The sequence below is a fragment of the Staphylococcus sp. Y174-1 genome (assembly GCF_049897865.1).
In the GTDB taxonomy this organism is placed as follows: domain Bacteria; phylum Bacillota; class Bacilli; order Staphylococcales; family Staphylococcaceae; genus Staphylococcus; species Staphylococcus saprophyticus.
In genome coordinates, this window is sequence record NZ_JAFCXB010000002.1 from 1 (window position 1) to 57,224 (window position 57,224).

Consider the following 57,224-nt stretch of genomic DNA (forward strand, 5'->3'; position numbering starts at 1 on the left):
GCCTTGGTAAGCCGTTACCTTACCAACTAGCTAATACGGCGCGGGTCCATCTATAAGTGATAGCAAAACCATCTTTCACTTTAGAACCATGCGGTTCCAAATGTTATCCGGTATTAGCTTCGGTTTCCCGAAGTTATCCCAGTCTTATAGGTAGGTTACCCACGTGTTACTCACCCGTCCGCCGCTAACGTCAAAGGAGCAAGCTCCTTATCTGTTCGCTCGACTTGCATGTATTAGGCACGCCGCCAGCGTTCATCCTGAGCCAGGATCAAACTCTCCATAAATGAATTATGATGTTTGATTAGCTCATAAAATACTAATTTGTGTTATCTCTAACACTTGTTTTGAACCAACAATTTAATGTTGCGTTCGGAATTAACGTTGACATATTGCAATTCAGTTTTCAATGTTCATTTAAATAGTTGCTTCATTACTATATCATTTTTGTTGACAACTTGTCAACAAAAAATTAATATTTTTTAAATGAGTAATTAACATTACTTTAATAATATTAAATTATTATTAAGATTATTTCAAGTATATTTTTTACACTTTTTATAATTTCTTTAAATAATGTTGTTGCCGTTTTTGACGACTTTTAAATAATATCAATTCCTCAATGGAAAGTCAATATTTAATTTAAGATTTTGTGATTTCTTTCGTTCGCTTATTTAGTAGCAATTGTTTGCCACAAGAAACTATTCTACCACCATTTTAAAAAATTGCAATAAAAAAATGGATAGAAATTAAAATAATCTCTATCCATTACTGAAATGACTTATTTTGTCGTTTTATCAATGATTTGTTGTGCCATGGATTGATAGATTTCACCGAGTCGATCATCAGCTTGATAAATTGAAGGTGCAAAGTCTTTTGGATTCCAAGATGGTTGTTCTAACGGGAGATGTCCTAGCAAGTCAGTTTGTAGTTCTTCTGCAAGTTTTTCTCCGCCACCAGTACCGAATACATATTCTTTATTCCCTGTTTCTTTACTTTGGAAATAAGACATATTTTCGATTACACCTAGAATAGAATGTTCTGTATGTTTAGCCATTGCGCCAGCACGGGCTGCGACAAATGCTGCTGTTGGATGTGGCGTTGTCACTATAATTTCCTTACTTGAAGGTAGCATCGTATGAACATCTAATGCAATATCTCCTGTGCCTGGAGGTAGATCTAAGATAAGGTAGTCTAAATCTCCCCATCTAACTTCTACAAAGAAATTAGTTAACATTTTACCTAGCATGGGTCCTCTCCAAATCACTGGTGCATTCTCTTCTACAAAGAATGCCATTGAGATCACTTTCACACCATGACGTTCTACGGGAATGATTTCTTTGCCTTGTACACCTGGTTTCTCATCAATTCCCATCATATCTGGAACACTAAAACCGTAGATATCAGCATCTACTAAGCCTACTTTTTTACCTTCACGCGCTAATGATACTGCTAGATTAACAGCGACTGTTGATTTACCAACGCCCCCTTTACCAGAAGCAATAGCGATAAATTCTACTGGATTATCTTTTGAAAGTAATCCTTCAATGGTTTGATTTTCGTTTTCGCCAGAGCCACGATATTGCTCAACAACATCACTCGGCAATTCTTCAAATCTGATGCCAACCGTGTTTGCTCCATTTTCCTTTAATACTTCTACAATAGCCATTTGCAAATCTAATTGCGGTTGTCCACCTAATTGCGCCATTGCTACTTTAACACTAACGTGTTCTATCTCTTCTTTAATAGTAACTTCTACTATTCCATCTGTTTCTTTTAATGGTACATCTATTATTGGATCTTTTAATTCTCCAACAAGTTCTTTAACTTGCGCTATCGTTAACACAAAGCGTCCCCCTCTTATTTAAATATCAATTATATTTTAACAAACAAAACTAACATTTGCTTTAAATAGCTTAATTTAAGTATAAATATAATTTGTTCAATAAAAAAGCAGTTAGCTCAATCTATTCTTAATATTAGAATAATAAGCTAACTACTTTCACTTTAGATCAATGTATTTAAGTTGTTTGGAATTCAAAATATGCAATATCTTCCTTATGTTTAAGAATATAATGTTCACTTACATTATTTATTTTTTTGATTTAAATTTTTACTATCCGGATAAAATATTTCTTTACAGATGAATAATACGCCAATAATTAATACAATTACCCAAAAGTCGATGTCGATATAGGTATAATGTATGTGCACTATAAAATAAAACAACAATGTAGTTACTGAAAACGTAATTAATTGAAAGGTAAGTCCTTGAAAGTAAGGATTTTCAGGTAATTTTTTTCTAAAATAATCCATTAAATTTTCTACAATGAATAAATTGAAATAGCCTAATACAATATAACTACCGTAATATATCAAGTTATCGTAAAAACTTTTATTATAACCAAAATATGCAAGATGAAAGTAGATTAAAATTCTACTTAATCCGTATAAACCAAATCCTAAAAAAGTTAAAAAAATCGCACCAGAAATAATAAATACAGAAAGCACAATAAGCGTTGTTAATAAATATCTTAAATATTTCATAGCTTACTGTCCTCCCTTTCTTAATCAATCATTGACTATATAAACATATATTTTCTTATATGTGATATGAATGCATTATATATCTTACCATTATAACTTTATATGACCAAACGACAGAAATTCAACCTACTATATTATCATTTGTTATTCATTTTAAACAAAAACACTTAGCAATGTTAAAACATGTTAAGTTAATGTATCTTGTTTTCGATATGTGATGGACCATAATATTATAAGTATAAACAAGATGACAAAGCTCAAAATTACAATGTTATGAATATGCAAACCAATAATTGGAATAGATAACGCATAGACATAGCCCATAATTGTCGATCCGACTGAATTACCCAGGCTCTTAGTCAAAGTGTATAATGACATCATACGCTTCATATTTTTAGGAGAGGTTTCTTCTTGTGTGATAACACTATTTTTAGTATAAACTGTACCAAAGCTTATACCTGCTAATAACAAACTACAAGCAATAAAAATTGGAGAGTTAGTTCCTATAAATACTAAAATGCCACAAAGCATTAAACATGTAAATGCAAATATATATAATGCCTTCCTAGTCATTTTTGCTTCTATTTTATCTAAATTAAAATTCAATACTAGCCACGCAAACGAAATTGGAAAAATAACAAACCCACTTTGTAATGGAGATAAGCCAAGATCTTCTTGTAAATAAATTGGCATATAGAGGTTATAACCCATAAGTATAGTTGCATATGCAAAATCAGTAAAAAATATTAAAACAATTGTTTTATTAAATTCTTGCACTGGTATAAAAGGTGTTTTTATTGTCTTTTCATTTCTATATAACACAACACCGACAACCGTAGCTAATATGATTGAAATGATATTTAAATAAATATTGGCTGTATACATCACTGCAAATATTAAAAAGAATACAAAAGTATAAAATAACGATAAGCCTTTTACATCTAATTTAGCACTAGTTGATGTACTTTCATTCTCGAAATGAAATGTAATCACTACAAGTATGATTGCAATAATTGAAATTGGAATATTCACGAAGAATAGCCAATGCCATGTAGCAAACTCTAAAATACCGCCACCTAAAACAGGTCCTATAATACTGGATATCCCCCATACACTTCCAACGATTCCCATGATTTTATAGCGTAAAGGTATCTCAAATGCCAGTTTTGGGACAATTTGGCTTAATGCCATCATGACACCTGCACCCAATCCTTGAATAAAGCGAGAGATGATTAACATGGTAAATGTGTCACTTAGCCCTGAAAATAAACTTCCTATTGTAAATAACATAAGCCCTAATAATGTAATATATATAATTTTAGTACGATCTAACAATTCCCCAACAATCGGGTTTGCAATAACAATTGCAATAAAATACACAGCAAATATCAATGAAATAGATGACGTTACGTTTAAATCATTTTTTATAGTTGGCAATGCTAAGGAAACGATTGAAGTTTCTATTGCAGACATAAACATAATTAATATTAACGCAATAATAATGCCTAATGATTTTATATTCATATATAACTTCCTAACCCTTAAATTTTCTAACAATATCAATATCTACTTAACCATTATTTATTTATAAGTTCAACACATTTTTCAAAAACGCTCTTCAGTGCATACAACATTTAAACATGCCATAAAAAAAGCTGCTAACAATGTCAATGAACACTGTTAACAACTTTAATTATCTTACATAAAATACATGATAGCTACAAAGTGAAATACGGATGCAACTACAATGAAGAAATGCCATATCATATGAAAATACGGACGGTTTTTTTGAGCATAAAACCAAGCTCCTATTGTATAGGCAAGTCCACCAAACAATATAAATAACATAAATAGTAAAGATGAATCAAAAATAATTGTTGGCAAAAATAGTACACCAATCCATCCCATAACTAAATACATAATCAAACTTAACTTATGATTAACATTTTTTGCTAACGATTTGTAAAGAATGCCCCAGATTGTAATGCCCCACAAGACAACCATGCTAGACCAGCCAATCCAACCACCGACCAAAGTAAGACATATCGGTGTATAAGTACCTGCAATCGCGACATAAATCATACTATGATCGATTATTCTTAATATGAATTTATGTGATGATTGATTTGGCATGGCATGATATACCGTTGATGAGATAAACATTAAAAAAATACTTATTACATAAACAGAGACACTAAAGGCACCTAACACACCATATTCAAGAAAACTATGTATCGCTGCATAAGGCAATGCACATAATGCTATAAAAGCAGCCACTCCATGTGATACTGAGTTGCCAATTTCTTCCCCAAAAGTCAGGGGAATAATATCTTTAAATGTTTTAACCAGTTTATTATCTTCAGCTTCTACTGAATGAGACATGAGTGTAACCACCTTTTTATATCATATTCATGCGTTTTAAATCAGCCGTAGCCGTTTCAACACTATCTTTACCTTCTTTATTCTTAAGTGGAGAGAATTCTTCCTCTCTAGGTACCTGTAATGTTACAAAACTATGCGCATATTGGAAGATATCAAAATAAAATAGTTCAAACTTTAATGTCGGTAGTTCAATTACACCAAAGTCTTCATCTAATTGTTTTAAGTTTTTAATCGCTAAATGATATGGTAAGTCGTAATCAACAACATTATTGATAAACGCCAGTTTAAATGAGTGGATTCCAATATTAGCATTGTTAAACTCATTAGCTATTTCTGGATCTAATTCTGAATATTCTAGAACCGTGTCTTTTTGATTCGCATTGACTAACCTACCAACACTTTCCCCATCCTTGGGTTGTATGGACTTAGTAGTGATGTCCATACTTTTCTGAAATGTGTATCCTGCAAATAATGGATCTAATACTTTAACTAACACATTATCAATATTATTTAAGAAAATATATTCGACGCCATTTTCAGTCATTTCATCTAAATAACCTGATTTTGCTAATGATTTAAATACACCACCATTACCGTTTGGCGTTTCAAGAATATTACTATCCACATCCAATACCAGTTTACCCTCTTCTGACAAAGCGACAATATTATCTTGCATAAAGAAGTGTACATGATCTCTGTCGTAACCAAAATAATTTTTCGACTCGAAATATAGTTGTGTTTCTTTATCATTAATTTTACTTGTCATAATATACCAGTCGATATACTGACCTGTTTGTTCTTTTAATGCCAATAATTGTTTCGCTTGAATTTCAAACAAACTCGTATCTTCAATTTCAAATGAACCTTTTGGACCTTTGTAGCCTAACCTTGTCCCTTGACCACCAGCCATTAATAAAACTGCAAATTTGCCTTTTTTAATCGCATCAAGTCCAATTTTTTCATATTGTTCGATTTCATCAACTGTAAATTCGCTTTTCACGTCATATTTGACTTCATTAACAGAAGAAACATCATCAATTACCTTTTTATTCAAGTATAAATCATTATATAAATTTCTAATATCAGCTAAATTTAATGATTCAAGTTTTTCAGATAAGTGTTCTTTCTCATTTGAACTCATTAATTTTTCAAACTCAATGAGATGTTCTTGATTAAACTTTTCTAGCGTTTTCTTATCTAACATGCTCTCTCTCCTTAATATCCATTTAATCAGATATAATTTATACCTTTTTTATAATATGGATATATCATTTCACTATATGTACTTTATATTATTATGATTCTTAGGACAACCATAATTATAACCAATTCAAGAATAGATTATTAAAAAATGGATGAAAAATCACATAAATTGCGCCAATGGTCAATGCACTTGCCAATGAGATATCAACTAGCCCACCAGTTTTAAATACAACTAGGAATTTCACATTAATTGGTATCGGATAAAATAACTTAACACCTCTTGGCGTTAGCATATCTAGTATAACATGTGAAAGCAATCCTAGAATAATCGTAACTAAATAGTATGATGGCGTTTGTATGACATATAGTAAACAAACAATAATTGCGATGAATAACAATGAATGTGTGAATGTCCTGTGCCCAAATATCATTCTAATGAAAAAACTAATCAGTTTAAATCGTCTTCCTATCTTGCTTTGGGTATGACAAATATCAGGTACTAAACTTGATATGACTGCAAGCGTAATAACTGTAATCGAAGTAAACAAATCTGTATGAAAATATTCTATAGTTAAAGCCCCGACTAATAAGCCGCATGATGCATGTGTTTTACCTGTCATTTTCACTTCTCCTTATCATTAATATTTTAGCATAATCACACGATTAATGCGAACATACTTTCGTAAAAACATATGAGTATAACCTTTTTCGAAAAAGTATCACACAATAGCTTGAAAACGATTGCAATATATTGTATGATATATCTACAAATTATTTAAAGGATGTGTTCGAGTTATGGCAATGACAGTAAAAAAAGATAATAATGAAGTAAGAATTCAGTGGAGAGTTGCAGATATCAAAATTCCAACAAGTGAAATTAAGAACATTTCACAAGATCAAAATATCCATGAAGTACCAAAACTCGATAGAGATAAAGTTTCGAGAATCGGTTCTACATTTGGAAAAACGAACCGCGTTATCATCGATACTGATGACCATGAATACATTATTTATACGCAAAATGATCAAAAAGTTTATAATGAAGTTACCAAGTAATTCATATAATAACTTCACTTAAATAAAATTAATAAAAAGAGGTATAACGAGTAAATTTAAATTTTACTCGTTATACCTCTTTTCTTCTATAACAAATGACCTAATGAGATTTTCACTTTGCTATAAATAGCTTGAACCATTTACCGCCTTTCAATTGTAATCTGCTCGCTAATTAATAAGCGTTCTCAATTACCTTCTTAAATCAACAATGCTATAATATATTTATATTAATGAAAGAAGGTGTGCAGCATGTACGTTGTAACAAATCGAATCGATGTTAAAAAAGGCTTCGCAGAAAAAATGGCATCAAAGTTTACTCAAGGTGGTAAAATCCAAGAATTAGAAGGCTTCCAAAAAGTTGAAGTTTGGCTTATTGATGATGAAGCAGATTACGATCAAATGTATATCAATACTTGGTGGGATTCTGAAGATGACTTTAAAGGTTGGTTGAAGAGCGATGCTTTCAAAGAAGCACATGAAGGTAAATCAAAAACTAAAAGTGACGATTCACCTATCCTAGGTAATAAAGTAGTTAAAGCAAATGTGATTTCAGAGCTCTCATAACTCTGACGTTATATTAGCGATACCAGTACCGGTAGTTTTTACAGTTCATACATTATATGACAAATTAAAAATAGCCATAAAGTATCTATATTGATAGATTGCTTTATGGCTTTTTGTATGACAATACTTTAGTAATACAATGTGATATTTAATCTGTAAAGGCGCCTATTAATTGAAATATAAATGTGCCATCAATGAAATAATAGGTAACGCAATGATCGTTCTAATTAAGAAAATAACGAAAAGCTTAAAAATACTCACAGGTATCTTTGATCCTAAGATCACACCGCCTACTTCTGATAAGTATATTAATTGAGTAATACTTAATGCACCAACTACAAATAAAGTAATATCATTACCTACACCTTCAATTAAAATAGATGGTAAAAACATATCGGCAAATCCAATTAATACAGTCTCTGAGGCTTGTACAGCTTCAGGAATTTGTAGTAATTCTAAAAATGGTACAAATGGTTTACCAATAATTGAAAATAAAGGCGTATATGTCGCGATAATTGTAGCTAATGTCCCTACACTCATGACTACTGGCAAAATAACGAACCACATATCAATCACTGTTTTAAAACCTGATTTGAAAAATAATCTAAAACCAGGTGCTTTAATACCAGTTTCTGTAGCCATGTCAAATCCATGTCTTAATGGCGTTTTGTTTTCTGGTAGCTGCTCAGTTCTCATTTCCTCAGAAACTTCTTTTGCATATTCATCTTTAATAGATTTTAAAGGCCAAATCCTTGGTAAAATAAATGCACACACTAAACAAGAAATAATAACCGTTAAATAAAAATAAAAGAAATGGTTTTGCATGTGCACAGTTTCTGCAACAACAATTGCAAAGGTAAGAGATACAACACTAAATGTAGTTGCAATCACTGTTGCTTCACGTCTTGAGTAGAATCCTTCTTCATATTGTCTACTTGTAATTAAGACACCTACCGTACCATCACCAATAAAAGATGCTAAATTATCTACTGTAGAACGACCCGGCAATGTGAATAATGGTCTCATAATAGGTCTAAATACTGGTCCTAGTAATTCCAATAATCCATATTCCATAAGCAATGGTAAGAATAGTGCAGCAAAGAAAAATACCGTAACCAACGTCGGTAGTAAACTTTCAAATACAAGACCACCTGTGTCTGCAGAATATATGACTTCAGTGCCGACTTTTAAATATGTAATCCATACAAATACAACTGCTAATATTCTCAAAATGAGCCATCCGATTTTAACATTAAATGCGTTGTACATTAATCCTTCCGGTGCTAATTTATTTTTCAGTACTGTAGAACATAATACAGATAAAATACCTGATAGTGTAATAATAATCACAATAATTAAAGGCATTGCACCTCCGATAGTGTCTTTCAAAAGTCCAGCTAAAAATGCAACAGGTAAAGTTGTTTGTTTTTCACCATCTTCAGTCACGCTTATTGGCATTAAGAATAAAATTATGCCAATTAAAGACATGATAATAAACTTAAGTCGACCACGTACAATCTGGGCTTTACTATATTGATTCACTCTATTCACCCCTTAGGTGTATTAATTTGATTTTATTTTTAAAAAACAACAGCTATAATTATAACGTATAATGTATAAATATGTAAATCGGTAATTTTTGTCTATTTACTGTCATTTTAAAAAAGTAGAATCGATTCTATAAGCATAGAATTAATTCTACTTTAAATGAAAGCGATTACTTTTGCAATTTACATCCTATTTCTTTACTTAATTTAAATTAAATTTTTCTTAATAAAAATAAAAAGTATGGTACACCTACAATTGCCACAATCACCCCTACTGGAATATCAAGGGGCGGATGGACGCCTCTTGCAATGCAATCACTGATTGAAAGGAGTAAAGCCCCAATCAACCCTGACATTAGCGTAATATGAATGTGTTTATGACCTACAATTCTTCTTGCAATATGCGGCGCTATCAATCCTAGAAAACTCAATCCACCCACAATTGAAATAGATGCACCGGCTAAAATGACAGCTAATAATAGAAGAATCATTTTAATTTTTTTCACTTTTGTCCCTAATGCCGTTGCAATATCATCACCTAATGACAAAATATCGAGTTGATGACAATAATATAGAATAATCGGAAGTGCGATGATAAACCAAGGCAAAATAACCCAAACATTCATCATACTGTGACCATACAAACTACCTGTTAACCAAACTAATGCCGTATTTGCATCCATTGGATTTCGAATTAATAAATATTGCACAATTGCTGTACAAATCGCACCAATTGCTAAACCTATAAGTGCAAGTTTTGAGCCTTGAACATTAAACTTAGATATCAATACAGTTAATATGATACTAATACACAATGCTCCTGCAAACGAACCAAAAGGTAGTATAAACAACGGTGCAGAAGGAAACAACATAATAATTGTTACAGCAGATAAACTGGCACCTTTTGTAATACCAATAACATCTGGAGACGCTAGGGCATTTCTCACGACACCTTGTATCAATGAGCCAGATATTGCTAAACTACTACCAACAATTATTGCTAGAAACATTCGAGGTATTCTATATTCATTTAAAATAAAGTTATCATGATTAAATAAACTTTTAACCGCTTCAATTGGATTCATAAATACAGCACCGATAGACAATGATGCGATTGCAGAAATTATTAACAAAACTGTTACGATGCTATAACGCAAAGTTAATTTACCCATCATAATCTATCAACTCCTTTAATTGTTATTAATAAGAAGTATAGTGCGCCTACAAATGAAGTCACGATACCAACTGGTGATTCAAATGGAAAAGCAATTAATCGACTTAAAACATCAGATAACAATAGTAAATCTGCACCAATCACCATTGTCAGTGGAACCATTAATCTATAATCTGCACGTATATAGTGTTTTACAATATGAGGTACAATTAATCCTACAAATCCAATTGGTCCTGCAATTGAAACGGATGCACCTGCAAGTACAATGACCAATAAACCAGTGGCTATTCTTACTAATTTAACATTTTGTCCTAAAGACGTAGCTAAATCTTCACCAAGTTCCATGATTGTTAGTTGCTTAGCAATCGCAATGGCCCCTATAAATGCGAGCACAAACCATGGTATGACACCTATAATTTGTGGCCATTGTATTGTAGATAATGAACCCACAAGCCAAAACATTACCGTTGAAGTTGCATCTTCATTTAAAAGGATAATGCCTTGAGTCAAGCTAGAAAAAAATAGATGGATTGCCATACCAGCTAGTGCTAGTTTAACTGGCGTCATGCCCTTAGTGGATCCAGATAGAAAATATACTGTAAGTCCGCCTATAAATGCGCCTATAAATGCAAGTATTGTTGCGAATTCAGATAAAGCAGGTACAATCATAGTGATAAAGACGATAACAAATGAAGCACCGGCATTCACACCAAAAATTTGAGGTGATGCCAATGGGTTTCTCGTCATTGCCTGCATTAACAGACCTGCTACACCCAGGGCAGCACCAATGAATAAGGCTGCCAACATGCGTGGCATACGCACATTATGTATTAAAAATGTTTGTTTCGTGTCGGTATGATGCCATATGTAATCCATGAAATCGTTAAACGTAATATGCGACGACCCAACACTTAAATTGAAGTATATAATGACAAAAAGCGCACACACACTCACAATAAATGTGAGTGCTGTGCGTTTTCTTGTTTTTTTCTCTATTAATTTGGTTGGGTCAATGCTATTTGATTTAGTCATTTACCTGTCACCCTACTTTTGTTGATTATCCTTTTTTTCCTCTTTAGAAATATCTACTAGTTGCTTAGCAATTTCCTCAGAAGAAATAATGCCACGTGCACGTGCCCATGTATTTCGATCTACTACAGAAACACGATTATTTTTCACTGCATCTAAATCTTGCCAAACTGGATCGTTTTCTTGTTTTTTAAGATTTGGATCGTTTTCACCTTTGTCTGCCATAATAAACATACGTCCAGGATTAATATCTGACAGTACTTCGGCATTTAATTGTAAGTAAGGTCCTTTTAAGTATTTAGATAAGTTATCTGTTTTTGTTTTATTTAATGCATTATTAAAGCCTAATTCTTTTAATAATTGACCTACGTATGTGTTTTCAGGATGTGCAAGTAGTCCTGATTTCGCTACTACTGCAGGTAACACGGATTGTTTTTTATCCATAGTAATTTCTTTACTATATTTATCCATTAATTCATCGTGTTCTTTAAGTCTTTCTTTACCTTTATCTTCTTTACCGACTGCTTTAGCAATTGTTTTAAAGGCTTCTATATTATCTTTATAATCACTATCAAAGCTTGGTAACATAATCGTTGGTGCAATTTTTTCTAAATCTTTTTGAATACCTTTATGTCTATTCGTATCTGCAATAATGACATCCGGTTTTTGGTTGCTGATTTCTTCTAAGTTTGGTTGTTTACGTGCGCCTACAGATGTATAATCACCAATTTCTTTTCGTATTGGTTCCAAAATTCTATTCTTGTCACCATCATCAGCTACGCCTACTGGTTTCACATTTAAAGCAGCTAATGCATCAACAAATGAGAATTCAAGTGCAACAACACGTTTAGGATCTTTGGCAACTTTAGTAGTACCTCCATCATGTTTAATCGTCACACCCTCTTTATTGTCATCACCTTTATCCGATTTACTCGAATCATTATCACTGACACTACCACAGGCAGCCAGTATGACTAGTGTTAAAGTTAAAAACAGGATACCCATAATTTTATAACTATGTTTCATCGTTTTCACTCCTTAGATATGTATAATTACATATTTAATTCTATTGATAATGATTATCGGTGTCAATAAAAACTTTTAGTCTTTTTATTAAAGCTTAAAACGATTTGATTTTTCAACATTAAAATTGTTACACAAATTTTCTATGATCTCATCGTGATGATAAGCTTTTTTTAAATTAACCATATACATACTATGGGCTAATGCTTTATAACCTAAACTGAATTGTATTTTATCACCTACTTGATAGTAATCTTGATTCAATAAATCAAGCATGACATGATCACTCGTAGCACCTGCAATGCTTATATGGTGATGTAACGGTTGGATATCTTCAACAGCTGTATCTAAATTTCCTATATCCACAATCGCTTGTAAGTATTGATGTCCGGTAGCAATATTCATTCGAGGTTTAATTTCTACAATTTCCGCTTCTAAGGTTATTGCATTTTGATATAAAGAAGCTATGGATTGATTTGTTGTTGTTTCTACACCTCTAAATAAAGTTTCACCTATTCTTAACTCATTAATTCTGCCAAAATCTCTATAAAGCATTTGGGGAATCATACTCGAATTGCCACCTGAAATAATTGAAAATTTCATATTTGTCTCACGTTCCACTGAATCTACAAATTGATTGATTAAAGCCACATCTTCTTCTGTAGGTATGACTGATTGAAAACACATAAAATTAAACGCAAGACCAACGATTAACACATGGTGCATGTACAAAATTTCATTAATATAATCAATGATGTCATAGGTAAGAATGCCCTCTCGACCGTCTTTCCAATCTACCATCAACAATATTTTATGTTTTGTACCTTTTTCCCTAGCGATATCATTTAATCGTCGAATCGTTGTTATTTCAGTTTGGATACTGATATCCGTTTGCTGCACGACATCGTTTAATTCGCTTCGACTTGGCGTCCTAATCATCATAAAAGATAGATCTTCATTTTTACTTTTAGTAATGTTCTCAATACGGGCATCTGCAAAGTGTGTCAATCCGATTTCTTTGAGTGTTTCTACAATTCTATTATCACCACCAACACACTTAATTACGGGTGTAAATCGTATATGATTTTGATTAAAAATAGACGATAGCACTTGAGCATTGTATTTTATTTTTGATAAATTTATTTTTACTTGCGCCATACGTTACACCTCTTTATATATCGGATTCCTCAAATCTATTGTTACATATTGTTTCACTTTGCTTTCCATTCTCATTCTTAATAAAGCTTTAACAGTAATTGTCGGCCCAAATAGCACATTTCTTAATTTTTGGGCATGTGGTTTATGGGGATCAATTGCTTGTTCTACAATTTCACTTACAATCTCAAATAGCTGTGTTTCTTCAACCCCATCATATTGAGAAAAATGATGAATCAGTTCCGCAATTTGATTTTGAATTACAGCATGTTGAAATTTAGCAATGACTGATTCTATATTTTCTGCTATTAAACTTTTATTTGTAAGCGTGATATTGGGCAATTTTTGTTGTAATGTTGATAAATCAATTCTTGAACCACCTAAATCTCTAATAATAAATTGCATTTGATAATTAGGACCTAAATTAACAATTGTATTTTGCATATGTGCTTCTAACGCAATACCATAATCTTGTATATAGGCTACTAAAGGATCAATCAATGTTTTGGTATAAACACTGAGAAATTTCTTAATCGTACCCTCTGTAATTTCATCATTAATCCAATTCAAATAACTATCTACTGTTATTTGGTTATCAACTGGATTTCTATTGACTAAACTCGCTGTCACTATAGTTGTACCATTATCAGCCAAATAGGGTTGATGTCTGACAATACAAGCCAAATGACGTGCAATATCAGGCTCCGTCTTAGCATGAATACCAAACGGCTCCATAGAAACATGCAGTTGAGGATATATATCTAGCATATCCTGTAATTCATAACTGAGTTTAGGCCCATCTACCGTTGTCACACTAGACACTGTACGTACTGCACTTGTGGCTTGTACATCAACTGGTAACTTGATATGGTAAGGTTTCCCTATTAATTGCATCGTTCTAAATGATAGTGTTGCTTTTGCTTCAACTTCAAAAGGTGTTGGTAATAAATACTTAGATTCAATCCATTCTGCAAATTGATGCGGAATAACCTTTTCATACTGCCAAGGGTGTACAAACATTAAACTATAATCATTTAATTCCAAGTCGTGAACATCCAAGAAGGCTTTTAATTTATAACGATATTCAGGAACAATCTCATCTAAAATGAAGTCCGTATCGTTTTCCATAGATGTTATGACACAATGTTGTTTATGTATAAGCATGATTGGCAAACCAATTATTTTTTCAAATTCTGGTGCATATTGTTTAATCTCTGCTTCTGATAAAGGTAACTTCGTCTTTGATAAAGGGTGTGTTGGATGACCTTCGATGACAAGACTTTCTGAATAACTTAAGTCATTAATTTGTTCAGTATCTGCCATATGTTGAAGCCATGAAAAGAAATTAATTGTTTCAGGCATTTTTGAAAATTTAAGTGTTGCATGAATTAGCGATTGTCTATGATTAAAGTGTTCATACGTTAATGCGAACCCTTCTCTACTGGATAGCAATTCTTCAGTTAATCTTTGACTAATTGGAATATCAAAATGAGTATCCAGTACAGTTAAAAGTTGTTCTAATGAAGCAATCTCAGTCTCTACTTTACCTTTGATATAGGAGATAGCACCATAAAATTCATATCTTTCCATAGCACTCTTTCTAGATTTTTGTAATTTCAACACTTGGCCATGAATTTGCAATTCAACAAAATGCTCATACTCGTTAAAAAACATGTTTTCAGGAAAAATTTGTTCTTTAATAATTGCATTAAAAATACGATATTGTACATTTCTATCTGCTAACTGCCACGTTTGATGCATCATACAATACTGCCTCCATTTTTTCTTTGTCTACTAATCACACTAAATACGAATGCGATGATAAATGTACTTATACCCATGATGACGAAAGTTTCAATAATCCCGATAAATTCTGCCAAGAAACTCATGACCATTGCGCCTAAAGGAATCATTCCTCTGTCCATCATTACGACGCTGAGTATTTTACCTCTATGTTCTGCTTTCACTCGATGTTGGAAGTAAATTCTATTTGTAGTGCGTGCCCATTGGCTAAAAAGACCTATAAAGAATATAGATGTAAATAACAACCAAGTTTGACTGCTAATTGTACAAAGCAGTGATACTCCGAATAAAATCGAACTCACGTAATACATTTTCACCATTGATACTTTCTCTAAAATATTAGGTAAAATCATGGTTGCAATAATACCACCTATCGCACAACACGTCATAGCACTCCCAAAAATAGTCACTTGGTTGGGAAATGTTTTATCCGTTAATACTGGTAATAACGTTGTATAGGTAAATCCAGTTGCCATAATCAATAATGACGTCACAAAGATTCTAGATCCTTCTAAATTTTCTTTAAAATATGTCATCACATACTTTATGCTTACATCTGTATTTTCCTTAGCTATTATATGCTCACTAAAGTTCAATGGCAAACAAAGTATGAGTGATACAAGATAGCAAAACGCTTGAACGCCAAAACTTATTTCTGCATTGTAAGTAGCCATGATAAAACCTGCGATGGCGGGTCCAATCGATCTACAAATATTAATAATAAATGAGTGATAAGCAACAGCCTGAGTCGTCGTTAATCTTTGAGTTAAATCTGGTAGCACTGCTTGACGTACTGGTGTTTCTATAGCACTCATTATTCCCCGCCCAAGCGCATAAATTAAAAATACAACAATAGGTAGTTTTGCATGTTGAAATGTTAAAATACATAGTATAGTAGTTAATATGCAAGACGCTGATACAGTTTTTTTTAAAAGATTACCTTTTTCATATTTATCTGCCAAACTGCCCGCCCATACACTTATGAGCAAAATGGGTACGAGTCGGAAAAAATTAATTAATCCGAGATAAATTGCGTTATGATATAAAGTAAATACATACCAATTCAGCGTAATTTGTCCAATCCAGTTCCCTAAAAACAGTAAGAATGAACTTGGAAAAAAATACTTTGCCATGTAATTCCTCCTGTTTTTTTAATTGATAATAATTATCATTATCGATAATATGGATTATACAAATATCTTATACGTTTGTAAAATAATTTTTTTAGAGGTGCATTATGAATTCCAAAATAAACGACAACAATTTAATTAATAAACTTACTAATGATGAACAATACGCGCTGTCTTATATACAATCTGTAAACCCTACTTGGGCAGAGGCATTTAATTCTATATTATTAGAAAGTCGAGATAAAATTTCACAAAGATTGATAACTTCAATGCATCGGGAGAATTTAGTTAATTGCCGAGATTACAGTGAAATCATTGATACTAAACAGTTATCTTTCACAATAGCTACACCACATACGAAAGTATTAACAATTTCATTCCCACATGCACAAAGAAAGTTATATGCGCCTATTTTAGGACAACATGCCTTCGACAGAATTAATGTGACAGGGCCATTTTATTTTGAACAAAATAATGAATATCATCGTATATTACATCCAAGTGAAATATTATCGTGTATTTTATTAGAAGCACCTCACTTAGATAATGAGGCAAGTATGCAGTTCAAAGAAGATATGGATAATAGCGTAGCTAATATGGCCATAGCATTAAGTTATCAGGCGTATACACTGACTGATGATAGCGAACCATTGTGTGAACTCATTTACGCATCGGCCGATCCGTATTTAAGGTCTGAGCAAGCAGTTGTCGAAGGTCATCCATTACATCCAGGTGCCAAATTACGTAAAGGTATGACACCTGAAACTGCAATTGCTTATTCTTCTGAATTTGCAAATAACATCAAATTGCAATTTATATTAATTCATAAAAATATCGCTAAAACACATGCTTTAAATAATAATTATAATGACTTAGTCTACAATTGCTTTGATGGTTTACATGATTCAGCAGTTAAAATACTCGGTAATGACAAAGTTGATAATTACTACGCGATGGCTGTACATCCATGGCAATATGATGAAATTTTAAAACAAGATTATATTCAAGAACTTGAAAAAGGACTCATTATCCCTGTTGACTACGAATTAGATTATTTTGCAGGTTTATCATTTAGGACGCTGATGCCTGAATTACCAGAAACATTACCACATATCAAGTTATCCACTAATGTTCACATTACTGGTGAAATTCGTACTTTATCTGAACAGACAACAATTAATGGGCCACAAGTTACAAGAATATTAAATAATATTAAAACCACAGATAGTCTCTTTAAAAATATTAAGGCAGATACGATTGATGAGCTCGCAAGTATACATTTTTATAATCCGCAAGACGCCGAATCGATACAAACCATTAAAAGTGAACAATTAGGTACACTATTTCGTGAAAACATTTATAAATCTATTCAAAGCAATACCATACCGATGATTCCATCAAGTCTTGTTGCTAACTATATCAATAATAGTGAAACACCTATATGGACATTAATTAAAAAATACAAAAAAGCACATCAATTCGAGAGTTATGATGAGGCGAGTATCCAATGGATGCAATCGTATGCTCAAGCATTAATAGATTTAGCATTACCGTTATATGTAAAATATGGCATCGCTTTAGAAGCTCACTTACAAAATTCAATTGCGACATTTAAACATGATGGTTCTATAGATAAGCTCTACATTAGGGATTTTGAGGGATTACGTATTGATGAGCACTATCTAAATAGCATGGGTTATTCTACCGATACATTTCATGAAAAGTCATTAATATTAACTGATCAATCTCAAACCGTATTTAACAAAGTCTTCTATTCAAGTATCCAAAATCATCTCGGTGAACTCATCGTATCCATAGCTCAGGCTAGTGAAAGTAAAGACTTGGAGACTTCAATTTGGTCTATGATTAGCAATATGCTTCATGAAAAACTTCAAGTAATCTCACAAACTATGGATGATACGACTAGAATCAAATCAATTAAATCCATTTTATTTGCTTCGAAAATTGATTATAAATGCGTAACGACAATGAGATTAGAAGATGAAGCAGACTATTATACGTACATCAAAGTCGATAACCCACTTTACCGTCCGCTAGATTAAAGTAAAAATAGATTGAATGAATGCGTTTATATTAATTTTAAATACGAAAAAAGTACCGATAAAGCCTAGGCTTTATCGGTACTTTTATTAGATTCTCAATTAATTATTGTAAACCTTTGTCCTCATTGTTTGAACTTTGGTTTTTTTCATTTTTTTGAGACCATTCTTTTTTAGTCATTACATCTTCAACGCGCATATTAACTTCAACTACGTCAAGACCAGTAATATATTTAACTTGTTCTTTAACTAAGTCAGTTACTTTACGGAAGATTTTTGGAGCTGATTCGCCATATTCTAAAACAACTTTTAAGTCAACAGCAGCTTGTTTTTCACCAACTTCAACACTAACACCTTGTGTTACATTGTTGCTGCTACCGAATGAGCTAGAAATGTTGTCGACAAATCCGCCTTTCATTTCTAAAATACCACTAACTTCACGTGCTGCAATACCAGCAATTTTTTCAATTACTTCATCAGAAAATGATAATTTATTAGTGAACTCAGGTTGTTGATTTTGTTGCTCTTGTCTTTGTTCTTGTTCTTTCTCATTTACACCTGTTTGGTTGTCATAAGCTTGTTTAGCTTTGTTGTTATCTACTGCCATAATACATTCTCCTTTGTTAAATAAAATTTATTTTATAAATACTTAATAATCACTACTACTTTGTTAAATAAAATTTATTTTATAAATACTTAATAATCACTACTACTTTGTTACATCATTTTAATAGATTAACTCCATCGATTAAGGAAATTTAAAAAGTCTTGCTTACGGTCTTTAGTGTACCCGATTCCTATTCCAATCAAACATAATACTAAAATTAAAATTGTACTCCAAAAACCTAAAGTTAGGAATAAAATCGCAATGATTAAGAATGTCAAGAAGCCGATAATTCTCCATTTAAAAGTTTTGAAAAAATCAACCACTTCTTGTGTAGAATCTTGTCCATTTTGGTTATTATTGTTAGCCATGATAACCCTCCCTTACAACACACGTTTGCCTGAAGTTTTTTGATCTCTAACGTTAACCTCTAATTTTGAAACAGGTAATTCTGTAAAATGCTCAACATTTTGCTTGATGTCATTTCTAATTTCTTCTGTTAAAGATTTAACCTGAACATCACCAGGAACAAAGAAATCTGCTTTTAAAGCAATGTGAGATTTCTTCTTCTTGTTATAAAGTTTTGCAATGACGTTTGGTTGACGTATTTGATCATATTGTGTAAGTGTATCGTAAGCTGATTTTTCAACCGCTTTTCTAGATACATAAATATGACCATCTTCAAAATCTTTATAAAGTCCAGGTTTTCTATACGTAGGTTTAAACAAGCTGAATACTAAAATGAGACCAATAATAATAAGTAATGCGGCTAATCCAATAAGTGTTGGTTCAAACCAGTTAAACTGAGTAAAATAATCTTGATACTGAGTTATTCTGGAATCTTTTATATACATAAAGAGTAAAAAGCCAACAATTACTACGATTAAAAGACCAAGGATAAAATTCTTAAGTCGTTTCACCTCGTATGACACCTCCTATGCTTTGATAATATGTACTTGTCATACAGAATACATACCCTTAAAAAAATTCTTAAAACATTTTTATTGAATTTTATTTTTAACAATTTTGACAAAACAAATTGAGACTCACTATTAAATTTTGCTTATTTACTATTTTGTTCAAATTTATCTTCCTGATTTGCTTTACGATATTGTAAAAGCTTATCATCTGAAATCATTAATTTATTACTAGGCCTTGGTTTTTCAATAGATAATGATTTAAAAAGTGACCAAATCATAAATATAATAACAATCGAGAATGGCAAGGCTGCGATGATTAATAAGTTCTGAATAGATTGCGTGCCGCCAGTATAGATCATAATCATAGCGAATAATGCTAAAATAATGCCCCAACTTAATTTAACAAAACCTGAAGGATTGATACTGCCCTTCGAACTAAGCATACCTAAAACATACGTAGCTGAGTCAGCTGAAGTTACAAAGAAAATCATAATAACGACTAATGTCACTATACTGAGTACAAACCCTAATGGAAAATGTTCTAACGTCGCAAATGTCGCTGTTTCGGTTGCTTCTTTTGCAATATTAGCAATTCCATTTTGTTGTAAATAGATGGCAGACGCACCAAAGACTGCAAAAAATAAGAAACAAACAACTGCTGGTACAAATAGTACCCCCAGTACAAATTCTTTAATCGTTCTACCTCTAGAAACACGTGCAATAAATATACCTACAAATGGTGCCCATGAAATCCACCATGCCCAATAGAATATCGTCCATTGTTGTAGCCATTGGAATTTTTCTCCGCCTGCTTGTGGGATACGTAAACTCATATTAAAGAAATTCGCAATGTAGTCTCCCAATGAATTGGTAAACGTATTTAAAATATTCAATGTTGGTCCAACACAAAATAGAACAAGTAATACAATAAAAGCTAAAATCATATTGATATTACTTAGATTTTTGATCCCTTTATCAATACCAGACCACGCTGAGCATGTGAATAATACGGTTGCTATCACAATAATAATGACTTGTGTTGCAAAATTCGACGGAATATCGAATAAGAAATGCAAGCCTTCATTGATTTGTAAAGCACCAAATCCCAATGTTGCTGCAACACCTGTAACTGTGGCAATGATAGCTAAGACATCTATCGAACCACCTATAGGTCCTCTCATCATTTTAGTTCCTAAAATAGGTGTTAGTGTAGCACTTACTAAACCTGGATAACCTTTATGAAAATTAAAATAAGCAAATACAAGTCCAACTATGCCATATACAGCCCAAGCATGAACGCCCCAATGGAAAAATGAGAATTGCATAGCTTCATTTATGGCGGTTTGTGTACCTGCCTTATGTAACGGTGTTAAAGTGAATGCATGGCTAATAGGTTCTGCAGTTGTCCAAAATACTAAACCGATACCCATACCCGCACTAAATAACATGGCAAACCATGATTTTAAAGAGAATTCAGGATCTTCTCCTTCTTTCCCTAAAGTAATAGATGAATACCTTGAAAATAATAAATAAACACAAACAATCAAAATAAATAATACAAGTAATAAATAATACCAGCCAAAATTGACTGCAATAAAATTCGTAATATTTTGCGTAACCATTTCAAGTTGCTTAGGTAAAACTGCACCATACACCACAAATAGCGTACAGATTAGCAATGCTACCCAAAATACCACAGTTAATTTATTTAGACGCATATCAAATTTACACACTCCCTATACTTTATGTATGATACATACCCTATCTTTTTGCATATATTCGTATACAGCGAAAAGTGTTACAGATAATTAAACATTAATAATCACGCTTCAAAATTAAAAAAACATCTTTTAAATTAACCATTGCTAAGTGGCCTAATTTAAAAGATGTTTATAATACGTTTATATTGCATGTTTAAATAAAATGACTTTGTTTACACTTATAGTTTAATAACCAGTTTGCCTATCATTCCTTGGTTTTCAAGTTTAACATGCGCCTCGTATAAATGATCGACAGTTAAACCTTCAATCACTTCTGTAACAGTTGGTTTATAAATACCCGCTTCGATTTTTTCAGTTATATCTGTTAAATAATCACGATGTATTTGCATATCTTCTGTTTCATGAATTGGACGGGCTGACATGAATTCATGTGTGAATGTAATACTTTTAGGTTTGAGTAAGTTTAAATCTTGCTTATTGTTAAAGGCTACAATCGTAACTATCGTGCCTCTAGGTTTTACTAATTCAATCATCTTTTCATAGTACATATCCGTATCAAATGTACAGAAGATATAATCTACTTCACTTATTTCATATTTCTTGAATTCTTCAGCTAAATCATTTTTATGGTTAAGTACAATGTCTGCACCCATATCTTTGGACCAATTAATTGTTTCTTCACGTGATGCTGTTGTAATAACATTTAAACCGTAATGCTTTGCGATTTGCGTAGCGATACTTCCTACACCGCCTGCACCATTAATAATTAAGATAGATTTACCTTTGTTTTCTTCTGGATTAAATGAAATTTTAAAAGCATCAAATAATGTTTCATATGCTGTAAGTCCTGTTAAAGGCAAGCTTGCCGCTTCCACATTTGATATATTCTTTGGTTTTTTAGCAACTAATCGTTCATCTACTAATTGCAAAACTTGGTTAGACCCTTGATATTTTGGAGATCCAGAATAATATACCTCATCACCAACATTAAAATGGCTTACATCTGGTCCTACCGCCTCAACAATACCTACACCATCATAGCCCAATATGCGTGGTGCATGCTCTACTGGTGTTTTTCTTATTTTTGTATCTACCGGATTCACACTGATTGTTTTAACACGAACCAGTAATTCATATTGCTTTGGTTGTGGCGTTTCAGTATCAAACTCGTAAAATAAATTACCTTCATCTAAATTAAAATTTTTATCTGCACCGATCGCTTTCATAACATGCATCTCCTTAATAATTAGTTATTATCCGAAACTTGAACGACTTGTTTACCAAAGTTATCACCTGTAAATAAGTTTCTAAAGGCTTCTGGTACATTGTCGAATCCTTCCATTACTGAAGTTTTTGTTTTAATCTTATCTTCTTGTACCCATTGCGCAAGTTTTTTACTTGCATTAGCAAAATCATCGGCATAATTTGCCACGATAAAGCCTTGCATTAAGGCCTGTGATTTAATAATAATTGGCTGAATACGTGGGCCATATTCTATTTCTGTATTATTGTAACCTGAAATAGCACCGCACACAGGTATACGTGCAAATTGATTTAAGTGTTTCATTACTTCATCTCCGACAGTACCGCCAACATTTTCAAAGTAAACATCTACACCATTAGGTACTGCTTTGGACAGTGCTTCTGAAAAGTTATCTGCTTTATAGTCAACAGCCTCATCAAATCCTAAAGAGTCAGTTAAGTAGTTCGTTTTTTCTTTGCCACCAGCAATCCCCACTACGTGTGCGCCTTTTAATTTAGCTATCTGACCCACTACTGAACCTACCGCACCTGAAGCGGCTGATACTACAACCGTTTCTCCTTCTTGGGGTTGTCCAATTTTTAATAAACCATGATATGCCGTTTGTCCCGTCATACCTAGTACACTTAGATATAAATATAAAGGGATATTCGTTTGCGTAACCTTAATGGCATGCTTTGCTTTTACATTCACAACTTTTTGCCAAGGGAAAGTACCTGTAACAATGTCACCTTTATTGAACCCATCCGCATTGGATTCAGTTACTTTACCAACGATGTGACCATTCATTGCTTCATTTAATTGGAATGGTGTAATATATGATTTACTATCATCCATTCGACCTCTCATGTATGGATCTACTGAAATATAGAGCGTCTCAATTTGTATTTCTTCACTATCTGGCATACCAACTTCAACTGTTTCATACTTGAATACATCATTAGAAGGAATACCTTCTGGTCTTTTGGCTAATACGATTCTTTCTGTTTTCATTATATTGCCTCCATTCACTCTTTTCTTATATTCTATAGAGATAGTTTTGTTCTATCAATCAAATCGCTTATTTAACCTTATCCGCTCATGTTATGATTTGGCTATATTACACAAATTAAACTTAATATTGAAGATTGGGGAAATCTATTGTGAAACTAAGTATATTAGATTATGTTCCAATATTTGAAGGACGTAGTGCAACAGACGCAATCAATCACGCTGTAGCTTTAGCACAATTATCCGAACAATTAGGTTATCAACGTTATTGGATTGCAGAACATCACCAAGTATTGTCTGTGGCTTCTAGCGCACCTGAAATGCTAATGATGTCTTTATTAGAAAATACGACATCGATTAAAATTGGCAGTGGCGGTATCATGTTACCTCACTATAGTGCCTATAAAGTCGCTGAAATATTTAAAGTTATGGAAGCACGCCATCCAAACCGTGTAAACATAGGTACTGGTCATTCTCCAAGTTATAATAATGTCAATCAAGCACTAAATGAATTTAAATCAGAGCAACCTGACTACTTAACGCAAATTAAAGATTTAATACATTATTTTAATGATGACACAGATAGTAACCACCGTTATAAGGATTTACGTGCCACACCGATAATAGAAACCAAACCGGATATGTTCATCTTAGGTACAAGTAAAACAAGCGCTACACTTGCGGCTAAACAAGGGCTCTCTTTTGTCATTGCGAACATGGGGCAAAATAAAAATCAAATACAATCAGTGATTAATCATTATCGTTGGTTGTTCAAACAATATCACCCAGCAAAACAGTCATATGTAATTATGTCTTCTTTCGTCATAACAGCTACCGACGCAAGTCAGCGTGAGTCATTAGCACATGCTTTTCATCTATGGTTATTGCGAATTAACTACTTGGATCAACCTAAATTTTATCCGTCGACCTCTTATGCAGCACAACGAAAATATTCGTCCCGCGAATTAGAAAAAATAGAACAACATCAAAATAGAGTTATCGTAGGTTCTCCAGATGAAGTCATCTCAAAATTAAAATTAATGATGACAGATTTTGATATTGACGAAATCATGCTTCAACCACACGTATTTGGTGAAGAAAATCGTAAATCATTATTAAATTTATTATCTCAAGCTAATGCTTAAATAAGCCAGTGCTACCAACATGATGATTGGGTAGACACTGGCTTATTTTGTTAATGCTTTTCATTTCCCCATAAAAATGTGTTGATTTTATCTATGACAGTTTGATTATCATGTAATTCACTATGTTCTGCTTGAGGACCCGTCACTTTAAAGGTTTCATAACTTGCTATGTGATCTCCTAGTAAATATTCCAACGATTTTGAAGATACATTTGTTACACGTCCATCTGAATGTGTGCCATCGCCAATATCACCATAAATATTTAACACATGAGCATCTTTAGGATATTCATGCTTCATTGGTAATATATCTTTATAATCTTTTAACATTAAATTAGGTTTTCCTTGATTGTTCAATGTTATATTTAAATCTAAACCATTGATGTCTACTTCGCCGTTAAAATTTCCTGCTAAACTAACTTGTTTATTTAGTTTTGGTAAATGCAGATCATCGCCATAATTCAACATATAATAACTGAAAGATTGATTACCCATGGAGTGTGCTACAAAATTAAATTTATTAAAATGATACTGTGTCATGGTCGCAATGATGACATTTCGAATCCACTGTGCATTTTTGTTTAAATCTTTATTTGTATTATCTTCTAAAATAATGTCAATGATTGGATTTTTCGCATTAAAATTTAAATCCCCTTCAAATGTCACCATTCCATTTCGAGATACCCTTGCACTAACAACATCTTTTTCATTATCTAATTGGTAAGCAGCGTTCACTAATAACTTCATTGAGTTTCCTGTACCTGCATAACCATGTAAATAAAACGTGGGTATATGACTACGATCGTTATGACTAATTTTTCTATTGTCGTTAAATTTAAAAATTGAAATTGTAATGATGACAAATAAAATAATCATCATTACGATAGTTGTATATATCGCTGTTCTCTTTTTCATATTCGTACTCCAAATTAAAAAATTGTGTACTACTATTATAGATTAAATGACTCAAATAAGCATCATTTAGTAGTCATTGTGATATCTATAATAAATAAAAAAAGCTCCAGCTTATGCTGGAGCTTTAAAACGATGATTAATTTGAACACAAATTGCTGTTGCAACTCGTGTAGCAAATCTGTAAGCGAACAATAGATTCGCAACAGTTTCGGTAATATTAACGTTTTGAGAATTGTGGTGAACGACGAGCTTTTTTAAGACCTGGTTTTTTACGTTCTTTCATACGTGGGTCACGAGTAAGTAATCCAGCGCGTTTTAAAGAACCTCTGTATTCAGGATCAGCTTCTAATAATGCACGAGAAATTCCGTGACGGATTGCTTGAGCTTGTCCAGTAAATCCTCCACCTTGAACGTTAACTAATACATCATAGTTACCTTTAGTTTCTGTTACATCGAATGCTTGGTTAATGTCTAAAATTAATGATTCGAATGGTAAATAGCTACGTACATCGCGACCGTTTACAGTAATATTACCTTCGCCTGGTACTAAACGTACACGTGCTACTGAGTTTTTACGACGGCCTGTGCCTCTATATTCAACTTGTGCCAATGTAATTTCCTCCTTTTAATTAACCACGTAACTCGTAGTTTTCTGGTTGTTGTGCAGCGTGTGGATGTTCAGCGCCACCATATACAAATAATTTTTTACCTTGTTTTTCACCTAAACGAGTGCTTGGTAACATTCCTTTAATTGAATTTTCAAGTAAACGTTCTGGGTTATTCGCTTTTAACTCACCAGCTGAAATTGATTTAATTCCGCCTGGGTGGTTAGAGTGACGATAGTACATTTTATCGCGCTCTTTATTACCAGTGAAATGGATTTTTGAAGCGTTGATGACGATTACGTAATCACCTGTATCAACGTGTGGTGTATAAGTTACTTTATTTTTACCGCGTAAAATAGCTGCTACTTCTGATGATAAACGACCAAATGTTTTACCTTCAGCATCAATAACATACCATTTGCGCTCAATGTTTGATTCATTAGCCATAAATGTTTGACGCATATAATTGTCCTCCTAGAATGAATAAATGTTTCTCGTTTAATAGTTTATACTTTTTAAAACTTAGATTTCATTTATTTTATTAATTGTTTGTTTCTACGTGCTTCTATATCGTGTTACACAATAAGATTCCGGGGCTTATCGTGGGTGATATAAAACAATACCGTTAGTAATCGTATAATTTTTCTGTCGTTTTGTCAATCTAATTTAAAGATTTTGTGATGATTTTTTTTGATGTATTTTTATATTATTACCAAAGTCTTGAATTAATTCATTGGGTGTTAAATAAATCTTCTCTAAGTACAATCCTTCAGCCGGCGCGGTAAAGGGAACTTGATTACGATCTCTTGCTTCTAATAACTGTGGGACCTCTTGTGGTTCTCTCTTGCCTTTACCCACTTCTATTAAAAATGCAATTAACACACGTACCATATTATATAGGAATCCAGAGCCTGTGACAATATAGTCAAAGCCACTTTCTGTCTTTTCTATGCGACTTTCATATAATGTTCTTATCTTACTTTCAACCTCAGTCTTCTGAGAACAAAAGCCTGTGAAATCATGTGTTCCTATAAAATGTTGCGCTGCCATATTCATCTTTTCAATATCTAACTGTTCAGGCACATAAGTTTTTAATCCACAAAGAAATGGATCTTTATGGGCTGATTGATAAATCTTATAACGGTAAGATTTTCCAACGCAATCATATCTACAATGAAAATCATCATTAACAAAAGAAACATCATTGACATAAATATCATCTGGTAGCGCACGGTTCATTGCATATTGCCATTGCTGTTCTGGAATATTTAATTCTGTATCAAAATGAAAATACTGTTCAATCGCATGTACGCCTCTGTCGGTTCTACTACTTGGATGTATTCTTACCTCATGCTTATGCATGCGTTTTAATATCTTTTCAAATTGCTGTTGAATGGTTCTTCCGTGTTGCTGAATTTGGAAACCAAGAAACTGGCTCCCTTGGTATGAAATATTAACTAAGACTCGCATCTGTTATTACACTCCTAAATATTTTAAACCAAATAATATAATGGCAATGGGTATAATCAAAATTAATGTAATTGTATCCTTAAACTGCCACTCTAATCTGCGATAGCTGGTACGTATTTTTTGAGTATCGTACCCTCTTACTTCCATGGCTATAGCTAAATCTTCTGCTCTTTGGAAAGCTGAAATAAATAATGGGATAAGTAAGGGTATAAATGCTTTGATTCTGTTAATAAGTCCACCTGAACTTATTTCTGAACCACGTGATTTTTGCGCTAAAATAATTTTATCTAATTCATTCATTAATGTTGGTATAAATCTAAGTGCAATGGACATCATCATACTCAATTGATGTACTGGTATTTTAACAATTTTAAGCGGTGATAATAATCGTTCAAACGCATCAGTCAAATCTATCGGACTTGTACTTAAGGTCATAATCGTTGATATCATGATAATAAACATCAGTCTAAGTACAATATAGATACCTTCTAGAATACCCTGTATATCTATAGAAATAAATCCTATTTCAAATATGCGTGAACCACCTTTAGTTAGAAATAAATGCATAAGAAAGGTAAATATTAAAAATATCCATATTGGTGTTAATCCCTTAATTAAGAACCAAAATTTTATATGTGCTAATTTCATAATGCTAATTATCAAAATAAATAACCATAAATATGTTCCAAATGAGTGTGCAAAAAATATTAACACAATAAATAAAAATACAAATATTAATTTAACTCTAGGATCCAAATGATGGATAATTGTATTTAAAGGAAGATAGCGTCCAATTATAAACTTATCTTTCATCTTCTTGCCACTCCTTATACATATCAATAAATTCATCTTCTGTTAATGCTATTTTATTGAAATAATATTGATATTTATCCTCAATATCTCTTTGCAATTTTACAACATCTGGAACATCTAAATGCAATTGATTAACATAATTCGTATCACTAAACAACTTTCTAGGTGAGCATGCTTCGACGAGTTGACCTTGTTTCATTATTTTTATTTCATCCACATATTTTGCAACATCATTCATTTCGTGTGTCACAAGTATGATTGTTTTATTTTGTTCTACTTGCAGTTTTTTAATCATTTTCATTATTTGATCTCTACTTTTTGGATCAAGTCCAGCCGTAGGTTCATCTAATATAACGATATCTGGATCCATAGCCAATATAGATGTTATAGCAATTTTTCGCATCTGACCACCAGACATCTGAAAAGGTGATTGCTGCAATATATCTCTACTAAAACCAAAATCGATTAATAGCTTATATGCACGTGCTTTTACTTCATCTATAGGCATATTAAAGTTTTTTGGACCAAACAATATTTCTCTTTCTACTGAATCTTCAAAGAGTTGTGATTCAGGAAATTGGAACACAACACCGATACGCTTACGAATTTGTTTCAATACTTTATCCTTAGTTTTATGGGTAATGGTTATATCATCGATTTGCAATTTACCGGTAGAAGGTTTAAGTAAACCATTAAAATGCTGGATTAATGTCGATTTACCAGAACCAGTTTGACCTATGACTGCGTAATATTTCCCTTGTTGAAATGTAGTTTCAATATCCCTTAAAGCTACATGTTCAAATGGGGTGCCCTTTTGATATACATAACTTACTTGATTAAATTTGACTGTCATATTTTTTTTACCAGCCCTTCATAAGTTATAAAATCCGTGCTCCCCAACAAAGTACGTGCCATGCGAATAGAAAAAGGTAAATCTAATCCAATTTCCGTCAGACCGTCTCCATCATTAAATACATGTTGCGGCTTACCTGTTTGATATACTTCACCATCATTTAAGACAACTAAATGATCTGCTTCTGCAGCTTCAGTTAAGTCATGTGTAATAGAAATGATTGTAACCTCTTTTTCTTCTTTCAAGCGATGAATTAAACTAATAAGTTCTTTTCTTCCTGCTGGATCTAACATAGACGTTGCCTCATCCAATATAATTACATCTGTATTTAATGCAAGAACACCAGCAATTGCAACCCGTTGTTTTTGACCACCAGAGAGTGACTGTGGCTCATAATCTGCTCTATCTAACATTTCAACGTCTTCCAACGCTTTGGGCACTATACGTTGCATATCGTCATATGAGACGCTATTATTTTCAAGTCCAAAAGCGACATCGAACGCTACTGTAGAACCCACAAACTGATTTTCTGGATTTTGAAAGACAATGCCTATATGCTGTCTCAAATCACTCAAATTTTGTTGGTTAATACATTGATTACGAAAATAAATATGCCCATCAATAGGTTTTTCAATACCGACCATTAATTTTGCTATCGTAGATTTACCAGAACCATTATGACCAACAATTGAAGTCCATTTCCCTTTTGGAATGCCAAAAGATACATCATTTAACGCAAGTGGCTCATCACTATTATATTTAAATCTAACATGGTTAAATGTAATAATATTGTCATGCGTATCCATATCTCTAGCCTCCCAAATAATCATAACGTTTTTTATATACTTTATCTATTTTACATGAAAAGGTAATCTAAAGAAAGTTTAGATAGTTAATCATTGTGACAAAATCAATCCGTATTCTAATTTAAAAACGTGTTTATGTTCCAATAATTAATGTTTACTATTGCTCCGCAATTGCATAAGACCCCCTAAATTCCTTTGGAATTATGGTTCAGTCGATTACTATTGCTCCGCAATTGCATAAGACCCCCTAAATTCCTTTGGAATTATGGTTCAGTCGATTACTATTGCTCCGCAATTGCATAAGACCCCCTAAATTCCTTTGGAATTAAGGTTCAGTCGATTACTATTGCTCCGCAATTGCATAAGACCTCCTAAATTCCTTTGGAATTATGGTTCAGTCGATTACTATTGCTCCGCAATTGCATAAGACCCCCTAAATTCCTTTGGAATTAAGGGGGTCTTATAATATAAAAAAGCGCGCACCCCATCATCATTTTTGAGTTCACGCTTTAAAGTTTTATTTAGTTTTGATGGGGTACTCTGAGCTAGACAATATTTGTATGTGGCAAACATTATCGTTGCACTCATTTGCTTTATATATAGTAGTACATGTATTTAAATTAAACTAATTCAATAATTACTGATTCAGCACCATCGCCGCGACGAGGACCTACTTTAAGAATACGAGTGTAACCGCCTTGACGTTCTGTATAACGTTCAGCAACTTCACCGAATAATTTTTGTAATGCAGTTTGTACTGTTTCATCTTCGTTTAAGATTTCAACATTACGTAAAGTTTTAGCTGCTTGACGACGTGAAGCTAAATCGCCTTTTTTACCTAAAGTGATTAATTTTTCAACAACACTACGTAATTCTTTTGCACGCGCTTCTGTAGTTTCAACACGTTCACTAACGATAAGTGAAGTAGCTAAGTCACGTAACATCGCTTTACGTTGATCAGAAGTACGACCTAATTTTCTGTAACCCATGAGTTAACCTCCTTTATATTAATCTTCTTTTCTTAAACCTAAACCTAGGTCTTCAAGTTTATACTTAACTTCTTCTAAAGATTTACGACCTAAATTACGTACTTTCATCATATCTGCTTCAGATTTATCAGCTAATTCTTGAACAGAGTTGATACCTGCACGTTTTAAGCAATTGTATGAACGTACTGATAAGTCTAATTCTTCAATAGACATTTCAAGTACTTTTTCTTTTTGATCCTCTTCTTTTTCAATCATGATTTCAGCATTTTGTGCTTGATCAGTTAATCCAACGAAGATATTCAAGTGTTCAGTTAAGATTTTTGCAGCTAATGAAACTGACTCTTGTGGTGTGATTGAACCATTTGTCCAAACATCCAATGTCAATTTATCAAAATCACTACTTTGACCCACACGTGTGTTTTCTACAGTGTAGTTAACACGTTCAACTGGAGAATAAAGTGAGTCGACTGGAATTACACCAATTGGTAAATCACTAGTTTTGTTTTGTTCTGCTAATGCGTAACCTCTACCCTTGTTAGCAACTAGACGGATTTTTAAATGTCCACCTTTTGAAACTGTTGCAATTTTAATCTCAGGATTTAAAATTTCAACATCACTATCATGAGTAATGTCACTTGCAGTTACATCGCCTTCATCTTTAACATCAATTTCTAAAGTTTTATCTTCTTCAGAATAGATTTTCAATGCTAGTTTTTTGATGTTCATAATAATTGTAGATACATCTTCAACGACATTGTCTATTGCTGAGAATTCGTGTAATACGCCTTCGATCTCAATGTACTTAACGGCTGCACCTGGTAATGAAGATAGTAGGATACGACGTAAGGAGTTTCCTAGTGTAGTACCGTAGCCACGTTCTAGTGGTTCAACAACGAACTTACCGAATTTAGCATCTTCACTAATTTCAATTGTTTCAATTCTAGGTTTTTCGATTTCAATCATTTACAAATATCCTCCTTGTTTACGTCGATTGATTTTTACTGTATTTCTCAGTGACCTGCGACAATAACAATAAAATTATACGCGACGACGTTTCGGCGGACGACAACCATTATGTGGTACTGGAGTAACGTCACGGATTGCAGTTACTTCTAATCCAGCTGATTGTAACGCACGGATAGCTGATTCACGACCAGGACCTGGACCTTTTACAGTAACTTCAACAGATTTTAAACCATGTTCCATAGCTGTTTTTGAAGCAGTTTCTGATGCCATTTGAGCTGCAAATGGAGTTGATTTTTTTGAACCTTTAAATCCTAATGCACCTGCTGATGACCATGATAACGCATTACCAAATTCATCAGTAATAGTTACGATTGTATTATTAAATGTTGAACGGATGTGTGCCACACCATTTTCAATATTCTTTTTCACTCTACGTTTACGAGATACTTGTTTACGTGCCATTTAAATTTTGCCTCCTTTACCTATTATTTTTTCTTGTTAGCTACAGTTTTAACTGGGCCTTTACGAGTACGAGCATTGTTTTTTGTTTTTTGTCCGCGAACTGGTAATCCACGACGGTGACGGATACCACGGTATGATGAGATTTCCATTAAACGTTTAATGTTTAAGTTTTGCTCACGACGTAAGTCACCTTCTACTTTATAGTTGTCAACAACTTCACGGATACGACCTAATTCATCATCAGTTAAATCTTTAACGCGTGTTTCTGGTGATACGTTAGCTTCTTCAGCAATTTTGTTAGCTGTAGTAGTACCGATACCGTACACATAAGTTAATGAAATAACAATACGTTTTTCACGTGGAATATCTACTCCTGCAATACGTGCCATAATTATTTACACCTCTCTTTATTAACCTTGTCTTTGTTTATGTTTTGGGTTGCTACAAATTACCATTACTTTACCTTTACGTTTAATGACTTTACATTTTTCGCAAATTGGTTTTACTGATGGTCTTACTTTCATTTTTAAACCTCCCTATATTATGGAGTGACGATTATTTATAACGATACGTAATTCTTCCGCGTGTTAAATCATACGGAGACATTTCTACTGTTACTTTGTCGCCAGGTAGAATACGAATATAATTCATTCTAATTTTACCACTTACGTGAGCTAAAATTTCATGACCATTTTCTAATTCTACTTTAAACATTGCATTTGGTAAAGTATCTAATACAGTACCTTCTAATTCAATTACATCTTGTTTAGCCATTAATTAACTTCCCCCTTTATGAAATAGTCGGTTATCGTCAAAAATCAACTCTAACCATACGTGTCTATAAGTGTTGTTAATCAGTTTAACAAATATAATGAATTACGTAATCGCATTGTCACTCTTATTTAATTATACCTTTGACATTACATAGACCGTACAAAGTTGATCTTATTTTAAATCTTCTAAGATATCAATGACGTCGTTTGTAACGACTTTAATATCTCTAGAACCATCAATGTTTTTCAAAACATTTTTATTATCATAGAATTCTAAGATAGGTTTAGATTGTTTTACATTGACGTTTAAACGATTAGCAACTGTTTCTGGGTTGTCATCTTCACGTTGATATAATTTACCACCGTCAAGATCACAAATACCATCAACTTTTGGAGGATTGAATACAAGATGATAAGTTGTTCCGCATTTCTCACAGATTCTACGACCAGTGAGGCGGTTCATTAATTCTTCTTCAGGTACCTCTATATTGATAACAGCATCAATTTCTCTATCTAATTCTTTCATGATATTACTTAATGCTTCAGCTTGTTCAATAGTACGAGGAAAGCCGTCAAGTAAGAATCCTTTTTTCGCATCGTCTTCAGATATTCTATCTTTAACGATACCCACAGTAACTTCATCAGGGACTAATTCTCCACGATCCATGTACGATTTAGCTTCTTTACCTAAATCCGTTTCATCTTTAATCGCTTTTCTGAACATGTCACCAGTAGATATGTGTGGAATTGGGAATTTCTTAACAATTTCACTCGCTTGAGTTCCTTTACCTGCACCAGGTAAACCCATTAAAATGATATTCATAAATGCCCTCCTACAATTTATCTACCACCAAAGCCTCTATAATCTTTTTGGCTCACTTGAGCTTCTAGACTTTTCATTGTTTCAATCGCTACACCAATTACAATTAGTAAGCTCGTACCACCAACCTGAATAGACTGTGGTAAGCTCATTACTTTCGTTGCAATAATTGGCAGAATCGCTATTACAGCTAAGAATATTGATCCGACAAAAGTTAAACGATAGAGAACTCTAGTAATATATTTTTTGGTTTGTTCGCCAGGTCTAATACCTGGAACATAACTTCCTTGTTTCTTCAGGTTATCTGCCATCTTTTCAGGATTAACTTGTACAAATGCATAGAAGTAAGCAAATGCTATGATGAGTACAACGTATACAATCATACCAATGTTATTCGATGGATTTGCCACGTCTGATACCTTTTGCGCCCAACTTGCGTCAGGGAAAAACAATGTCAATGTTCTTGGTAACAAGAAGAATGCCATTGCAAAGATAACTGGGATAACACCTGCAGAGTTAACTTTCAAAGGTAAATATGTTGCTTGTGAACCTAATCGTTGTGCTGATTGTTTCTTCGCATATTGAATTGGAATTTTACGAATAGCTTGTAGTACATATATTGCACCAACCGTTAATAATATCATTCCAATAATTAAGCCAATTACTTTCAACCAAGCCATAGAAGTATCATCTTGGCCAACAAAGGCCTGTTGATAAAACTGGATTAGTGATGAAGGTAATGAAGACAAAATACCAGCGAAGATGATAATGGAAATACCATTACCAACACCGAATTGAGTGATTTGTTCACCTAACCATATTAAGAATGCTGTTCCAGCTGTTAAAACAACAGCGATTAATAAATAACTAAGAATCGATTGATCCATGATCAATTGACCTTTTAAATAATTATTAAATTGGAAAGCCATCCCAATAGATTGGATAAAAGCAAGTACAATAGCAAAATAACGCGTTACGTTATTAAGTTTCTTTCTACCTGCATCACCTTGTTTTGCCCACTCTGAAAACTTCGGAACAATATCCATTTGTAATAACTGCATTACGATTGACGCAGTAATATAAGGCATTATACCCATGGCAAAGATAGAAAAGTTCTTCAAGGCTCCGCCACCAAATGTATTTAACAAGTCAGTGACACCTTGAGAACCTTGTTGACTGTCAAAAGCAGCTGGGTTAACACCAGGTGCTGGAATATAAGTACCTATTTTAAAAATAACTAACATTGCGAGAGTAAAAAAGATCTTGTTACGAACTTCTTTTGTTTTAAAGAAGCTCACAAGCGTTTCAAACATTAGATCACCTCGTGTGCTCCGCCTTTTGCATCAATAGCTTCTGCTGCAGATGCAGAGAATTTGCTAGCTTTAACTGTTAGTTTTTTATCAAGAGAACCAGTACCTAGTATTTTAATACCAGATTTTTCACTCTTAACTACACCAGATTCTACTAATAAAGCAGGAGTTACTTCAGTACCATCTTCAAATTTATTAAGTTGGTCTAAGTTAACAATAGCATATTCTTTACGGTTGATGTTAGTAAAACCTCGTTTTGGTAAGCGACGGAATAATGGTAATTGTCCACCTTCGAAGCCTGGTCTTACACTACCACCTGAACGCGCTTTTTGTCCTTTTTGTCCACGACCACTAGTTTTACCGTTACCAGTAGCTGCACCACGTCCAACGCGGTTACGAACTTTACGAGAACCTTCTGCTGGTTTTAACTCATGTAATTTCATATCGGCACCTCCTTAAAATTATTTTTCTTCTACTGTCACTAAGTGACTTACTTTGTTGATTTGCCCACGAATAGCAGGGTTATCTTCAACAACTACTGAAGAGTTTGTTTTTTTCAAACCTAAAGCTTCAACAGTTTTACGTTGTGTTTCTGGACGACCTATAACACTACGAGTGAGGGTAATTTGTAATTTAGCCATAACTTATTTTCCCTCCTTAATTGTATAATTCTTCTACTGATTTGCCGCGTAATTTCGCAACATCTTCAGCATTTTTAAGGTTTTTTAATCCATTGATTGTAGCACGAACCATGTTAATTGGTGTATTTGAACCTAAAGATTTACTTAAGATATCAGTGATACCCGCTAATTCTAATACCGCACGAACAGGGCCACCTGCGATTACACCAGTACCTGGTGCAGCTGGTTTCATAAATACACTGCCTGAACTGAAACGTCCAGTAATTGTGTGAGGTGTTGTACCTTCAACACGTGGAACTACAACTAAATCTTTTTTAGCTGCTTCAACTGCTTTTTTGATTGCTTCAGGTACCTCTTGTGCTTTACCAGTACCGAAACCAACGCGACCGTTCTTATCTCCAACTACTACTAATGCAGTGAAACGGAAACGACGACCACCTTTTACAACTTTCGCAACACGGTTAATTGTAACAACGCGTTCTTCAAATTCTTTCGCTTCTTCTCTACGAGCCATGTAAATGTCCCTCCTTTAAATTAAAATTCTAAACCATTTTCACGAGCTGCATCTGCTAAGGCTTTAACACGGCCATGGTATAAATATCCTCCACGGTCAAATACAATTGTTTTTACGCCTTTTTCGCTAGCTCTTTTAGCTACAGTTTCGCCAACTTTAGCTGATAATTCAACTTTTGATCCAGATTCATTTGCTAAATCTTTTTCTTGAGTTGAAGCTTGTGCTAATGTTTTACCATTTACATCATCAATGACTTGTGCATAGATGTGTTTATTTGAACGATAGATGTTCAAACGTGGTTTTTCTGCTGTGCCAGCTAATTTATTACGTACACGCGCATGTCTTTTAAGACGCACTTTGTTTTTATCAATTTTGCTGATCATCTTAATACTCCTTTCTTCTGAAAGTTATTTATTATTTACCAGTTTTACCTTCTTTACGGCGAACGTATTCACCTTGGTAACGAATTCCTTTACCTTTATAAGGTTCTGGAGGTCTTACTGAACGAATGTTTGAAGCGATTGCTCCAACTTGTTCTTTAGAAATACCAGCAACAGTTACTGTTGTGTTTTTCTCAACACCGAAAGTAATACCATCATCAGCTTTAATTTCAACTGGGTGAGAGTAACCAACGTTTAAAATTAAGTCATTACCTTGCATTTGAGCACGGTAACCAACACCAACAAGTTCAAGTGTTTTTTGGTATCCTTCTTTAACACCTTGTATCATATTGTTAATTAAAGCACGAGTTGTACCATGTACTGTTCTATCATCTTTAGAATCAGTTGGTCTTACAACTTCTAAAGTGCTTTCGTCTTGTTTATATGTCATTCTTTCATTCATTGTTCTTGATAATTCACCTTTAGGACCTTTAACAGTGATTGTGTTACCTTCAACACTTACTGTTACGTCGCTAGGGATGTCAATAATTTTTTTACCAACACGACTCATGTTATCGCACCTCCTTATTATTTATTATTACCAAATGTAACCTAGGATTTCTCCACCGATGTTACGTTTTCTAGCTTCTTTATCAGTTACAACACCTTCAGAAGTTGAAACTAATGCAATACCTAAACCATTAAGTACTTTAGGTACTTCGTTAGCTTTAGCATATACACGTAAACCAGGTTTTGAAATACGTTTTAAACCAGTGATAACACGTTCATTGTTTTGACCATATTTAAGGAATAAACGGATAACCCCTTGTTTATCGTCTTCAACGTATTCTACGTTTTTAATGAAACCTTCACTTTTTAAAATTTCAGCAATTTCTTTTTTAATGTTTGAAGCAGGTAATTCTAACTTATCGTGACGCACCATGTTTGCGTTTCTTACACGAGTTAGCATATCTGCAATTGGATCGTTGATTGTCATTGATTGTTGCCTCCTTTCAGACTATTTTCTATTACCAGCTAGCTTTACGAACGCCAGGGATTTGGCCTTTATAAGCTAATTCACGGAAACAAATACGGCATAATTTAAATTTACGATATACAGAATGTGGACGACCACAGCGTTCACAACGAGTATACTCACGTACTTGGAACTTTTGTTTTTTTTGTTGCTTAGCAACCATTGAAGTTTTAGCCACTTAATTAGCCTCCTTTAGAGATTATTTGTGAAATGGCATACCGAATTGTGATAACAATTCACGAGCTTCCTCGTCAGTGTTAGCAGTCGTTACGATAACGATATCCATTCCTCGTACTTTATTTACTCGGTCATAGTCAATTTCTGGGAAAATTAATTGTTCTTTAACACCTAAAGTGTAGTTACCTCTACCATCGAATGCAGTTTTAGATACACCTTGGAAGTCACGTACACGTGGTAGTGAAACAGCAATTAATTTATCTAAAAAGTCATACATTCTTTCACCACGTAGTGTTACTTTCGCACCGATAGGCATACCTTCACGTAAACGGAATGTTGCTACTGATTTTTTAGCTTTTGTAATTAATGGTTTTTGACCAGTGATAGCTTGTAATTCTTCTACAGCATCATCTAATACTTTAGTATTTTGAACAGCGTCACCGACACCCATATTTACAACGATTTTTTCTATTTTTGGAACTTCCATTACTGAACTGTAGTCAAATTGCTTAACTAAGTTTTGAGTAACTTCAGAATTGAATTTTTCTTTTAAACGGTTCACAGTGGATCCTCCTTTCAATTAATTATTAATTATTAGATTTGATTTCTTCGCCAGATTTTTTAGCGATACGAACTTTTTTACCATCTACGAATTTATGACCTACGCGTGTTGGTTCATTCGTTTTAGGGTCTAATAACTGTACATTAGAAACATGGATTGCTGCCTCTGTTTCTAAGATTCCACCTTCAGGATTAAATTGAGTTGGTTTTTGGTGCTTTTTAATTATATTGACACCTTCCACAACGACACGGTCTTTTTTAGGTTCAGTTGAAACAACTTTACCTTCTTTACCTTTGTCTTTACCTGCGATAACTTTTACGTTGTCACCTTTTTTGATATGCATGTGTGGCACCTCCTTAAATTTATATATTTATAAATGTTTTATTAAAGTACTTCTGGAGCTAATGATACAATTTTCATGAAGTTGCCTTCACGTAATTCACGAGCAACAGGTCCAAAAATACGAGTACCACGTGGGCCTTTGTCGTCACGAATGATGACACATGCATTTTCATCAAATTTGATATATGAACCATCGTTACGGCGTACACCTGATTTAGTACGAACTACAACAGCTTTTACTACTTCACCTTTTTTGACAACGCCACCTGGTGTAGCATTTTTAACACTTACAACGATAACGTCACCAATGTTAGCTGTTTTACGACCAGATCCACCTAATACTTTAATTGTAAGAACTTCACGCGCACCAGAGTTATCTGCTACTTTTAATCGTGTTTCTTGTTGGATCATGAGTTAAACCTCCTTTATCTTCACTATTTAATTAAATAATTACTGATTCTTCAACAATTTCTACCAAACGGAAACGTTTAGTTGCTGATAAAGGACGAGTCTCTTGTATCTTAACTGTGTCCCCTAATTTAGCTGAGTTGTTTTCATCATGAGTTTTGTATTTTTTAGAGTATTTTACTCGTTTACCATATAACTTGTGTGTTTTGTATGTTTCAACAAGTACAGTTATCGTTTTATCCATTTTATCGGAAACGACTCTACCTACATAAACTTTACGATCATTTCTTTCGCTCACTTTAGTAACCTCCTCTTTCAATTGAATTATTGATTCCCTTTACCTTGTTCAATTTCTCTTTCACGAGCAACAGTTTTTAGACGTGCAATCGTTTTTCTTACTGTGCGAATACGTGCAGTTTCCTCTAATTGACCTGTAGCTAACTGAAAGCGTAGGTTAAAAAGCTCTTCTTTTGAAGATTTGATTTGTTCTTCGATTTCTGAAGTGGTTAAGTCTCTAATTTCCTTAGCTTTCATTTGTTTCACCACCCAATTCTTCACGTTTTACAAACTTAGTTTTAACTGGAAGTTTGTGACTTGCTAAACGTAATGCTTCACGCGCAACTTCTTCGTTTACGCCTGCGATTTCAAATAAAATTCTACCTGGTTTTGCTACTGCAATCCAACCTTCTACTGCACCTTTACCAGCACCCATACGTACTTCTAAAGGTTTTTGAGTGTAAGGTGTATGTGGGAAGATTTTAATCCAAACTTTCCCGCCACGTTTCATGAAACGAGTCATTGCAATACGAGCTGATTCGATTTGACGAGATGTGATCCAAGACGTTGTAGTTGCTTGTAAACCATACTCACCAAATGTTACATAGTTACCGCCTTTAGAACGACCAGTAGTTTTAGGACGATGTTGACGACGATATTTTACACGTTTTGGTAGTAACATTACTATTTTCCTCCTTCACTAGTGTTCTTAGTAGGAAGAACTTCTCCACGATAAATCCATACTTTGACACCTAATTTACCGTAAGTAGTGTCAGCTTCTGCATGTGCATAACCAATGTCAGCACGTAGTGTATGAAGTGGAACAGTTCCTTCTGAATATTGTTCAGCACGAGCGATGTCAGCTCCGCCTAAACGACCTGAAACTTGTGTTTTGATACCTTTGGCACCAATTTTCATTGCTCTTGTAATAGCTTGTTTTTGTACACGACGGAATGAAGCACGGTTTTCTAATTGGCGTGCAATATTCTCAGCAACTAATTTAGCATCTAAATCAACTTTTTTGATTTCGATAACGTTGATGTGTACTTTTTTGTTTGTTAATGAGTTTAATTTGTTACGTAATTTTTCAATTTCTGAACCGCCTTTACCGATAACCATACCTGGTTTACCAGTATGAATAGCGATGTTGATACGATTAGCAGCACGTTCAATTTCAACGTGTGAAACTGATGCTTCTTGTAATGCGTTATCAATATACTTACGGATTTTTAAATCTTCGTGTAATAATGATGCGAAGTCTTTTTCTGCATACCATTTAGCTTCCCAATCACGGATTACACCAACACGAAGTCCGATTGGATTAATTTTTTGACCCACAGTGTACCCTCCTTAAAAAATATATTAAGCTTCTTTAGCTTCTTCTTTACCGTCACTTACGACGATTGTAATGTGGCTTGTACGTTTGTTAATTGCACTTGCACGACCTTGTGCACGTGGACGGAAACGTTTTAATGTTGGTCCTTCATTAGCATAAGCTTCTTTAACTATTAATTCATCAGTGTTCATGTCATAGTTATGTTCAGCATTAGCTAAAGCGGACATTAATAATTTTTCTACTACTGGTGATGAAGCTTTGTTTTTTAATTTTAAAATTGCAATAGCTTCTCCAGCGCTCTTACCTCTAATTAGATCTAATACTAATCTAACTTTACGAGGTGCGATTCTTATTGTTTTAGCAACCGCTTTTGCTTCCATTCGAATTTCCTCCTCTACCTGTTAGAAATTATCTTCTAGTTTTTTTGTCGTCTGCAGCGTGTCCTTTGAAAGTACGAGTTGGTGCGAATTCTCCTAATTTATGACCAACCATATCTTCTGTTACGAATACAGGCACATGTTTACGTCCATCATATACAGCGAATGTATGTCCGATAAAATCAGGGAAAATAGTTGAACGACGTGACCAAGTTTTGATTACTTGTTTTTTCTCGCTTCCGCTTTGAGCTTCAACTTTTTTCTTTAGATGATCGTCAGCGAAAGGTCCTTTTTTAATACTACGAGCCATAGTGGCGCCTCCCTTCTTATTGTGTGCGTGCAGCTATTAAGCCGCACACGCAAATAAGTTATTTTTATTTTTTCTTACGTCCACGAACGATAAGTTTGTCTGAAGATTTTTTACCACGACGAGTTTTCTTACCAAGCGTAGGTTTACCCCAAGGTGACATTGGAGATGGTCTACCGATAGGTGCACGACCTTCACCACCACCGTGTGGGTGATCGTTAGGGTTCATTACAGAACCACGAACTGTTGGGCGAATGCCTTTCCATCTAGAACGTCCTGCTTTACCAACGTTTACAAGTTCATGTTGGATGTTACCAACTTGACCAATAGTAGCACGGCAAGTTGAAAGAATCATACGTACTTCGCCAGATCTTAATCTGATTAATACATATTTACCTTCTTTACCAAGTACTTGTGCACTAGCACCAGCTGAACGAGCAATTTGTCCACCTTTACCAGGTTTTAACTCGATGTTATGGATTACTGTACCTACTGGAATGAATTGTAATGGTAATGCATTACCTACTTTAATATCTGCTTCTTCACCGCTTTCAAGAACTTGACCTACTTTTAGGTTTTTTGGAGCGATGATATAGCGTTTTTCACCATCAGCATAAACTAATAACGCAATGTTTGCTGAACGGTTTGGATCATATTGTATTGAATCAACTTTAGCATTGATCCCATCTTTATTACGTTTGAAGTCAATAACACGGTATTGACGTTTGTGTCCTCCACCGTGGTGGCGAACTGTCAATTTACCTTGGTTATTTCGTCCCGCTTTTTTCGGTAGCGGTTGTAATAATGACTTTTCAGGTGTAGTTTTCGTGATTTCAGCGAAATCTAAACTAGTCATATTACGACGACCATTAGTAATTGGCTTATATTTTTTTAGAGCCATTGTCGTTTACCTCCTTATTGGTAATGTTTTTTAGTTGAAAAGATCGATTGATCCTTCTTTTAATTTAACGATTGCTACGCGTCTTTTGTTTGTATAGCCTTGGTAACGGCCCATACGTTTTTTCTTTGGTTTGTAGTTAATGATGTTTACATTATCAACTTTTACATCAAAGATTTCTTCAACAGCGATTTTAACTTGTGTTTTATTAGCACGAGTATCAACGTCGAATGTGTATTTGTCTTCAGCCATAGCAGCTGAAGATTTTTCAGTGATTACGGGGCGCTTAAGAACGTCTCTTGCTTCCATTATCCGAGCACCTCCTCAACTTTTTTAGCAGCTGATTCTGTAATTACTACACTGTCAGCGCTTGTGATATCTAGAACGTTTAAACCTTGAGCTGTAGTTACTTGAACACCAGGGATGTTACGTGCTGATAAAGCAACATTCACATCTTCAGATTCTGTTACTACTAATACTTTTTTAGGTTGTTCTAAATTAGAAAGTACAGTTTTGAACTCTTTTGTTTTTGGAGCATCTAGGTTTAATGCATCAACAACAGTTAAGCCTTTCTCTTGTACTTTGAAAGATAATGCTGAGCGTAATGCTAAACGGCGCATTTTCTTAGGCATTTTGTATGAGTAGCTTCTTGGTGTTGGTCCGAATACGATACCACCACCACGCCATTGTGGAGCACGGATTGTACCTTGACGCGCACGTCCTGTACCTTTTTGTCTCCATGGTTTACGTCCACCACCACGTACTGCTGAACGGTTCTTAACAGCGTGAGTACCTTGGCGTAATGAAGCACGTTGTAAGTTAATTGCTTCAAAAAGAACGTTGTTGTTTGGTTCGATTGCAAATACTGCATCGCTTAGTTCAACTGAACCTGATTTAGTTCCATCTACTTTTAATACATCATAATTAGCCATTATGCAATTCCTCCTTTCGTTGTATATTATTTATTACCTTTGATTGATGATGTGATTTCTACAAATCCTTTTTTAGGACCAGGTACATTACCTTTTACTAAAATAACATTGTTTTCAGCGTCAATTTGTACAACCTCTAAGTTTTGAACTGTTACAGTGTTACCGCCCATACGTCCAGGCATTTTTTGTCCTTTAAAGACTCTTGAAGCATCTGATGCCATACCTACAGAACCTGGGGCTCTGTGGAAATGAGAACCATGTGACATTGGACCACGTGCTTGATTATGACGTTTAATGGCACCTTGGAAACCTTTACCTTTAGATACGCCTGTTACATCAATTACGTCTCCAGCTTCAAATGTATTAACTGAGACTTCTTGACCTACTTCGTATTCATCAACATTAACGTTTCTGAATTCACGAATGAAGCGCTTAGGTGCTGTGCCTGCTTTTTTAGCATGTCCTTCAGCTGGTTTGTTAGCATATTTGCTTGATCTGCTATCTTTTTTATAAGCTTGTTTGTCTTCATAGCCTACTTGGATAGCGTTGTACCCATCAATCTCTTCAGATTTCTTTTGTAATACAACGTTTTGGCTTGCTTCTACTACTGTTACAGGGATTAAATCACCGTTTTCTCCGAAAACTTGTGTCATCCCGATTTTTCTTCCTAAGATTCCTTTGGTCATCGAAAGTCCACCTCCTAATTTTTTCTATTATAATTTGATTTCGATGTCTACGCCAGATGGTAAGTTTAAGCCCATAAGAGCATCAACTGTTTTTGGTGTAGGGTTAACAATATCGATTAAACGTTTATGAGTACGTTGTTCGAATTGCTCACGTGAATCTTTATACTTATGCACGGCACGAATAACAGTATAAACTGATCTTTCAGTCGGTAACGGAATTGGTCCAGAAACATCTGCACCAGAACGTTTCGCTGTTTCAACAATTTTTTCTGCTGATTGATCGATTACTCTGTGATCATAAGCTTTTAATCTGATTCTGATTTTTTGTTTTGCCATAATTTTCCCTCCTTATATCGTCTACATTTAAGTGATAGACTTCTCCACGAAAACTATCTCACACAGCGCCATGGCAAAGCGGCCGGGTGTGTCAGTAACCTTTCGCTTCATCGCGTGTTCTTAAAGTCCAACATTAGATATGATACATGATAAACAGTGATTTATCAAGCTTTTCTGCAAAAGTTTTGAAACTTTTTGTCTAACACATACTTTGTTATTGTACTTTATTAGGAAACGCACTTCAACCTCTTTTGTATTTTTTTTAGTTCTTTGTAAAATTTTTATTAATCTCTCTTCATATTATTATTCTAATAGTTTACTTTCCTTTATAATTAAAAACAGTTAGGTGGTGAATTATATGAAACGTGGTATACGTATGACATTGTTAGTATTATCTGTCTTACTCATAGTTAGTGAATTGGTTTACGGAATTCCATTCTTAGGTGGAAGCATTGTTTTAAGTTTTGGTTGGCAACCTTTACTTATTAACGCGCTACTCTACTTTATAATGATGATTATATTAATAGTAGATAAACAAAATTCTATTAAGCCAATGATGTTTATTCCTTTATTAGGTGTGATTGGTTCTTTCTTGGCTTTCATTCCACTTGTTGGTATGGTTATCCATTGGATTTTATTCTTTTTAATGCTATTTTTCATTTTCATTTTATTATCTACACCACTATATGTACCAAACAAATACGCAAAGGTAATTTATACGGAAGATCGACGTAAGGATCATTAATTATTATCGTAGGATACCTGCCCAACTCAAATGTAATTAGCGCAATCCAACGGTATGTGTCATAAATTCTTCTAAGCATTTTGATCTGGTTATCCGCTTAAACTACTATAACTTTAAAATATATATAATGAAGAAACTCGATTTTAGTTATTTATGTAAGAACAAAACTAATTCCTAAACACTTATACTTTCATTCAAATAATAAAATTAAAAGCACATTGTTCAATGTCTAAATGACAGAACAATGTGCTTTTATTTCGTTTTGTTATCCGTGAACAAAGATAAAGTACAATATAAATAAAATCATCAGTGCATACATTATTGGATGTACTTCTTTATGACGTTTTGAAATTAACATTGTAATTGGATAAAAGATAAATCCACAAGCAATACCTGTTGCAATAGAATAAGATAAAGGCATCATAATAATCGTTACAAATGCTGGAACTGCTACTTCGAATTTTTTCCAATCAATTTCAGCAAAGTTAGCTGCCATTAAGACACCTACTACTACTAACGCAGGCGTAGTCACCGCACTGGTTACTACCTCCATCAATGGACTAAAGAAAATAGCTAACAAGAAGCAGAAACCTGTAACCACACTCGCAAAGCCGGTTCTTGCACCTACTGCCACACCTGAGCTTGATTCAATGTATGAAGTCGTCGTAGTTGTACCAAAGATTGCACCAACGATTGTTGCTAGTGAGTCAGAGAACAACGCACGTCCTGCTCGTGGTAATTTATTATTTTTCATAATCCCAGCTTGAGTTGCCACAGCAACGAGTGTACCAGCTGTATCAAAGAAATCAATGAATAGGAAAGTTAATATAACGATTAAAAATTGAACCGTTAATAATTGACTAGGATCCTTAAATGCTTCAAACGCAGCGCCAAACGTCGGTTCAATACTAGGTACTTGTCCAACGATACCACTAGGTGTATGTATCAGCCCTGTGAACATACCTACGATAGATGTTAAAACCATTCCTATAAAAATCGCGCCAGGTACTCTAATAGCATAAAGTATTACTGTCACAACGATACCGAAAATAGTAAGTAATACAGGTCCGTCTGTGATATGTCCTAATGTAACTAGTGTAGAATCATTTTTAACAATTATACCTGAACTTTGTAAGCCGACAAAGGTAATAAATAATCCAATCCCAGCCGAGACAGCCATTTTCATTTGATAAGGTATGGCATTGATGATGACCTCTCGAAGCCCCGTCATCGTTAACACTGCGAAAACTAATCCTGAAAATAATACGCCTGTAAGTCCGACTTGCCATGGTATACCCATTGTTAAAACAACAGTAAATGCGAAAAATGCATTTAATCCCATACCAGGTGCTAATGCAATCGGATACCTTGCTATTAATCCCATAAATAACGAGCCTACAAACGCCGCTAATGCTGTAGCTACAAATATTGCGCCTTGATCCATTTTCATATTTTCAGAAACACCATCGACGCCGGCTAAACTAAGTACTTGAGGGTTAACAGCTAAAATATAAGCCATCGACAAGAATGTTGTAAGCCCGCCAAGTATCTCTTTCTTATAGTTTGTTTCGTGTTTATCAAACTTGAAGTACTTTTTCACGGTTAGTTCTCCTTTTTTTAAAATACTTACATATTTTAATACCAAACGAACTATTTTACAATAGCAAACACGAACCTTACTTAAAATTTTTAACTATTTGTTCGAATTATTTAGAACTTTAAACCCTTCAAAGCATCTTGAAACGGGTTATTTTCAATACCTTCATCATTATTCATATATTTTTTCAGATCTTTTTTATTTACTTTATCTGATTTTTTATTTTTGTGTCGTTTATCCATTTGAGCTTGTGTTTCAGTATGTCCACAAACACAACGATATACTGCGTCTTTGCCTCGACCAAACAGCGTCATTTTTTTATGACAGTTTGGACAACGTGCGTTTGTTTTACGTTGTACATTTTTTTTAGTTTTACACTGTGGATCCTGACACACTAACATTTGGCCGTTTTTCGTCTTGACTTTAATCATAAATTTGCCGCACGTAGGACATTCAGTCGTTGTTAGGTTGTCATGTTTATAATTTTGTTCACTTTCTTTAATCTCATTGACTACCTGATTTGTAAAAGCTTTCATTTCAGAGATGAATTGGCTCGCATTATATTTCCCTTGTTCTATGAGTAGAAGTTTTTCTTCCCATTCTGCTGTTAATAATGGAGAAGTGAGTTTTTGTGGCGCTAATTCCAATATTTGTTTCCCTTTTGACGTAACTTTTATTTTACCATCACGAGCTTCAATAGCGTTCATATTAAATAGCTTTTCTATGATATCCGCTCTCGTTGCAACCGTACCTATACCGCCAGTATCTTTTAATGTTTTATCGTGTTTTTTATCGCTTAAATCAAAGAATTTTTGTGGGCTTTCCATCGCTTTCAAAAGTGATCCTTCATTAAAATAAGGTGGTGCCGTTGTCTCATGTTCTTCTATTAGAATTTTAGTTACATTAAGCTTTGTACCCTTCTGTAACTGATCTATCTGAGTATTTATACTTTCTTTATTTTCATAAATTGCTTTAAACCCTAATTTAGTAGTTACTTTGTCCTTAAAAGTAAATGTATGCTGCCCTACTTTGAGTTCAATGGCGATCGCTTCGTATTCATGTGGTGGCATTAGGTTTTCTAAATATCTCTGAGCAATCATCATATAAATTTTAGATTCCCTTTGTCTAAGTTGATTGATATCTGGACGCACTTCTGTGGGAATAATTGCATGGTGATCAGATACTTTATTATTATTAACAAATCTTTGTTTTGATGAAAATGTTTGTGACATTTGTGCTTTAGCCATATCTTTTAATGAAGTGGCCATAATCGCTTTCAATCTATCTTTAAGCGTATCAACCATATCATCTGTTAAATAGTTAGAATCAGTACGTGGGTAAGTTACTAACTTATGACGTTCATACAACGTTTGCAAGGTATTCAAAGTTTCTTTTGGTCCAAGATGAAATCGTTTATAAGCATCTTGTTGTAAATCCGTTAAATTATATAATTGTTGTGGATATGCTTTTTTATGTGTCTTGCTAATCGATGCAATGTGCCCGGATTGCCCATCGATTGCTTTTTTTATAATTTCCAAAACAGTTTTATCAGGATGCGACTGTGGCTTAGTACAATGGAAAGTTAAACCAGCCGCATTGAGTTTTATTGTATAATAGGTCTGAGGTTTAAAGTGATTGATTTCATTTTGTCTCATTTGAACTAATTGTATGGTCGGAGTCTGTACACGACCCAATGAGAGTTGTGCATCATATTTTGTAGTCAGTGCACGTGTAGCATTAATACCAACTATCCAATCTGCTTCACTTCGTGCTAAGGCAGCATGATATAGATTATTAAACTTACGTCCATCTTGCAGTTTATTGAAACCTTCTTTGATTGCTTTATTGGTTACAGAACTAATCCATAAACGCTTGATCGGTTTTTTATTATGCGCTTTATCCAATATCAAACGAGCAACCAGTTCTCCTTCTCGTCCTGCATCTGTCGCAATAATAATATCTTTTACTTTATTATTATTAATTAATGATTGCACTGTCGAAAATTGTTTTCTCGTTTTACTTATCACAATTGTTTTCATTTTATTGGGTATAATCGGTAAATCATTCAATTTCCATTCTTTATAACTTGCATCATATTGTTCTGGTGTCGCATTTGTTACTAAATGCCCTAATGCCCATGTAACAATATATTTATTATTTTCAAAATATCCATTACGTTTTTCATTAATGTTTAGCGTATTGGCAATGTCTCTACCAACTGAAGGTTTTTCAGCTATAATCAGTGATTTCATAATTTCGCCCTTTCAAATTCAGTATTATATTTATTGTAACATGTATGTAGCACATCAAAACTTCCATTTACATCGAAAAATTCTTATAATTAACTTAATAGATCATTATACGGAGGTATTGTTATGAAAATTGTTCAATTAAATAACTATGATCAAATTGTAAAGTTTATAAATGAAGCCGATTACCACTACACATCGTACTTATACAAGCTGCCACAAGCACACGATGATGTTGAAGCAACGATTAGACAATCCTTAGAGGATCCAGGCGTATTTGCACAAGTTGATGACCAAGCACAAATTGAAATGCTCATGCTTGCATTTAAATATGAAGAAAATAAATATAAAGTGCTCGGTCCTTTTGTCAGGAAATCACTTTCACTCACTGAAGAAAATTTTAAAACTTTATTTGAAGCTTTGGTTCAAAGCAAACCGGAGACTGCGAATTTTAATTTTTCATTCGAGGAAACGGAACAAGATTACATGCCTTTTATGAAAGAAATTGAAGCTTCCTATAGTTTTACGGATTATCATCTCATATCTACACAAGATATAGGCAAAATTGATCATGCTCAAAACATTACCACCTACCAACCTGCTTATTATCGACTATTCGAGAAGTTACACCATGATACCTTTAAACACGATGTGATGACTGCAGAAGAAATCATTGAATCGTTAGATAGTCACAATAAATTATTTATATTTATGTCTGAAGGCTTATTAAAAGGTTATCTTTATTTACAAGTTTTTGAAAATACGAAAAAAGCTGAAATCAAATATTTTTCTTCACACACTGACTATAGATTTATGGGTATTGCTTTTGATTTATTATCTTACGCGCTTCAATATACATTTTCAAATTATGATGTTGATAAGATTTATTTCAAAATTCGCAGTAAAAATAATACACTCGTGGAACGATTTCATGAATTAGGCTTCAACATCAATTATGAATATAAAAAATTCAAATACGTTGCTGCACATATTGGCTGATTTTTAATTAAGAAGCAAGCAAAACAAGTTCGTTAATACACATATAAAATGTATGTTTAAAACATAATAAACAAAGAAATCGTTCTTTTTAATTTAATATTTTTTACTAACGTAATATTTTGTTTTAAACTAGAAGTTCAGGAACAACCAAAGATGGTTATTCTCGAGGGACAATATAATAGAAAGAGTGAGTATATATATGGATTTGTTAATTGCGTTATTGCCTGCATTATTCTGGGGTAGTGTTGTTTTAATTAACGTGCTTGTTGGTGGTGGCCCATATAATCAAATTAGAGGGACAACATTAGGTACATTAATTATCGGAATTATTTTACTACTTACAGGTAATACAAAATTTGATGACCTCGCCGTCATTATTGTTGGTTTAATCTCAGGTGCATTTTGGGCGCTTGGTCAGGGTTATCAACTTAAATCAATTAGTCTAATTGGTGTTTCAAAAACGATGCCAATCTCTACTGGTTTACAATTAGTTGGTACGACATTATTCAGTGCTATTTTTCTTGGAGAATGGAGTACAGGAATTCAAGTTACATTAGGTTTAGTTGCTATGGTGTTATTAGTAATTGGTATCGCATTAACTTCAATTAAAGGTAAAAATGAAGCTTCAGGCGGTAACAATAAATTCGGCAAAGCAATTCCTATATTGATTATTTCTACAGTAGGTTACGTTGTTTATGTAGTCGTAGCACAAATATTTGGTGTAGATGGAATGAATGCCCTCTTCTTCCAATCAATAGGTATGGCTATTGGCGGTTTAATACTTTCTGCTAAACATGAGACATCAGTAAAAAGTACTATGTGGAATATTATCCCAGGTGTCATTTGGGGAATTGGTAATTTATTTATGTTCTATTCACAACCTAAAGTTGGTGTAGCAACAAGTTTCTCATTTTCACAATTATTAGTAATTGTATCTACACTTGGTGGTATCTTCTTACTAGGAGAAAGAAAAGACAAACGCCAAATGATTGGTATTTGGGCTGGGATTGTATTAATAATCATTGCAGCCTTTATATTAGGTAATTTAAAAGGTTAGGCATCATTTAATATATTACACATCATTAAGTTTAGAACATCGACATAGCGTTCAACGTTAATTATACTATTCCAAATTAACAACACGTCTGTTCTAAACCTTTTTGTAGGAATAACTTTTAAGGAGGCTTCAATATATGTTTACAGATTTAGAAAATAAAGTAGTTGTGATTACAGGTGGTAGTAGCGGTATTGGTAAAGCAATGGCAGAACAATTCGGTAAAGAAAAAGCAAATGTTGTCATTAACTATCGTTCAGAAAGTAGCTTAGATGCTGTTGCCGAATCTATAAAACTAATAGAAGACGCTGGTGGTAAAGCGATTAAAGCATATGCTGATGTTTCTAAAGAGGCAGACGTCGAACAATTAGTCAAAATTGCAGTTGATACATTTGGTACTTTAGATATCATGATTAACAATGCTGGTTTTGAAAAACCAATTCCTACGCACGAAATGCCCTTAGATGAGTGGCAAAAAGTCATTGATATTAATTTAACCGGTGCATTCATAGGTGCTAAGGCCGCTGTTAATCAATTTTTAAAAGAAGATAAACCAGGTATTATCATTAATACATCAAGTGTTCACGATAAAATTCCATGGCCAAACTATGTGAATTATGCTGCAAGTAAAGGCGGTTTAAAATTAATGATGGAAACAATGTCAATGGAATATGCACAGTATGGCATTCGCATTAACAATATATCTCCTGGTGCTATCGTAACAGAACATACAAAAGAAAAATTCTCAGATCCGCAAACGCGTGCAGAAACACTTGAAATGATTCCAGCCAAAGTTATAGGCGACGCACAACAAGTGGCTAATGTTGCAAGATTCCTTGCTTCAGATTTAGCAGACTATATTCACGGTACAACAATATATGTTGATGGTGGTATGACAAACTATCCTGCATTTATGGGTGGTAAAGGCTAATCTCATTGCTATCAACAAAAGACAGAAAGCGAATGCTATCACGCGCTTTCTGTCTTTTTATTTATCTATATATTAATTGCATAAATTAATACTTATTAAGAAACAAAACATGACCAATAATCGTTTTATATTGATCATGTTTCTTTTTATTATTAAATTTTAGAGCACTTTAAACAAACAACATCTGATAAATATACAAGATAATAATACTAATCACGATTGTTAAATTAGTAACCATCCCTACTAGAGGCAATGTTTTATATTTAAACTGAATTGAATAAGGTATAATCGCTACACCTACTGGTAAGAGCCATGCTACTTGTAATGTAGTCTTTATCATTTCATCATTCACTGGCAAGAAAAAGTGAACAAGTAAGCCAGCAATGATACCAAGACCATAATGCGCTACTAAATACTTAATAGCAATTGGTAAAAAGCGTTTATCTATACTAAAATTCAACATTAACCCTAGAAGTATCATTGATAATGGCATATTTGCACCTGATAATACAGAAAAGAAATCAATGACTGGGTCTGGAAAATGAATATTCATCATATTTAAAATAAACATAATAATATATGTCATAAGTGGTACAGACTTCAATAAATTTTTTCCTAAATATTTAAAATCAAAACTGTCTCCACCACTGCTAAAATAGCTTCCTACAAAATAAGTCACACCAAACATAATGATTGCGCCACCAATATCGGCCATACCAAAATAAATCATACCAGTTTCTGGCCAAATCGCCTCAACCAGAGGGTAAGCAAATAAGCCAATATTTAAAGAAGCCATCATCATACCTGTTGCACCACGAATTTGATTATCATATTTTATAAAGAACCATACAATTATTACTTTTGTAATGACACCATATAAAATCATCATAATAGGTAAAATAGATAACGAGACATCCAATTTAGCTTCATTCAAATTCACGATAACTAAAGAAGGCAACGTGACATTTAATACTAATGTCGACAGTACTTGGCTATCATTTGCTTTAAAGTAATTGATTCTTTTAAGCGTATAACCTAATGCAATGAGTAAAATAATTATGATAAATTGTTGTGTCACAATAATCCTTCTTTCACTAAGTTATTTCGTTTTCATTCTATTTTCATACCTTAACATATAAATTGGTTATTTTAGAAGCTTTCAATTTCATGTTATAATTCAATTCAAACTGGTGTAGGCGTTTTCTACCCGCAAAGGAGTGTGCGATAATGGATTTGAATGAAAAATTAGCTGAACTAAAATATGATTATGTTCGATTACAAGGTGACTTAGAAAAAAGAGAATCTGTTAATCAACAAGTCGACCCTTTAGTAAAGCAACTTGAAGAAATAGAAAAAGAAATTGCATCTGTACGTTCAGAAATTAGTCAAAAAGAACATAAATAACATCCTAGTAAATATTTTTTTTACATGCTAAGATTAAAGGCGAACATAGAAAGGATGTAACAATATGCTACTCTATCTTATCTTTTTACCAGTACTCTATCTAATCGTGTGTTACATAAGCATATTTAGAATGGATACGATTATCACGCGTATTTTGCGTATTATAATGGCCTTGCTCTTATTATTTGTTGTTGCAATTACGACATTATCATTCCCTGCAATTAATTGGTTGGTTTTCATCATATTATTGTTATTAGTTGGTAATGTTGAAATCACTGCTTTCAAACATAGTAAGAAAGACCCAAAAGCGGTTCAAATCTTAAATATCATCAGTATTATATTATTTATAATCTATGCTATTTTAACATTAGTTTTATATTAATTGGTAATTCTGATACTCAAAAATATTTTAGCTATACGCTGTTTAATTAAAAGAGTCTGGGACATAAATTAGTTGTCTCAGACTCTTTTTCGTTTAGGCAGTAAATGACTGAATTGAAAATGTAAAGTATCACTGATTTAAAGAACTACTCATTTTCATAAATTGAAAAAGTAGTTCTTATGCAAAAATATATGAGGTATGTCACATAAAAATGCTAGTGAGACTTATGCATGAGCTTTAGCTCAGGTAAACATTTCAATCCTAGTCATCCTTGCCTTGATTGCATACGTGGGACTACGAAATCTCTATTTAAAAATTTGATTTCTGTCCCATTCCCTTATTTTTTATTTATTATGTTTTTGTCGATTCACTATTTTACGTTTAAGGGTAAACAATATTTCATATATAACCGGAACAACAATCAATGTTAGCAATGTAGATGAAATTAATCCACCTACAACCGTTGCAGCCATACCTTTTGAAATAATGATTGAACTATCTTCACCAAATAGCATTGGGGCTAGAGCACCGATTGTTGCAAGTGCCGTCATTAAAATTGGTCTGATACGCGTGCCACCCGCTTCTAATAACGCTGCTTTCATTTCAAGCCCTTGTTTTTCCTTATTAATCACTCTATCAATCAATACAATCGCGTTCGTTACTACGATCCCAATCAGCATTAACATACCTATCATACTTGTTACCGATATTGTCTCTCCCGTTATAACTAAAGCCACTACTACACCTATAATGGTATATGGTAATGAAAATAGAATTGTGAAAGGTGCCAGTGCACCTTTAAATGTCAATACAAGCACTAGATATACAATGATAATAGCGGCTAACATAGCCATCGCTAATTGTGTTATGGCATTGCTAATATCTTCATTTGCACCACCAACGTTAACTTTTACATTGCTTGGTGTATCGATATGATTTACTTTCGACATTATTTTCTGTGATGTACCACCTACGTCATCATTTGTAATTTTAGCTGAAACGGTTGCGATTTCATCTCCAGCCTTCGTTTCAATTTTGTTTGGCGTTGTCGATTCTTCTAACTCAGCAATATCACTTAATTCCACAGACTGACCTGTAGGAGATTGCAACTCTGTGTTTTCTAACTTATCTTTTGACCAATCTGTTTGCTTATCTTCCTTAATTTTAACATCTATGGACTTCCCTTTTTCTTTAACAGTTGTCACACTTTCCTCAGGTGTATTCTGATTCAAGGTCATTGCTAACTGTGAAGCAGATAATCCATAACTTGCTGCCTTATTCTGATCTATTTTAATATTATATTGATCATAGGTTTGTGTTAAATCTGATTTAACATTTGCAGTCCCACTGACATCTTTTATTTCATCTTCAACTTTCTTCACTGAACCTTTAATTGATTCTAATGATGGACCACTAACAGTAATTTCTAAAGCATTATTACTGCCACCAGTACCCATATCTTGATTTGACCACTCACCAGGATGTTTGTATGTTTCAATATGCTGTAACACCTTATCGGGTTCTTCATCAAAATGAGGTGTGTTCGAATCGTACTCAACCATAATCGCCATACTATTAGAGTTACCAGTTGGATCATTAGGTGTTGGACCGCCAACTGAGTATTGAACTGTACGCACTTTATCTTTACTATTCAGATATTTTTGTACTTGCTCTGCATGGTCTAATACCCCTTTTTGCGTTTCTCCAGGTTTAGGCGTATAAGTTAATGCCATATATTTATCTTCACCCGTAGAAATAAAGCTAGTTCCTAGTTTAGCAGCCCCAAGTCCAATACTTGCAATTAATATAATTGTACTGATAATAATGACTATCCATTTGTGATTTAATGACCAGTTCAAAACGGATTTATACTTTCTACCGATAAATCCTAACGATGTTTCCTGTTTATGCTGTATTACACCTTTTTTAAAGAAAGTAGCACTTAATGCAGGAACAATCGTAATAGATACAAGTAATGAAGCTAGTAAACTAAATGCGATTGCCAGTGCAAATGGTCTAAACATTTCTCCTACAGAGCCACTTACAAAAGCTAATGGCAAGAACACGACAATTGTAACAATCGTCGATGACATGATTGGTTTAAATACTTCGCTTGTAGCACTTACAATGAGTTGATCACCTTTAAGTGCTTCTGATTTATCAGATAATCGTCGGTAAATATTTTCAACAACAACGATAGAATCATCAATAACACGACCTATCGCAACAGTTAATGCTCCTAACGTTAAAATATTCAATGAAACATCTGATAATTTCAACGCAACCATTGCAATTAAAATGGACATGGGTATAGATACAATTGAAATGGCAGTCGTTCTGATATTTCTTAAAAATAATAGAATTACGATAATCGCTACAATGGTACCTAGTGCAGCTTTCTCAATCATTGTATACAATGCATCTTCTATTGGTTTTGCTGTATCCATCACTTTTGTAGCAACCATTTTCGGATTGTCTTTTATAAATTGATCAATTTCTTTTTTTGTATCTTTGGCAACTTGAACAGTGTTTGCATCTTGTGCTTTTGTAATTTGAACATTAA

69 protein-coding genes and 1 rRNA gene (1 of these 70 running past the window's edge) are annotated in these 57,224 nt (G+C 33.6%); 10 read left to right on the top strand and 60 right to left on the bottom strand.

What is annotated here, in order from left to right; all coding sequences use genetic code 11:
• The 7 genes from ACP7BT_RS06730 to ACP7BT_RS06760 all read right to left on the bottom strand — a co-directional run.
• Nucleotides 1-284: ribosomal RNA gene (locus tag ACP7BT_RS06730) — 16S ribosomal RNA — on the bottom strand; the annotation flags it as partial.
• A gap of 494 nt (nt 285-778) precedes the next feature.
• Nucleotides 779-1,843, bottom strand: coding sequence for a P-loop NTPase (locus tag ACP7BT_RS06735; RefSeq protein ID WP_002482667.1), 1,065 nt, complete (start codon nt 1,841-1,843; stop codon nt 779-781).
• Between the two features lie 242 nt (nt 1,844-2,085).
• On the bottom strand, nt 2,086-2,544 hold the full coding sequence (locus tag ACP7BT_RS06740) for a SepA family multidrug efflux transporter (RefSeq protein WP_041080835.1): 459 nt from the start codon (nt 2,542-2,544) through the stop codon (nt 2,086-2,088).
• Between the two features lie 186 nt (nt 2,545-2,730).
• Nucleotides 2,731-4,068, bottom strand: coding sequence for a multidrug efflux MFS transporter SdrM (gene sdrM / locus ACP7BT_RS06745; protein WP_041080834.1), 1,338 nt, complete (start codon nt 4,066-4,068; stop codon nt 2,731-2,733).
• Nucleotides 4,069-4,242: 174 nt separating this feature from the next.
• On the bottom strand, nt 4,243-4,926 hold the full coding sequence (gene trhA / locus ACP7BT_RS06750; RefSeq protein WP_002482665.1) for a PAQR family membrane homeostasis protein TrhA: 684 nt from the start codon (nt 4,924-4,926) through the stop codon (nt 4,243-4,245).
• 16 nt (nt 4,927-4,942) lie between these two features.
• Nucleotides 4,943-6,130 (bottom strand): UTP--glucose-1-phosphate uridylyltransferase, encoded by a 1,188-nt coding sequence (locus ACP7BT_RS06755; RefSeq protein ID WP_041080832.1) that lies wholly within the window; start codon nt 6,128-6,130, stop codon nt 4,943-4,945.
• Nucleotides 6,131-6,245: 115 nt separating this feature from the next.
• Nucleotides 6,246-6,749: a metal-dependent hydrolase gene (locus ACP7BT_RS06760; protein WP_041080830.1), complete on the bottom strand. Its 504-nt coding sequence runs from the start codon at nt 6,747-6,749 to the stop codon at nt 6,246-6,248.
• Between the two features lie 175 nt (nt 6,750-6,924).
• Here ACP7BT_RS06760 and ACP7BT_RS06765 point away from each other — a divergent pair, with 175 nt between their 5' ends.
• Nucleotides 6,925-7,185, top strand: coding sequence for a hypothetical protein (locus ACP7BT_RS06765; RefSeq protein WP_002482662.1), 261 nt, complete (start codon nt 6,925-6,927; stop codon nt 7,183-7,185).
• 249 nt (nt 7,186-7,434) lie between these two features.
• On the top strand, nt 7,435-7,749 hold the full coding sequence (locus ACP7BT_RS06770; protein WP_041080828.1) for a heme oxygenase: 315 nt from the start codon (nt 7,435-7,437) through the stop codon (nt 7,747-7,749).
• Nucleotides 7,750-7,917: 168 nt separating this feature from the next.
• Here the strand turns inward: ACP7BT_RS06770 and ACP7BT_RS06775 are convergent, their stop codons facing one another.
• From ACP7BT_RS06775 to ACP7BT_RS06805, 7 genes are all read right to left on the bottom strand, one after another.
• Nucleotides 7,918-9,291, bottom strand: a complete 1,374-nt coding sequence (locus ACP7BT_RS06775) for a YjiH family protein (RefSeq protein WP_041080826.1) — start codon at nt 9,289-9,291, stop codon at nt 7,918-7,920.
• A gap of 217 nt (nt 9,292-9,508) precedes the next feature.
• Nucleotides 9,509-10,471, bottom strand: coding sequence for a FecCD family ABC transporter permease (locus ACP7BT_RS06780; protein ID WP_011302626.1), 963 nt, complete (start codon nt 10,469-10,471; stop codon nt 9,509-9,511).
• On the bottom strand, nt 10,468-11,502 hold the full coding sequence (locus ACP7BT_RS06785) for a FecCD family ABC transporter permease (protein WP_041080824.1): 1,035 nt from the start codon (nt 11,500-11,502) through the stop codon (nt 10,468-10,470). Before ACP7BT_RS06785 ends, ACP7BT_RS06780 begins: the two co-directional genes overlap by 4 nt.
• A gap of 12 nt (nt 11,503-11,514) precedes the next feature.
• Nucleotides 11,515-12,525 (bottom strand): ABC transporter substrate-binding protein, encoded by a 1,011-nt coding sequence (locus tag ACP7BT_RS06790; protein WP_041080822.1) that lies wholly within the window; start codon nt 12,523-12,525, stop codon nt 11,515-11,517.
• An 87-nt stretch (nt 12,526-12,612) separates the two neighbouring features.
• Nucleotides 12,613-13,680 (bottom strand): alanine/ornithine racemase family PLP-dependent enzyme, encoded by a 1,068-nt coding sequence (locus ACP7BT_RS06795; protein ID WP_041080820.1) that lies wholly within the window; start codon nt 13,678-13,680, stop codon nt 12,613-12,615.
• A gap of 3 nt (nt 13,681-13,683) precedes the next feature.
• A complete protein-coding gene (locus tag ACP7BT_RS06800) occupies nt 13,684-15,441 on the bottom strand; it encodes an IucA/IucC family protein (protein ID WP_041080819.1) in 1,758 nt (585 codons plus the stop codon).
• Complete coding sequence (locus ACP7BT_RS06805; RefSeq protein ID WP_041080818.1) at nt 15,438-16,613, bottom strand: MFS transporter; 1,176 nt, start codon at nt 16,611-16,613, stop codon at nt 15,438-15,440. Before ACP7BT_RS06805 ends, ACP7BT_RS06800 begins: the two co-directional genes overlap by 4 nt.
• A 104-nt stretch (nt 16,614-16,717) precedes the next feature.
• Here ACP7BT_RS06805 and ACP7BT_RS06810 point away from each other — a divergent pair, with 104 nt between their 5' ends.
• Entirely contained in the window at nt 16,718-18,673 is a 1,956-nt protein-coding gene (locus tag ACP7BT_RS06810) for an IucA/IucC family protein (protein WP_041080817.1), read from the top strand.
• A 103-nt stretch (nt 18,674-18,776) separates the two neighbouring features.
• Here ACP7BT_RS06810 and ACP7BT_RS06815 read toward each other — a convergent pair whose 3' ends face one another.
• From ACP7BT_RS06815 to ACP7BT_RS06840, 6 genes are all read right to left on the bottom strand, one after another.
• Entirely contained in the window at nt 18,777-19,277 is a 501-nt protein-coding gene (locus ACP7BT_RS06815) for an Asp23/Gls24 family envelope stress response protein (RefSeq protein WP_041080815.1), read from the bottom strand.
• Nucleotides 19,278-19,405: 128 nt separating this feature from the next.
• Nucleotides 19,406-19,645, bottom strand: a complete 240-nt coding sequence (locus tag ACP7BT_RS06820) for a DUF2273 domain-containing protein (protein WP_041080814.1) — start codon at nt 19,643-19,645, stop codon at nt 19,406-19,408.
• Between the two features lie 12 nt (nt 19,646-19,657).
• A complete protein-coding gene (gene amaP / locus ACP7BT_RS06825; protein WP_011302617.1) occupies nt 19,658-20,194 on the bottom strand; it encodes an alkaline shock response membrane anchor protein AmaP in 537 nt (178 codons plus the stop codon).
• A 143-nt stretch (nt 20,195-20,337) separates the two neighbouring features.
• Nucleotides 20,338-21,912, bottom strand: a complete 1,575-nt coding sequence (locus ACP7BT_RS06830) for a BCCT family transporter (protein WP_041080812.1) — start codon at nt 21,910-21,912, stop codon at nt 20,338-20,340.
• A 221-nt stretch (nt 21,913-22,133) separates the two neighbouring features.
• On the bottom strand, nt 22,134-23,141 hold the full coding sequence (locus tag ACP7BT_RS06835; RefSeq protein WP_011302615.1) for a zinc-binding alcohol dehydrogenase family protein: 1,008 nt from the start codon (nt 23,139-23,141) through the stop codon (nt 22,134-22,136).
• A 20-nt stretch (nt 23,142-23,161) separates the two neighbouring features.
• A complete protein-coding gene (locus ACP7BT_RS06840) occupies nt 23,162-24,169 on the bottom strand; it encodes an NADP-dependent oxidoreductase (protein WP_002482647.1) in 1,008 nt (335 codons plus the stop codon).
• 149 nt (nt 24,170-24,318) lie between these two features.
• Here ACP7BT_RS06840 and ACP7BT_RS06845 point away from each other — a divergent pair, with 149 nt between their 5' ends.
• Nucleotides 24,319-25,311 carry an LLM class flavin-dependent oxidoreductase gene (locus tag ACP7BT_RS06845; RefSeq protein WP_037537963.1) on the top strand — a complete coding sequence of 331 codons (993 nt, stop codon included), beginning with the start codon at nt 24,319-24,321 and terminating at the stop codon, nt 25,309-25,311.
• 50 nt (nt 25,312-25,361) lie between these two features.
• Here the strand turns inward: ACP7BT_RS06845 and ACP7BT_RS06850 are convergent, their stop codons facing one another.
• From ACP7BT_RS06850 to rpsJ, 36 genes are all read right to left on the bottom strand, one after another.
• On the bottom strand, nt 25,362-26,225 hold the full coding sequence (locus tag ACP7BT_RS06850) for an alpha/beta hydrolase (protein WP_037537961.1): 864 nt from the start codon (nt 26,223-26,225) through the stop codon (nt 25,362-25,364).
• A gap of 217 nt (nt 26,226-26,442) precedes the next feature.
• A complete protein-coding gene (gene rpsI, locus ACP7BT_RS06855; protein WP_002482644.1) occupies nt 26,443-26,835 on the bottom strand; it encodes a 30S ribosomal protein S9 in 393 nt (130 codons plus the stop codon).
• A 19-nt stretch (nt 26,836-26,854) separates the two neighbouring features.
• Nucleotides 26,855-27,292 (bottom strand): 50S ribosomal protein L13, encoded by a 438-nt coding sequence (gene rplM, locus ACP7BT_RS06860; protein WP_002482643.1) that lies wholly within the window; start codon nt 27,290-27,292, stop codon nt 26,855-26,857.
• A gap of 204 nt (nt 27,293-27,496) precedes the next feature.
• Nucleotides 27,497-28,300, bottom strand: coding sequence for a tRNA pseudouridine(38-40) synthase TruA (gene truA / locus ACP7BT_RS06865; protein WP_011302610.1), 804 nt, complete (start codon nt 28,298-28,300; stop codon nt 27,497-27,499).
• A gap of 6 nt (nt 28,301-28,306) precedes the next feature.
• Nucleotides 28,307-29,113, bottom strand: coding sequence for an energy-coupling factor transporter transmembrane component T family protein (locus ACP7BT_RS06870; protein WP_002482641.1), 807 nt, complete (start codon nt 29,111-29,113; stop codon nt 28,307-28,309).
• The gene (locus ACP7BT_RS06875; protein WP_002482640.1) at nt 29,103-29,966 is read right to left on the bottom strand and encodes an energy-coupling factor transporter ATPase; all 864 of its coding nucleotides are present in this window, start codon (nt 29,964-29,966) and stop codon (nt 29,103-29,105) included. Before ACP7BT_RS06875 ends, ACP7BT_RS06870 begins: the two co-directional genes overlap by 11 nt.
• Entirely contained in the window at nt 29,963-30,772 is an 810-nt protein-coding gene (locus tag ACP7BT_RS06880) for an energy-coupling factor transporter ATPase (protein WP_002482639.1), read from the bottom strand. The genes ACP7BT_RS06875 and ACP7BT_RS06880 overlap by 4 nt, the downstream gene beginning before the upstream one ends.
• Before the next feature lie 620 nt (nt 30,773-31,392).
• Nucleotides 31,393-31,761, bottom strand: a complete 369-nt coding sequence (gene rplQ / locus ACP7BT_RS06885; protein ID WP_002482638.1) for a 50S ribosomal protein L17 — start codon at nt 31,759-31,761, stop codon at nt 31,393-31,395.
• Between the two features lie 18 nt (nt 31,762-31,779).
• The gene (locus ACP7BT_RS06890; protein ID WP_002482637.1) at nt 31,780-32,724 is read right to left on the bottom strand and encodes a DNA-directed RNA polymerase subunit alpha; all 945 of its coding nucleotides are present in this window, start codon (nt 32,722-32,724) and stop codon (nt 31,780-31,782) included.
• A 75-nt stretch (nt 32,725-32,799) separates the two neighbouring features.
• Complete coding sequence (gene rpsK / locus ACP7BT_RS06895) at nt 32,800-33,189, bottom strand: 30S ribosomal protein S11 (protein ID WP_002482636.1); 390 nt, start codon at nt 33,187-33,189, stop codon at nt 32,800-32,802.
• 23 nt (nt 33,190-33,212) lie between these two features.
• A complete protein-coding gene (gene rpsM, locus ACP7BT_RS06900; protein ID WP_002482635.1) occupies nt 33,213-33,578 on the bottom strand; it encodes a 30S ribosomal protein S13 in 366 nt (121 codons plus the stop codon).
• A 21-nt stretch (nt 33,579-33,599) separates the two neighbouring features.
• A complete protein-coding gene (rpmJ, locus tag ACP7BT_RS06905; protein ID WP_002482634.1) occupies nt 33,600-33,713 on the bottom strand; it encodes a 50S ribosomal protein L36 in 114 nt (37 codons plus the stop codon).
• A 31-nt stretch (nt 33,714-33,744) separates the two neighbouring features.
• Nucleotides 33,745-33,963, bottom strand: coding sequence for a translation initiation factor IF-1 (infA, locus tag ACP7BT_RS06910; protein ID WP_001118443.1), 219 nt, complete (start codon nt 33,961-33,963; stop codon nt 33,745-33,747).
• 171 nt (nt 33,964-34,134) lie between these two features.
• A complete protein-coding gene (locus ACP7BT_RS06915; protein WP_011302604.1) occupies nt 34,135-34,785 on the bottom strand; it encodes an adenylate kinase in 651 nt (216 codons plus the stop codon).
• 17 nt (nt 34,786-34,802) lie between these two features.
• Nucleotides 34,803-36,095, bottom strand: coding sequence for a preprotein translocase subunit SecY (gene secY / locus ACP7BT_RS06920; protein ID WP_037537939.1), 1,293 nt, complete (start codon nt 36,093-36,095; stop codon nt 34,803-34,805).
• Nucleotides 36,095-36,535, bottom strand: coding sequence for a 50S ribosomal protein L15 (gene rplO / locus ACP7BT_RS06925; protein ID WP_002482631.1), 441 nt, complete (start codon nt 36,533-36,535; stop codon nt 36,095-36,097). Before rplO ends, secY begins: the two co-directional genes overlap by 1 nt.
• A gap of 18 nt (nt 36,536-36,553) precedes the next feature.
• Nucleotides 36,554-36,733, bottom strand: coding sequence for a 50S ribosomal protein L30 (gene rpmD, locus ACP7BT_RS06930; RefSeq protein WP_002482630.1), 180 nt, complete (start codon nt 36,731-36,733; stop codon nt 36,554-36,556).
• A 16-nt stretch (nt 36,734-36,749) separates the two neighbouring features.
• A complete protein-coding gene (rpsE, locus tag ACP7BT_RS06935) occupies nt 36,750-37,247 on the bottom strand; it encodes a 30S ribosomal protein S5 (RefSeq protein ID WP_011302602.1) in 498 nt (165 codons plus the stop codon).
• A 20-nt stretch (nt 37,248-37,267) separates the two neighbouring features.
• The gene (rplR, locus tag ACP7BT_RS06940) at nt 37,268-37,630 is read right to left on the bottom strand and encodes a 50S ribosomal protein L18 (RefSeq protein ID WP_002482628.1); all 363 of its coding nucleotides are present in this window, start codon (nt 37,628-37,630) and stop codon (nt 37,268-37,270) included.
• A 31-nt stretch (nt 37,631-37,661) separates the two neighbouring features.
• On the bottom strand, nt 37,662-38,198 hold the full coding sequence (gene rplF / locus ACP7BT_RS06945) for a 50S ribosomal protein L6 (protein ID WP_002482627.1): 537 nt from the start codon (nt 38,196-38,198) through the stop codon (nt 37,662-37,664).
• A 27-nt stretch (nt 38,199-38,225) separates the two neighbouring features.
• Complete coding sequence (rpsH, locus tag ACP7BT_RS06950; RefSeq protein ID WP_002482626.1) at nt 38,226-38,624, bottom strand: 30S ribosomal protein S8; 399 nt, start codon at nt 38,622-38,624, stop codon at nt 38,226-38,228.
• Between the two features lie 31 nt (nt 38,625-38,655).
• On the bottom strand, nt 38,656-38,841 hold the full coding sequence (locus tag ACP7BT_RS06955; RefSeq protein WP_002482625.1) for a type Z 30S ribosomal protein S14: 186 nt from the start codon (nt 38,839-38,841) through the stop codon (nt 38,656-38,658).
• A gap of 21 nt (nt 38,842-38,862) precedes the next feature.
• Complete coding sequence (gene rplE / locus ACP7BT_RS06960; protein ID WP_002482624.1) at nt 38,863-39,402, bottom strand: 50S ribosomal protein L5; 540 nt, start codon at nt 39,400-39,402, stop codon at nt 38,863-38,865.
• A 25-nt stretch (nt 39,403-39,427) separates the two neighbouring features.
• The gene (gene rplX / locus ACP7BT_RS06965; protein ID WP_002482623.1) at nt 39,428-39,745 is read right to left on the bottom strand and encodes a 50S ribosomal protein L24; all 318 of its coding nucleotides are present in this window, start codon (nt 39,743-39,745) and stop codon (nt 39,428-39,430) included.
• A 41-nt stretch (nt 39,746-39,786) separates the two neighbouring features.
• Nucleotides 39,787-40,155 (bottom strand): 50S ribosomal protein L14, encoded by a 369-nt coding sequence (gene rplN, locus ACP7BT_RS06970; RefSeq protein ID WP_002482622.1) that lies wholly within the window; start codon nt 40,153-40,155, stop codon nt 39,787-39,789.
• Between the two features lie 31 nt (nt 40,156-40,186).
• Entirely contained in the window at nt 40,187-40,450 is a 264-nt protein-coding gene (gene rpsQ / locus ACP7BT_RS06975; RefSeq protein ID WP_002482621.1) for a 30S ribosomal protein S17, read from the bottom strand.
• Nucleotides 40,451-40,476: 26 nt separating this feature from the next.
• Entirely contained in the window at nt 40,477-40,686 is a 210-nt protein-coding gene (rpmC, locus tag ACP7BT_RS06980; RefSeq protein ID WP_041079111.1) for a 50S ribosomal protein L29, read from the bottom strand.
• A complete protein-coding gene (gene rplP, locus ACP7BT_RS06985; RefSeq protein WP_002482619.1) occupies nt 40,676-41,110 on the bottom strand; it encodes a 50S ribosomal protein L16 in 435 nt (144 codons plus the stop codon). The genes rpmC and rplP overlap by 11 nt, the downstream gene beginning before the upstream one ends.
• A gap of 2 nt (nt 41,111-41,112) precedes the next feature.
• Nucleotides 41,113-41,766, bottom strand: a complete 654-nt coding sequence (gene rpsC, locus ACP7BT_RS06990; RefSeq protein WP_002482618.1) for a 30S ribosomal protein S3 — start codon at nt 41,764-41,766, stop codon at nt 41,113-41,115.
• A 24-nt stretch (nt 41,767-41,790) separates the two neighbouring features.
• Nucleotides 41,791-42,144 carry a 50S ribosomal protein L22 gene (gene rplV, locus ACP7BT_RS06995; RefSeq protein WP_002482617.1) on the bottom strand — a complete coding sequence of 118 codons (354 nt, stop codon included), beginning with the start codon at nt 42,142-42,144 and terminating at the stop codon, nt 41,791-41,793.
• Between the two features lie 28 nt (nt 42,145-42,172).
• On the bottom strand, nt 42,173-42,451 hold the full coding sequence (rpsS, locus tag ACP7BT_RS07000; RefSeq protein WP_002482616.1) for a 30S ribosomal protein S19: 279 nt from the start codon (nt 42,449-42,451) through the stop codon (nt 42,173-42,175).
• 64 nt (nt 42,452-42,515) lie between these two features.
• Nucleotides 42,516-43,349 (bottom strand): 50S ribosomal protein L2, encoded by an 834-nt coding sequence (gene rplB / locus ACP7BT_RS07005; protein ID WP_002482615.1) that lies wholly within the window; start codon nt 43,347-43,349, stop codon nt 42,516-42,518.
• Between the two features lie 30 nt (nt 43,350-43,379).
• Complete coding sequence (gene rplW / locus ACP7BT_RS07010; protein WP_002482614.1) at nt 43,380-43,655, bottom strand: 50S ribosomal protein L23; 276 nt, start codon at nt 43,653-43,655, stop codon at nt 43,380-43,382.
• Nucleotides 43,655-44,278, bottom strand: a complete 624-nt coding sequence (gene rplD / locus ACP7BT_RS07015) for a 50S ribosomal protein L4 (RefSeq protein WP_002482613.1) — start codon at nt 44,276-44,278, stop codon at nt 43,655-43,657. The genes rplW and rplD overlap by 1 nt, the downstream gene beginning before the upstream one ends.
• Nucleotides 44,279-44,304: 26 nt before the next feature.
• Entirely contained in the window at nt 44,305-44,964 is a 660-nt protein-coding gene (gene rplC / locus ACP7BT_RS07020) for a 50S ribosomal protein L3 (protein ID WP_037537923.1), read from the bottom strand.
• A gap of 27 nt (nt 44,965-44,991) precedes the next feature.
• Nucleotides 44,992-45,300 (bottom strand): 30S ribosomal protein S10, encoded by a 309-nt coding sequence (rpsJ, locus tag ACP7BT_RS07025; protein WP_002482611.1) that lies wholly within the window; start codon nt 45,298-45,300, stop codon nt 44,992-44,994.
• A 358-nt stretch (nt 45,301-45,658) separates the two neighbouring features.
• On the opposite strand from rpsJ, the gene ACP7BT_RS07030 reads away from it, so the two are divergent.
• Complete coding sequence (locus ACP7BT_RS07030; protein WP_041079114.1) at nt 45,659-46,045, top strand: hypothetical protein; 387 nt, start codon at nt 45,659-45,661, stop codon at nt 46,043-46,045.
• A 265-nt stretch (nt 46,046-46,310) separates the two neighbouring features.
• Here ACP7BT_RS07030 and ACP7BT_RS07035 read toward each other — a convergent pair whose 3' ends face one another.
• The gene (locus ACP7BT_RS07035) at nt 46,311-47,645 is read right to left on the bottom strand and encodes an NCS2 family permease (protein ID WP_011302596.1); all 1,335 of its coding nucleotides are present in this window, start codon (nt 47,643-47,645) and stop codon (nt 46,311-46,313) included.
• 110 nt (nt 47,646-47,755) lie between these two features.
• The gene (locus tag ACP7BT_RS07040; protein ID WP_041079115.1) at nt 47,756-49,894 is read right to left on the bottom strand and encodes a DNA topoisomerase III; all 2,139 of its coding nucleotides are present in this window, start codon (nt 49,892-49,894) and stop codon (nt 47,756-47,758) included.
• 123 nt (nt 49,895-50,017) lie between these two features.
• On the opposite strand from ACP7BT_RS07040, the gene ACP7BT_RS07045 reads away from it, so the two are divergent.
• From ACP7BT_RS07045 to ACP7BT_RS07055, 3 genes are all read left to right on the top strand, one after another.
• Entirely contained in the window at nt 50,018-50,890 is an 873-nt protein-coding gene (locus ACP7BT_RS07045; protein ID WP_002482607.1) for a GNAT family N-acetyltransferase, read from the top strand.
• 199 nt (nt 50,891-51,089) lie between these two features.
• A complete protein-coding gene (locus ACP7BT_RS07050) occupies nt 51,090-51,947 on the top strand; it encodes a RhaT/GlcU family sugar-proton symporter (protein WP_002482606.1) in 858 nt (285 codons plus the stop codon).
• 136 nt (nt 51,948-52,083) lie between these two features.
• Entirely contained in the window at nt 52,084-52,875 is a 792-nt protein-coding gene (locus ACP7BT_RS07055) for a glucose 1-dehydrogenase (RefSeq protein WP_002482605.1), read from the top strand.
• 169 nt (nt 52,876-53,044) lie between these two features.
• On the opposite strand, the gene ACP7BT_RS07060 is transcribed toward ACP7BT_RS07055, so the two are convergent.
• On the bottom strand, nt 53,045-53,953 hold the full coding sequence (locus ACP7BT_RS07060) for an AEC family transporter (protein WP_002482604.1): 909 nt from the start codon (nt 53,951-53,953) through the stop codon (nt 53,045-53,047).
• A 149-nt stretch (nt 53,954-54,102) separates the two neighbouring features.
• Here ACP7BT_RS07060 and ACP7BT_RS07065 point away from each other — a divergent pair, with 149 nt between their 5' ends.
• Nucleotides 54,103-54,279, top strand: a complete 177-nt coding sequence (locus tag ACP7BT_RS07065) for an SE1832 family protein (protein ID WP_002482603.1) — start codon at nt 54,103-54,105, stop codon at nt 54,277-54,279.
• 64 nt (nt 54,280-54,343) lie between these two features.
• On the top strand, nt 54,344-54,661 hold the full coding sequence (gene mspA, locus ACP7BT_RS07070) for a membrane stabilizing protein MspA (RefSeq protein WP_426303755.1): 318 nt from the start codon (nt 54,344-54,346) through the stop codon (nt 54,659-54,661).
• Between the two features lie 344 nt (nt 54,662-55,005).
• Here mspA and ACP7BT_RS07075 read toward each other — a convergent pair whose 3' ends face one another.
• On the bottom strand, nt 55,006-57,224 hold the 3' portion of the coding sequence (locus tag ACP7BT_RS07075) for an efflux RND transporter permease subunit (protein WP_041079117.1). It continues 955 nt past the right edge of the window; 2,219 of the gene's 3,174 nt are visible here — the last part of the coding sequence; its start codon lies beyond the right edge, outside the window; its stop codon occupies nt 55,006-55,008.

What these genes read in the sequence shown, in the direction of transcription:
- ACP7BT_RS06780 (WP_011302626.1), bottom strand. Translation starts at nt 10,471, where the DNA reads ATGATGGGTAAATTAACTTTGCGTTATAGCATCGTAACAGTTTTGTTA.
- rpsS (WP_002482616.1), bottom strand. Translation starts at nt 42,451, where the DNA reads ATGGCTCGTAGTATTAAAAAAGGACCTTTCGCTGACGATCATCTAAAG.
- ACP7BT_RS06915 (WP_011302604.1), bottom strand. Translation starts at nt 34,785, where the DNA reads ATGAATATCATTTTAATGGGTTTACCTGGTGCAGGTAAAGGAACTCAA.
- rplX (WP_002482623.1), bottom strand. Translation starts at nt 39,745, where the DNA reads ATGCATATCAAAAAAGGTGACAACGTAAAAGTTATCGCAGGTAAAGAC.
- ACP7BT_RS06870 (WP_002482641.1), bottom strand. Translation starts at nt 29,113, where the DNA reads ATGAAAGATAAGTTTATAATTGGACGCTATCTTCCTTTAAATACAATT.
- ACP7BT_RS06850 (WP_037537961.1), bottom strand. Translation starts at nt 26,225, where the DNA reads ATGAAAAAGAGAACAGCGATATATACAACTATCGTAATGATGATTATT.
- rplC (WP_037537923.1), bottom strand. Translation starts at nt 44,964, where the DNA reads ATGACCAAAGGAATCTTAGGAAGAAAAATCGGGATGACACAAGTTTTC.
- rplR (WP_002482628.1), bottom strand. Translation starts at nt 37,630, where the DNA reads ATGATCAGCAAAATTGATAAAAACAAAGTGCGTCTTAAAAGACATGCG.
- rplN (WP_002482622.1), bottom strand. Translation starts at nt 40,155, where the DNA reads ATGATCCAACAAGAAACACGATTAAAAGTAGCAGATAACTCTGGTGCG.
- ACP7BT_RS06805 (WP_041080818.1), bottom strand. Translation starts at nt 16,613, where the DNA reads ATGGCAAAGTATTTTTTTCCAAGTTCATTCTTACTGTTTTTAGGGAAC.
- ACP7BT_RS07055 (WP_002482605.1), top strand. Translation starts at nt 52,084, where the DNA reads ATGTTTACAGATTTAGAAAATAAAGTAGTTGTGATTACAGGTGGTAGT.
- truA (WP_011302610.1), bottom strand. Translation starts at nt 28,300, where the DNA reads ATGCGAGTCTTAGTTAATATTTCATACCAAGGGAGCCAGTTTCTTGGT.
- ACP7BT_RS06785 (WP_041080824.1), bottom strand. Translation starts at nt 11,502, where the DNA reads ATGACTAAATCAAATAGCATTGACCCAACCAAATTAATAGAGAAAAAA.
- ACP7BT_RS06760 (WP_041080830.1), bottom strand. Translation starts at nt 6,749, where the DNA reads ATGACAGGTAAAACACATGCATCATGCGGCTTATTAGTCGGGGCTTTA.
- ACP7BT_RS06810 (WP_041080817.1), top strand. Translation starts at nt 16,718, where the DNA reads ATGAATTCCAAAATAAACGACAACAATTTAATTAATAAACTTACTAAT.
- rpsH (WP_002482626.1), bottom strand. Translation starts at nt 38,624, where the DNA reads ATGACAATCAACGATCCAATTGCAGATATGCTAACTCGTGTAAGAAAC.
- ACP7BT_RS07065 (WP_002482603.1), top strand. Translation starts at nt 54,103, where the DNA reads ATGGATTTGAATGAAAAATTAGCTGAACTAAAATATGATTATGTTCGA.
- infA (WP_001118443.1), bottom strand. Translation starts at nt 33,963, where the DNA reads ATGGCTAAACAAGATGTAATTGAATTAGAAGGTACTGTATTAGATACT.
- ACP7BT_RS07040 (WP_041079115.1), bottom strand. Translation starts at nt 49,894, where the DNA reads ATGAAATCACTGATTATAGCTGAAAAACCTTCAGTTGGTAGAGACATT.
- ACP7BT_RS06800 (WP_041080819.1), bottom strand. Translation starts at nt 15,441, where the DNA reads ATGATGCATCAAACGTGGCAGTTAGCAGATAGAAATGTACAATATCGT.
- rplV (WP_002482617.1), bottom strand. Translation starts at nt 42,144, where the DNA reads ATGGAAGCAAAAGCGGTTGCTAAAACAATAAGAATCGCACCTCGTAAA.
- rplQ (WP_002482638.1), bottom strand. Translation starts at nt 31,761, where the DNA reads ATGGGTTACAGAAAATTAGGTCGTACTTCTGATCAACGTAAAGCGATG.
- rplM (WP_002482643.1), bottom strand. Translation starts at nt 27,292, where the DNA reads ATGCGTCAAACATTTATGGCTAATGAATCAAACATTGAGCGCAAATGG.
- rpsJ (WP_002482611.1), bottom strand. Translation starts at nt 45,300, where the DNA reads ATGGCAAAACAAAAAATCAGAATCAGATTAAAAGCTTATGATCACAGA.
- ACP7BT_RS06795 (WP_041080820.1), bottom strand. Translation starts at nt 13,680, where the DNA reads ATGGCGCAAGTAAAAATAAATTTATCAAAAATAAAATACAATGCTCAA.
- rplB (WP_002482615.1), bottom strand. Translation starts at nt 43,349, where the DNA reads ATGGCTCTAAAAAAATATAAGCCAATTACTAATGGTCGTCGTAATATG.
- mspA (WP_426303755.1), top strand. Translation starts at nt 54,344, where the DNA reads ATGCTACTCTATCTTATCTTTTTACCAGTACTCTATCTAATCGTGTGT.
- ACP7BT_RS06880 (WP_002482639.1), bottom strand. Translation starts at nt 30,772, where the DNA reads ATGGATACGCATGACAATATTATTACATTTAACCATGTTAGATTTAAA.
- secY (WP_037537939.1), bottom strand. Translation starts at nt 36,095, where the DNA reads ATGTTTGAAACGCTTGTGAGCTTCTTTAAAACAAAAGAAGTTCGTAAC.
- ACP7BT_RS06815 (WP_041080815.1), bottom strand. Translation starts at nt 19,277, where the DNA reads ATGGCAGTAGATAACAACAAAGCTAAACAAGCTTATGACAACCAAACA.
- ACP7BT_RS06835 (WP_011302615.1), bottom strand. Translation starts at nt 23,141, where the DNA reads ATGAAAGCGATCGGTGCAGATAAAAATTTTAATTTAGATGAAGGTAAT.
- ACP7BT_RS06875 (WP_002482640.1), bottom strand. Translation starts at nt 29,966, where the DNA reads ATGACAGTCAAATTTAATCAAGTAAGTTATGTATATCAAAAGGGCACC.
- sdrM (WP_041080834.1), bottom strand. Translation starts at nt 4,068, where the DNA reads ATGAATATAAAATCATTAGGCATTATTATTGCGTTAATATTAATTATG.
- rpmD (WP_002482630.1), bottom strand. Translation starts at nt 36,733, where the DNA reads ATGGCTAAATTACAAATTACCCTCACTCGTAGTGTTATAGGTCGTCCA.
- ACP7BT_RS06840 (WP_002482647.1), bottom strand. Translation starts at nt 24,169, where the DNA reads ATGAAAACAGAAAGAATCGTATTAGCCAAAAGACCAGAAGGTATTCCT.
- ACP7BT_RS06740 (WP_041080835.1), bottom strand. Translation starts at nt 2,544, where the DNA reads ATGAAATATTTAAGATATTTATTAACAACGCTTATTGTGCTTTCTGTA.
- rplP (WP_002482619.1), bottom strand. Translation starts at nt 41,110, where the DNA reads ATGTTACTACCAAAACGTGTAAAATATCGTCGTCAACATCGTCCTAAA.
- rpmJ (WP_002482634.1), bottom strand. Translation starts at nt 33,713, where the DNA reads ATGAAAGTAAGACCATCAGTAAAACCAATTTGCGAAAAATGTAAAGTC.
- ACP7BT_RS06755 (WP_041080832.1), bottom strand. Translation starts at nt 6,130, where the DNA reads ATGTTAGATAAGAAAACGCTAGAAAAGTTTAATCAAGAACATCTCATT.
- ACP7BT_RS07030 (WP_041079114.1), top strand. Translation starts at nt 45,659, where the DNA reads ATGAAACGTGGTATACGTATGACATTGTTAGTATTATCTGTCTTACTC.
- rpsM (WP_002482635.1), bottom strand. Translation starts at nt 33,578, where the DNA reads ATGGCACGTATTGCAGGAGTAGATATTCCACGTGAAAAACGTATTGTT.
- ACP7BT_RS06820 (WP_041080814.1), bottom strand. Translation starts at nt 19,645, where the DNA reads ATGGCTAACAATAATAACCAAAATGGACAAGATTCTACACAAGAAGTG.
- ACP7BT_RS06890 (WP_002482637.1), bottom strand. Translation starts at nt 32,724, where the DNA reads ATGATTGAAATCGAAAAACCTAGAATTGAAACAATTGAAATTAGTGAA.
- ACP7BT_RS07045 (WP_002482607.1), top strand. Translation starts at nt 50,018, where the DNA reads ATGAAAATTGTTCAATTAAATAACTATGATCAAATTGTAAAGTTTATA.
- rplD (WP_002482613.1), bottom strand. Translation starts at nt 44,278, where the DNA reads ATGGCTAATTATGATGTATTAAAAGTAGATGGAACTAAATCAGGTTCA.
- trhA (WP_002482665.1), bottom strand. Translation starts at nt 4,926, where the DNA reads ATGTCTCATTCAGTAGAAGCTGAAGATAATAAACTGGTTAAAACATTT.
- rplW (WP_002482614.1), bottom strand. Translation starts at nt 43,655, where the DNA reads ATGGAAGCAAGAGACGTTCTTAAGCGCCCCGTAATCACTGAAAAATCT.
- ACP7BT_RS06765 (WP_002482662.1), top strand. Translation starts at nt 6,925, where the DNA reads ATGGCAATGACAGTAAAAAAAGATAATAATGAAGTAAGAATTCAGTGG.
- rplO (WP_002482631.1), bottom strand. Translation starts at nt 36,535, where the DNA reads ATGAAATTACATGAGTTAAAACCAGCAGAAGGTTCTCGTAAAGTTCGT.
- ACP7BT_RS06770 (WP_041080828.1), top strand. Translation starts at nt 7,435, where the DNA reads ATGTACGTTGTAACAAATCGAATCGATGTTAAAAAAGGCTTCGCAGAA.
- rpsE (WP_011302602.1), bottom strand. Translation starts at nt 37,247, where the DNA reads ATGGCTCGTAGAGAAGAAGCGAAAGAATTTGAAGAACGCGTTGTTACA.
- rpmC (WP_041079111.1), bottom strand. Translation starts at nt 40,686, where the DNA reads ATGAAAGCTAAGGAAATTAGAGACTTAACCACTTCAGAAATCGAAGAA.
- ACP7BT_RS07050 (WP_002482606.1), top strand. Translation starts at nt 51,090, where the DNA reads ATGGATTTGTTAATTGCGTTATTGCCTGCATTATTCTGGGGTAGTGTT.
- ACP7BT_RS06830 (WP_041080812.1), bottom strand. Translation starts at nt 21,912, where the DNA reads ATGCGTCTAAATAAATTAACTGTGGTATTTTGGGTAGCATTGCTAATC.
- ACP7BT_RS06790 (WP_041080822.1), bottom strand. Translation starts at nt 12,525, where the DNA reads ATGAAACATAGTTATAAAATTATGGGTATCCTGTTTTTAACTTTAACA.
- rplF (WP_002482627.1), bottom strand. Translation starts at nt 38,198, where the DNA reads ATGAGTCGTGTTGGTAAAAAAATTATTGACATCCCTAGCGACGTAACA.
- rpsK (WP_002482636.1), bottom strand. Translation starts at nt 33,189, where the DNA reads ATGGCACGTAAACAAGTATCTCGTAAACGTAGAGTGAAAAAGAATATT.